Source organism: Maribacter arcticus (assembly GCF_900167935.1).
In the GTDB taxonomy this organism is placed as follows: Bacteria; Bacteroidota; Bacteroidia; order Flavobacteriales; family Flavobacteriaceae; genus Maribacter; species Maribacter arcticus.
The window spans coordinates 115,343-173,013 of record NZ_FUYL01000008.1; the positions used below are offsets into that span (position 1 = coordinate 115,343).

Here is a 57,671-nt window from a genome sequence, read left to right on the forward strand (position 1 = left end):
ATGTTAGTGATTCTTCAGGCATGAATGCCTTATTAGGAAGTATGCTGGGTGGACAACCACAAGAAAATCAGAGTTTGATTACAACACTTTTAGATGCTGATGGCGATGGTAGCGTTTTAGATGATGTTGCTGGCATGGTAATGGGTGGCAGTAAGAAAAAAGGTGGATTAGCAGGTCTTTTAGGTGGACTTTTCGGTAAATAAAAGTTGTATACTATTTAACATATGCCGCTTGCAGATGCAAGCGGCTTTTTTGTATCTTATTTTTCATGAAAAAGAGAAAGAATAAATCCGTCCTACTTAATTTCATTATCATCTTTATTTTTGCCTTGGTTTTAATTAGCTGTGGGTCAACAAAGGAATCATTAGCTATTTCAAATGATGAAAAAGTAGCTTTCGAACAAGTTGAAGGCGATACGATAACTATTTCAAGTGATAAAACTGAGTATGAAATTATAATAATTGAACCAGGTTTTTATACATGGCTAAACTCAATAGCGAAACCTGAAGGATATTATTCTCAAAATTTTCTAGAAAATCGCAATTACTTAATGGTATTAGAATGGAACCAAAGAGTATTACAACCCATGCGATATAGCCCAAATTTATATGAGCTTCAGATTGATTATATTAAAAATATAGATTATGGTTATGAGGTAAATTATAAACTCTATAATTACTTTATCTATTTTCAAAGAAAGTACAATCAACGATTGGGTCCTTTTATCCCACGCATATAAAAAGTATATTTACTGGCTTTAAAAATTTTTATGCAAAAATTAAAAGAACGCTGGGGTATTTCCAGTAATTTTCAATTAATAATCATTTTTTTCGTTTTCGCGATAACTGGCTCATCTTCAGTTTATGTAGCTAAACCATTCTTAAATCTTATAGGTTTACAACAATCAAATTTTCCAGACGCGTGGTGGGGTACGACTATCTATTGGTTTTTTAGAATTATCCTTATTTTTCCTTTTTATCAAATTCTGCTTGTAATTTATGGATGGTTATTCGGTCAATCTAAATTCTTTTGGGCTTTTGAAAAAAAAATGTTGAAACGAATCGGCTTAGGTTTTTTATTCAATTAATTTAAGAGTTCATTAACAGTTTATACCTGCATGCATTAGTTAGATTTGTAAATATGAATTTTTTGAGGTACAAAATAGTTTATCCAATAGTTGCCATTATCTTAATGGCTAGCCTGTTGGGTCCTTATTTTGTGAAAATATCTCACGCTTTAAACGAGCATGAAGAATTTCACTGTACATCTAAAGAATTACATGTTCATGCTGTTGAGTTCGATTGTGATTTTGAGCACTATCAACTATCTTCCTTATATTATCCAGAATTTGATTACCCGCAGTTTATTCAACTAACTCCTATTACCGAGGCTATTATAAACAACTACTACTTTTTAAGTAAGTATCAACAACTTCATTTTGTATTAAGAGGTCCTCCTTCTTGTTAATTATTTTTTAACAAGCTGAAGTCTATAAACCTTAATACAATTTTATATGAAAAATATTTATATAACGATGCTATTGGCATTGTTAGTTCAATTTACATTTGCCCAAAACACATTAAAAGGTAGCATTACAAATCAAGAGGACCAAACACCTCTAGAACAGGTATCTATATATTTTCCTCAATTAGAAAAAGGTACTGTTACCAATGCTGAAGGATTCTTTGAGATCAACAATTTACCATCCGGAAAGTTTAAAATCGTAATTTCTTATATAGGTTTTCAAACCTATTCGCAAACTGTTGAGCTTTTAGAGCCATCCACCCAATTATCACTTGAGCTTATGTCTAGCGCTATAGAAATGGAGGAGGTTATTGTTTCTACTCCCTTTCACAAATTGCAGCGAGAAAATGTCATGAAAGTAGATAGGACTAGTATAAAGGATTTAAAATCTGCAGGAGCTATTAATTTATCCGAAGGTATTACTGCTATTCCTGGTGTAGAAAGTGTTTCTACCGGAGTGGGAATAGGAAAACCTGTTATACGCGGCCTAAGTTCTAATAGAGTTTTGACTTACACACAAGGTATACGTTTAGAAAACCAACAATTTGGTGATGAACACGGATTAGGAATTAGTGATGCAGGTATAGAAAGTGTTGAAGTCATAAAAGGGCCAGCATCTTTGTTATATGGTTCTGATGCCCTTGGTGGTGTACTATATTTAAATCCTGAAAAATTTGCGAACTCCAATGATGTAGAAGGTGATATAAACTTAAATTATTTCACCAATACCGAAGGTTTAAATGGAAATGGCGGATTTAAAGCTTCTTCTGAAAAATTAAAATTCTTAATTCGCTTCGGTGGAAGCTCACATGTAGATTATAAAACTGGAAATAATGAACGAGTAACAAATTCTAGGTTTAATGAAAAAGATTTAAAAACCGGATTAGCATATCAACTCACTAATTTTAAAACTGAGCTACGTTACAATTATAATAATTCTGAATTGGGTATACCCGAAGAAATAGGAGAACAATCAACTGAACGATCTGCTATAGAACCATTTCAAGATATTACTAGTCATATCTTAAGTTCGAAATCAAATATTTATTTCAACAATTCTAGCCTTCAAGCTATTTTAGGTTTTACTAGAAATGATAGAAAAGAATTTGAAGACCATGAACATGGTTCGGAAGGGAATATAGAGGGAGAGGAGCATGAAGAAGGAGAAGCGCCTGCATTAGACATGAAATTAGAAACCTTTAGTTACAACCTTCAATACAATTTGGCTAAAATAGGAGCTGTTGAGACAATTATCGGATTACAAGGAATGAACCAAAATAATAGCAACTTTGGTGAAGAGGTTTTAATACCTGATGCCACAACCAACGATATCGGACTTTTGGCCACATCACATATTCATTTGAACAAAAGTGATATACAACTTGGAGTACGTTATGATAAAAGAACCATTGATTCAAATGAAAATGGCCTTGTTGGTGATCAAAACTATATTGAAGCTGTAGATAGAAATTTCAATAGTTTTAATCTCGCTGCAGGATATAAGGTAGATGTTTCTGAAAATTTTATTACCCGTTTAAATATCGCCTCAGGATTTAGAGCACCTAACTTGGCCGAGTTAACTTCAAATGGTGCACACGAAGGAACAAATCGATATGAAATTGGAAATGCCGATTTAAATAATGAAAGAAATGTACAAACAGATTTATCATTAGAATTTAAGAATGAGCATTTTGAATTTTATGTAAATGGGTTCTATAATTCTATTTCAGATTATATTTATTTAGAACCAAATGGTACTGCCGTAGATGGTAATGCCGTATACCTTTACCAACAACAAGATGCTAATTTGTTTGGTGGCGAAGCAGGTCTACATTATCATCCACACCCATTAGATTGGTTACATATGGAAAGTAATTTTTCTACCGTAACCGGTCAGTTGAAAAACGATGGTAATTTACCATTAATACCTGCAAACAATTGGGCTAATACCTTACGATTTGAATTTAGTAAGATTAATAAGGACTTTAATAACGGCTATGGTTTCCTGACTTTGAAATCGTACTTCGCCCAAAATAAAGTAAGTGATTTTGAAACTACTACAGATGGGTATTCGCTTTTAAATTTAGGATTTGGAGCTACTGTTACAATTTCCAATCAACCAATTGATTTTAAGTTAAGTGCTAATAATGTTTTGGACAAAGAATATATTTCACACTTGTCGAGACTGAAGAGTGATGGCATATCAAATATTGGAAGAAATATTAATCTTGGAATTAGTGTACCTCTATAATATTAAAATATAGGATGTAAAAAGCCCCGTATATATTTTTTAAAATATATACGGGGCTTTTTTGAACATTTATAAATCACTTACCCTCTAATGGATACCAATCAATATCAGTCAACGGAGGCCTTCTTCCTTTTTCTAAAACAGGATAATTTTTCGTTAAATAATCTACAATCACTTTTTGGTTTTCACCTAATGGCCATAATCCTTGGGTTTTCTGCATCCATCGTATGGTTGCATTCCATTGCTCCTCCCCCATTCTATTTTGAATAATCAGCTTAGATGAATGACACGTAGTACAGTTCGTTATCACTGTTTGTAATCCGTCAGCTTCAATCAATCCTGTTCGAACATGAACACCATTTTCTAATAATTCTGGATCTATTTCGGTAATATCAACTTGTGTTTGTCTTGGTCCGTAAAAAATAATCGCTAAAGCCCCAAAAATAATGAAGCTTGTAAAAATCAATAACACGACCTTAAATATGGGTTTAAAAACGATTCCATCGTTATTTTCTTTTTCCTGCATTACACGACTTTTATAGCAATTCTATGACAGGCATTATTTAAATAACCTTTAGGATTCCATCCAGGTAAAACCATCGGTTGCTTATTCCCTTTAGAATCAGTAGCTCTAGCCCAAATTTCATAATAGCCTTTTTTAGGAAAAGATACCGTTGCATTAAAATGCTGCCAAGCCAATCTATTTATAGCTTTTTCTAAAGTGGCAGTTTTCCATGAAGTTCCGTAATCAGTAGAATACTCTAACTTACTTAAATTGAGCTCACCTGCCCATGCATGCCCATTTATTCTCACCGTTTTTCCTTCATTAATTATTGCTCCCGATTTTGGATATGTAATTAATGATTTTACAGGCATAGATTCAATAATACACATATCTTCATCTGCAACAATTTCACCAGGGGCTACAGTTTCACAAGGTACTCGGTAAGAACTTCCTTGCATTTTTTCACCATCATGCACCTTATTTCTAATGCTAATGGTGTGTAACCATTTACCTGAAGTTGAAGCTGGCCAACCGCCACAAACTAATCGTAATGGAAAACCATGTGCTAATGGTATAGCTTCTCCATTCATAGAAAAAGCCAATAATGTTTCCTCTTGTAATGCCTTAGACATAGGCACTCCTCTTGAAATAGGTTCTTTAGTAGGGTTTCTGCTTAAATGCATATCAGCTGCGTGATATCCAATGTAAACAGCATCATCTTTTATTCCTGCATCAGCTAAAACATCCTTAAGTCGAACTCCCGTCCACTCAGCACAAGAAACTGCTCCAATAGTCCATTGATTTCCTTTCGCTGGCGGATTGAATTCACTTCTACCATTACCACCACATTCTAATGTGAGCTGGTAGCTATAATGTTTAAACTTGGTTTTTAAATCGGATAGAGAATAAGATTTAGGTTCAACTACCGATTCACCATCAATCTTAAGTTTCCAAGAACTTTCTTCAATTTTTTCGGGTAGTAGTCCATTATTACGAATGAACATATATTTATTCGGAGTAACACGATCGTTTAGCAAATAAGCCTGTGCCTCCATATTCCATGGCTTATCGTTTAAAACGACCATGGCTTCATCTTTTTTAAATAAGGCGAATGGATCTATCTCTTGTAGTGCTACCGGAATATACCCTTTAGGTATCAACTCTTTATAAACAATTTCAACACCAAGTAAAGTAGCTAGTGTACCTAAACCTGATTTTGCAACAAAACTTCTTCTCTTCAAAACATGCTAGATTTGAGATAAAGTTAAGTTATTTGGCTAGAAAATGTATGATATTTAAACTTCAATGGTCTGCCCTTTTTTGACTCCTTTAAATACATAGGTATATAACCACATTAATGTAAATGATGGTATAATGTCAAAACCCGGTATAATTTCTTCAACAAAGGTAAATATACCAGCAGCCTGCCCAACTTTGCCTTTATACATTCTGGTCATTAACCAAGCAGAGAGTGGTGCCCAAACAATATCTGAAAATTCACCTACGAATGGTATAATAAATGACAGCATTCCTATACCATCAAAAAGCAACCCCATTAAAAGTTGCTTATATTTTTTATTCTTTAAAATTGACATCCTTAAAAATTAGTTATTCTTTAATTGGAAAGCAACAAAGATGCCAAAATTTTAAAATAAATAAATACTAAAAATAGTGTGTTTTATGAAAGTTTGGAACTTATTAATTTAAGAAATTCATTTCTTGTCTCAATTTTTTCGAACTGACCTCTAAAGCCAGAAGTCGTAGTTACAGAGTTTTGTTTTTGCACTCCACGCATCATCATACACATGTGCGAAGCTTCAATAACCACTGCAACACCCTTAGGCTGTAATGTATTATTAATACATTCTAAAATATCATGGGTTAAACGTTCTTGTACCTGTAGTCTTCTTGCAAAAACATCAACTACACGTGGTATTTTACTAAGACCAACTATATGACCATTGGGAATGTATGCAATATGTGCTTTACCGAAAAAAGGAAGCATGTGATGTTCGCATAAAGAATAAAGTTCAATATCCTTTATAATAACCATATCATCATAAGACTCTTTGAACATAGCCCCTTTCAATATCTCAACGGCGTCTTGTTGATACCCTTGGGTTAAAAACAACATAGCTTTGGCAGCACGTTCGGGAGTTTTTACTAATCCCTCCCTGCTTATATCTTCACCAATTTCATTAATAATAGAAGAATACATACTTCGTACTTCATCGGTTATTTCAAGATTATATTCTTCTAAATTTCTATAAGGAGACATATATTATATTTTATGTTTAATCAAATTGTATTTTAGCTGAACAAAACTAAACTATTCTTTCTTCAACAGCCTTAAATATTTCACAAATAGTAAATACAAAATTACTCATTTTGAAATTCACTGGATCAAAGTTCTTATTTGCCGAAGTATAATTGATAATACTATTTCTCTCGTGCTCGTTTTTCATTAATTTTGAAGACATTAGAAATTTAATTAAACGAATACATGATAAAAGCTTCTAACATTCATAAATATTACGGAGAATTAGAGGTTTTAAAAGGTGTAGACCTCCATATTGAAAAAGGTGAAATAGTTTCTATTGTAGGAGCATCGGGTGCAGGTAAAACTACATTATTGCAAATTCTCGGAACTTTAGATGTACAATCAAATAAAAGCGATAGTACTTTATTAATAAATGATATTGAAACTACAAACCTTAATGATAAAGAGCTAGCTAAATTTCGAAATGAACATATAGGTTTCATATTTCAATTTCATCAACTACTGCCAGAATTCACTGCCCTTGAGAATGTTTGCCTACCTGCATTCATTAAAAAAACACCTAAGTCTGACGCTGAAAAAAGAGCTGAAGAATTATTAGATTTCCTAGGGTTATCTCACCGATTTAATCATAAACCGTCAGAATTATCAGGCGGGGAACAACAACGAGTAGCTGTTGCCCGTGCTTTAATAAACAACCCCTCTATCATTTTTGCAGATGAACCTAGTGGTAATCTAGATTCTGAAAGTGCAGATAATCTTCATAAATTATTTTTTGAATTAAGAGAAAAATTCGGACAAACTTTTGTCATTGTCACGCATAATGAAGAATTAGCTGAAATGGCAGATCGTAAATTAACTATGGTAGATGGTAAAATCGTTGATAAAGCAATAATAGAAGCATAACAACAACCATATGCTTCCAGAACTTATTGTATTTGCTAAAAAACCTATTTACGCACAAGATGTGAATTCAAAGACCTCAGACAAATTGAGGTTATTTGCTATACTATTAGTTTTTGCACTTTGCTCAAGTATAATTTTGCTCATTTTAGCGAGCGTAATTCAACACATATTTAATATTGAAGTAGGTGAACATGCCATAGATGATTTGTTTAATAATAATTCAGAGATTAAAATTTTTTTCTTAGCCGTTATAGTTGCTCCTTTTTTTGAAGAACTAATTTTTCGTGGTCCTTTAATATTTTTCAAGAATTCTAAATATTTCCCAATTGTTTTATACATTTTCACAATTGCTTTTGGTCTTGTTCATATTAGCAATTTTGAATTGACAACGCAGGTATTATTACTTTCTCCTTTACTTGTTGCGCCACAAATAAGCGTAGGTTTTCTGTTAGGGTATATTCGTGTAAAGTTTGGTTTATTTTGGTCAATGGCTCTACATGCCTGTTACAACATGGTATTAATAATACCTTTATTATTGGTAAAGCTATTAGATATTCCATTAGAATGACAAAAACTGAATTAAAAGTATTTCTAGATGAAAAGGTTATTCAATACAATAACCCTCAATTTTTAGAGACAGACCCCATTCAAATACCACACCTATTTACAACTAAAGAAGATGTAGAAATTAGTGCATTTTTAACTGCTACAATAGCTTGGGGTAATAGAAAAAGTATCATCAATAATTCTCACAAATTAATGGAATTGATGGGACATAGTCCACATGACTTCATATTAAACCATAGCATTGATGATTTAGATGTTTTGGTACATTTTGTTCACAGAACTTTCAATGGCACTGACTTGACATATTTTGTTCAAAGTCTTAAAAATATTTATTTAAATCATAATGGATTAGAGGGGATATTTACTGACCACCAACAAAAGAGTTCTTTACAACCGACTATATCTAAATTTAAAGAATTGTTTTTTGAACTACCCTTTGAACAGCGAACTACCAAGCACGTATCTGACCCTTTAAAAGGTTCTGCGGCTAAAAGAATAAATATGTTTTTACGTTGGATGGTCAGAGATGCCTCAACTAGTGTCGATTTTGGTCTTTGGAAAAACATTAATCCTTCAAAATTGTCTTGCCCTTTAGATGTACATTCCGGTAACGTCGCGCGTAAACTTGGTTTGTTAAAGCGAAAACAAAATGATGCCAAAGCATTGGCCGAACTAGATAAAAATCTAAGAAAACTGGATGCATTAGATCCAGTTAAATATGATTTTGCTTTATTCGGTTTAGGCGTTTTTGAGAAATTTTAATTGCATTGTCAATGATTTAATGGTTAAAAAATCACTTGAATTAATGAAATAATAATTTAAGATTATTCAACTATTCTAAAACTAGGGTTAACGGTATTATTCTTATTTTCGTTTATCAACAGAACTTCAGAAAACCATGAAAAAAATTTTACAATTATCCATTTGTTTGATAACTACCATCGGCTTGGCACAGTCTAGGACATTGCCAATTGACACCGTTATTACTACACAGCATAATGCTACTATTAATGGCGCAACTTTTTCTTATACAGCACAAACAGGAACTCAACCTGTGTGGGATGAAAATGCAAAACCTATTGCTTCATTACATTACACCTATTACACAAGAAATAACATTAAAGATCGCGCTGCTAGACCACTATTAATTTCTTTTAATGGCGGACCAGGTTCTGGGTCTGTTTGGATGCACCTTGCATACACAGGTCCAAGAATATTAAAAATCGATGATGAAGGCTATCCAGTTCAGCCATACGGAGTTAATGAAAATCCGTTTTCAGTTCTTGATATTGCGGATATTGTCTATGTGAATCCTGCAAATACTGGTTATTCTAGAACAATTCCTGAATCTGGGGATGAAGTAGACCGTAAAAAATTCTTCGGAATCAACGCAGATATTACTTATTTGGCAGAATGGCTGAATACGTTTGTAACCCGTAACAACCGATGGAGTTCGCCCAAATATTTAATTGGCGAAAGTTATGGTGGCCCAAGGGTTATGGGTCTTTCATTAGAACTGCAGAATAAGCAATGGATGTACCTAAACGGTGTAATTCTAGTATCTCCTGCCGATTATAAAATTTTACGAAACGAAGGCCCAGTAGCAGAAGCAATAAATCTTCCTTATTTTACGGCTGCGGCTTGGCATCACAAAGCATTACCAGCTGAATTACAAGGGAAAGACCTTTTGGATATTCTCCCAGAATCCGAAGACTATACAATTAATACCTTGATTCCTGCACTGGCAAAAGGAGGATTTATATCTGATCAAGAAAAAACAACCATTGCTAAAAAGATGTCTTATTACTCCGGCTTGGAAACGAAAGATATAATAGACCAAAACCTATCTGTACCTACCTCCTTTTTCTGGAAGAATTTATTAAAGGAAAAAGGCGGTTATACCGTTGGAAGATTGGATTCAAGATATTTAGGCATGGATAAGCAGCTTTTGGGCATGCGACCTGATTACAATTCTGAGTTGACCTCTTGGCTGCATAGTTTTACCCCAGCAATAAACTATTACTTGCAAGAAGAACTGAAGTTTAAGACCGATGTAAAATATAATATGTTCGGACCTGTGCATCCTTGGGACAACTCTGACGAGAATACCCGTGAAAGCCTAAGACAGGCCATGGCACAAAATCCATATTTAAACGTAATGGTACAATCAGGTTATTATGATGGTGCTACAACTTATTTTAACGCTAAATACCTAATGTGGCAAGTAGATCCAAGCGGAAGAATGAAGGATAGGTTTAGCTTTAAAGGGTATCGTTCTGGTCACATGATGTATTTAAGAAGAGAAGATCTTAAAACTGCAAATGATGATATTCGCGATTTTATCGAAAAAACTATCACAAATGGTAAGAGTGCAAAATACTAACGTATAAGTTTACTTTTCCATTACAGTTTTAGACATTCCTAATAAAGACAAAGAATTAATTTCAGCGTTTTCTATTAGGAATGTTTTTTTTATTTCTAATTCAGAATATCCGACAGCATCTTTAAAAAGCTTATCTCGTTTGCGCTGCTTTCTTTTTTTAAAAATATCTATGGTAACACCCACTGTAGCTCCGCCTAACACAGTAGCCAACAAATCGGCATTGTCCCAACCACCATATTGCTTTTGGTCAATACTTTCTTTTGCCAAGCCAATGAGTAAACTACCTCCTATAGCCCCTATAAACGTCCAAGTTCTATCGCCATCTGAAATTTGACTAGCTACTCCTGCGCCTACTAAACCATATAGGTTACCACCAAGAAAGTGAAGCACCTTATCTTGCTCTACTTGACTATATGTGCTGTGAAGCAATCCTAGAATAAAGAAGAAAGCAAATATTTTTTTCATAGTGCGCAAAGATAGAGATTCTAAAACAGTGGTTGACTCTAAATTAAGTTACAATTATCTAGTTAGATTTGAACTAATTTTTATTTATAGTATCTTAGAATTTTAAAATTTATATGGAAATAAAGAACTTTATTAAAAGCCTAAAAGTCATGCATTTGTTTTTAGTCGTAGGCCTAAGTATTTTTACGATTTGGGTCATTATTCAAATTAACAGTTTCAATACTAGTACTAATGGTGATAATGTATATTTATATCTAATTCCTGTTCTCGCCTTATTGGGTTATTTTGGAAGTCAAATGATTTTCAAAAAAATGACAGCTAGAATTAAGATAGAAAACCAATTAGTCGACAAATTGAAAAAATACCAATCTGCATTGCATCTTAAGTATGCTCTAATTGAAATTCCTGCTTTTCTAGGACTTTTTGTTTATTATAGTACTGGTAACGCATTACCAGTTGTAATCTCTATATGTTTATTAGCTTATTTATTTGTACAGAAACCGAATAAAGAAAACATAGTTAATAGCTTACCATTAACCTCAGAAGAAAAAAACATAGTTCAAAACTCATAACCCTATTCCTTAAAATGAAAAAATTAAATAAAATAATACTAGCCTGTATGTTATCTCTTTTTGGACTAGCTAATTTACAATCACAAGATTGGGCAGACTTAAATCGTTTTAAAGAAGAAAACACAAAATTACCAAGTGTACAAGAAAATGAAAATCGTATTTTATTTATGGGGAATTCGATTACTATTGGTTGGCTAAACCTTAGACCAGAATTCTTTGCAAATAAACCTTATGTTAATCGCGGTATTAGTGGTCAAACTACTCCACAGATGTTGGTGAGATTTAGACAAGATGTAATTGATTTATATCCGAAGGTTGTGATTCTTTTAGCTGGCACTAATGATATTGCTGGAAATACAGGCCCTTCAACCTTAGAAATGATTATGGATAATATTAAAGGAATGTCTGAAATGGCAAAAGCCAACGACATCAAGGTTATTTTGTCTTCTACCCTACCTGCATATGATTACCCATGGAAACCAGGTTTAGAACCTTCTGGTAAAATTATCTCCCTAAATAAAATGATTAAGGAGTATGCAGAATTAAATGGTCATATTTATTTAGATTATTTCTCCGCCATGGTTGATGAACGTAACGGATTACCTAAAAAATATGCTGAAGATGAAGTTCACCCAACTGTTGCAGGCTATAAGGTCATGGAACCTTTAGTAGAAGCTGCAATAAAAGAGGCCTTAAAATAAAAAATGAACTATCTTAAATAAACGACCGTATTCATATTAGATGTTATTGTGAATATGCTATGTAATAGATAGTTTTGAATATTACATGCCTTTATCAGTCTTTCGATATAAATACGTTTTAATGTGATAGCTATCTATGAAAATCAAAGCCATACTACTTTGTATTACTATCGTCCTTTTAAGTTCATGCTCTTCAAAGAATTCAATAGAACAAGACCATGAAGAGATTATGTCCATCTTAAATCAACAAGAAAGAGATTGGAATAATCATGATATAAAAGGTTTTATGGGTGGCTATTGGAAATCAGATTCACTTTATTTTTATAGTAGCAAAAAGCTGAAATCTGGTTGGGAAACCACACTAAATAGTTATTTAAAAAGTTATCCTGAAAAGTCTTATTCAGGCACCTTAAAGTTTACTATAGCAAAGATTTCTGCTATATCTTCTGATTCTTACTTTGTAATGGGAGAATACAACTTAACACGCGAAATTGGCGATGCAACAGGAACGTTCATGATTATTTTTAAAAGAATAAATGGAGAATGGAAGATCATTGCCGATTCTTCTTGTTGACAACCAATAGTAGTTTTCTTTTGATTATTTTTGGGAAATTTTGATTAAAAGATAAAATGAAAAAAGCACTAACCTTATTGGTCACTTTGGCCCTATCATGTAACTCTTCTCAAAAAACGCTTAAAGAAGCAACTTCTGAAGCTGTTTCAGAAGAAGCTTCAGAAATTACTTTTGCTGAATCAATAACAGAGAATGAATTAAAAGAACATTTATTCACCTATGCTTCAGATGAATTTGAAGGAAGAGAAACTGGTGAGCCAGGTCAAAAAATGGCAATAGCATATATTAAGGCGGAATATGAAAAATTAAAAATTCCTGCTGCGAAAGCCAACGGTGACTATTTTCAAGAAGTTCCATTAGAAATAAGTAAACTACCAATAGGTAAATTAAGTTTAGAAGGTAAAGACTTTCCAATTGGCGAGCATGTTTTAACTTTTTCTGCAGCCCATACTTCTTCTAATGAGATTATATATGTCGGGTATGGTATCGAAGAACCAAATTACTCAAACTACAACGACATTGATGTAGAAGGAAAAATTGTATTACTTAAGGCAGGAGAACCTAAAAACGCAGATGGTACTTACAAAATTTCAGGAACTACCGAAGCTTCTCTCTGGAGTAACATGTCTGAATCACTTACAAAAAGAATTCAAATAGCAGTTGATAAAGGTGCAACAGGAATTCTTTATTACGATACCGACAACTTTAACAGATTTAAACGTAGGTTCGAGTCTATGAAATCAAATAACAATGGCCGAATGGAACTTGTTGATAATAGCGCAGTTGAGTTTTATAGCTTATTCATAGATCAAGTCTTAGCTAAAGACATATTATCATCAATTGATACTGATGAAGCCTCTAAAGTACTTACCAAGGATTTGCAATTAAGTTTTAAAAGTTCTAACAATCAAATCACTTCAGAGAATGTAGCTGCATTTATTAAAGGAACAGAAAAACCAGATGAATATTTAGTAATATCTTCACATTTAGACCATATAGGTATTTCGCCAAATGGCGAAATAAATAATGGAGCCGATGATGATGGCTCTGGCACTGTGGCTTTATTAGAAATTGCAGAGGCATTTAAATTAGCAGCAGATGCTGGTAAAGGACCTAAAAGGTCAATACTATTTTTACATGTTACAGGTGAGGAAAAAGGACTTCTAGGTTCTCAATATTATACAGATATGGAGCCAATTATTCCTTTAGCTAATACAGTTGCAAACTTAAATATTGACATGATAGGCAGAATAGACCCAACTCGCGAAGGAGACCGTAACTATATTTATCTTATTGGATCAGACAAATTGAGCTCAGAGCTTCATAATCTTTCAGAAGATGTGAATAAGAAATTTGCAAATATAGAATTAGATTATACCTATAATGATGAAAACGATCCTAATCGTTTCTATTACAGAAGTGACCACTATAATTTCGCTAAAAACAATATTCCTATTATATTTTATTTTAATGGCACTCACGACGACTATCATCGACCAAGTGACACACCAGATAAAATAAATTATGATTTATTACAAAACAGGGCCCGACTAATTTTTTATACTGCCTGGGAGATTGCCAATAGAGAGCAAAAAATTATAGTTGACAAACCAACGAAATAATTTTTAAATTATAAAAAAGGCCTGTTAACTAACTGTTTAACAGGCCTTTTTTATTTGAAAATACTTTGTTTACAAATTAAATTAAAACAAAAAAGTCTTGGAATAAATCCAAGACTTTTAGTTTGCTTTAGGGTGGAAGACCGGGTTCGAACCGGCGACCCTCGGTACCACAAACCGATGCTCTAACCAGCTGAGCTACAACCACCATTTGTAAGCGAGTGCAAATGTAAATTTTTTAAATAGTACTCACAAATAATAAATGATATTTGAATAAATATTTCAATTTTTACGCTACATAACATTTTTCTAATTAAATTGTTAAACTATATTTAGAAGCTTACTTTATTATACCCCTGACAATAAATGCATTTTAAACCCACAATTAAAAACAATTTATTTCTTTTCGCATTTGTTTGTCTTAATATGAATACGATTATTGCACAAGTAGATAGTATTCAGTTTTATAAAAAAAAAATAATAGAACTTACCTCTAGTTCAAATTTTTCTGAAAACAACATCACATATATTGATTTTTTAAACGAATTATCCTATAGATTAAGATATACAGAATTGGATTCGATGGAGTCATTATCAAAAAAAGCCCTCCAGTTGAGCAAGAATTTTAATTACAAGAAAGGGGAATTGGAAGCCTTGACTAATTTTTCCGCATTTCATTTATATGGTGGTAATACTGTTAAAGCTATAGAATACGGTAATTTAGTTTTAGAAACCGCAGAAATATCCAATTTTCCGCAAAACAAGATGAAGGTTCATAATCAATTGGGACAGGCTTATTTTATTAAACAAGATTATCCTTTAACCTATTCTCATTTTTTGAATGCTATATCGCTCAGTGAAAAGTATCATGATGATTCTTATAAATTTAGAATGAACATGAATTTAGGCACTATGTTCAATCTCCTTCAAGATTATGATGAAGCTATGGTATTTTATACAAAAGCATTTAAGATCTCAGAAACGCTTAAAGATGCAGAAATGAACGCTATGGTGTCAAGTAATTTGGGTTATCTGTACACCCAGAAGGAAGATTTTAAAAAAGCGAAAACTTTACTATTAAAAAGTATAGCATACTTTGAAAAAGCAAAAATTAATCAATGGCTTGCATTTAGCCATACTACTTTGGGTCAATTAAATTTGAAATTGAACAATTATAATGAAGCGATAGTTAATTATGACAAAGCACTACTCTTACACAAATCATTAAATGATATAAAAGGAAGGGCAGATATAAATTACGGATTAGCCAAAGCAAATTTTGGTTTAGGAAAAAGTGTTGAAGCCGAGGAATTTGTTAATGAGAGTAAGATACTTTATGAATCCTTTAAGCTAAATTCAGGTTTAGAAAGGGTTAATCGGTTGTTATACCAAATTAAAAAAAATCAAAAAAAAGTTTCAGAATCATTAGCTTATTTGGAATTAGCCGAAAATCTAGCCAATAATATCAATAAGGAAAAAAATATAAGATATTTAATTTTGCAAAATGCAAAATTAAATATCGAGAAGGAGAAAGAAAATTTAGCTATAAAAAATCGCTTAGCTATAGCACAACAACGCAAATATGTAAAATGGTCGCTAGCAGCACTATTTACATCATTTGTAATAGTCTTGATAATTTTAAATTCTAATAAAAGAGAAAAATTATTAAACAAGAAACTGGAGAATCAAGCTATTGTTTTAAAGGAAAATCAAAAAAACCTTTCTAATATAAATAGAAATCAAGATCGGCTTTTTTCTATAGTAGGTCATGACTTACGTGGGCCTATAATTTCATTAAAGGAATTACTCACCTTATATATTGAAGACCCTGATGGCAAAATGTATTTTGAAAAATTTGCTCCTCAATTAAGAGAAGATTTAGAACAGGTACAGTTTACAATGGACAACCTCCTGCATTGGGGTAAAACCCAAATGATGGGGAGTTCAATGAGATTAGAAAGAATTCCTATAAGCGATGAAATAGAGAATATCTTACACTTCTTTAGTAAAGAAATTAAAAAGAAATACATTGAAATCGACAACCAAATAATCGACAACCATTTCGCTTTTGCAGACCTCGACCAATTTAATGTGATTTTCAGAAACTTAATAAGTAATGCCATAAAATTCACCCCTAACGAAGGTGAAATCACCATTACCTCTAAAATAAAAGACGCTAGCTTGTTAATTGAAATTTCTGATACCGGTGTGGGAATGAGTGAGTTGACAATAAGTAAATTATTTAAAGACACCGAACATATATCGACAGCGGGCACCAATTTAGAAAAAGGCACAGGCCTTGGATTACGATTGGTAAAAGAAATGATAGTAAAGAATAACGGAGAAATATTTGTTAAAAGTAAAATCAATAAAGGAAGTCACTTTATTATAGAACTACCTTTGCCAACCATTTAAATAAATTTTTCTACTTTATAATGTATTATTAGCACATTAAAATTCAACTATTAATCTAGTCTTCAATAGGACCAATTTCGCTAATAATTATACATTAAAACAATAATATATCGATGAACTACATCTTTAAGTCGTTAAAACACACAATAATTGACGTTTCACAACAATAATTGCTAATCCCTTAAGTTCTACTCTAAATTTAGGAATTCAATAGTAGAGATTATCTATGTTTAGTAATATTTCGAGAACGTTTTTACCCTACAGCCTAATTAGTGGCTACCTTCTTGTATTTTTCCTTTTCAGTTTATCCTCCAGTACTTTATCAGCTCAAGTTTCAAAAAGAGATAGTTTATTAAAACTATTAAATCAAAGCAAAGTATTACTACATAAAAATTCGAAGGATACCCTTTATATTAATAACCTTACAATGCTTGCAACTGAATATCGTTTTCATAATTTAGACAGCCTATTATCGTTAAGTAAAGAAGGTCTTACTATAAGTAAAAAAGCAGATTATATAAATGGTATAATTACTTCATATTCTAATATAGGCGGTTACTATTCGGACAAAGGTAAAATTGACGAAGCCATTTCATATTTTATAAAAGCTTACGAGCTAGCATGTCAATATAATAATCTTCATTTAAAAGTCAGTGCCTTAAATGACCTAGCTAAAGAATACGGTTATAAAGGTGATTATGCACTTTCTTTAAAAAGATATTTAGAAGCTATTGAGATTGCAGAAGAATTAGATTATAAAAAATTATTATCAATAGTAAATGAAAACATAGCTCACCTATACCTTGAGCAAAAAGATTTTGATCATGCTATGGTTTTCTTTAAAAAAGCGAAAGCAATCAATAAAGAAATCGATAATCCTATTTTCATGGCCGAAACCATGAGTAACATAGCTTCTACGTATGCTGAAATGAATGAACTTGAGTATGCTATGTTCAATATCAATACCAGTATAGCCATTTTTGAAAAAGAAAAGATACTTGATTGGTTGGCATACTGTTATGAGGTTAAAGGCAAAATTTACTTAAAAAAAGGAAAAAACACTTGGGCTCTTTATTGGTACAAACAAAGTGAGTTACTACATCAAGAAATTGAAGATGACAGAGGTGAAATTGATTTGTTAAATGGTATGACCCAAGCCTTTTTAAACCTAAAAAAGGATAGTGTTGCAGAGGTATATGCTTTAAATGCGTTTGAATTATCGAAGAAAATAGGCCTACGCACAGGAATAAAGGATTGTACCTACCAATTATTCGAAATTTATAAAAATAAAAAAGAATACGAAAAATCATTATGGTATCATGAAATATATCAAGTAACCTCAGAATCTTTAGCAAAAGCAGGAAATGAAAAGGCTTTAAATATGCTAAAGACGAAAATGGAATATGACCAGCAAAAACAACAATTAATATTAGAAAACGAAAAGGCTTTAGCAAAGCGAAATATTTACATCTATGTATTTGTAATTATCCTAATCATCTTCGCTATAATTGTTTTTATCATACATAGAAACGAACAGACTCAGAAAAAATTAAATTTAGAATTGCGTTCAAATAAATCTGACTTAGAGGAGAAACAGGCCTATCTCAACGAGTTAAATCAAACTAAGAATAAATTATTTTCTATTATTGGACACGATTTAAGAGGCCCAATTGGTGCCTTTCAAGGTCTTCTAAAGTTATTTAAGGAAGGTGAAATGACGAAAGATGAATTCTTAAATTTCGTACCTAAACTTAAAGTAGATATCGATTCTATCTCATTCACTTTAAATAACTTATTATCGTGGGGACAAACCCAAATGAATGGTTCTACCACAAGACCTACGACGACTAATCTAGAAGACATCATTGAAGAGAATATGGTGCTTTTATCTGAAATAGCAGAATCAAAATCTATTAAACTAATTAATAGAGTTGAGGCTAATTGTCAAATTTGGTCAGACCCAAATCAAGTTGATATTATCATTAGAAACTTATTGAGTAATGCCTTGAAATTTACACCTAATAACGGGCAAATTATTATTGGTGCTATTCAAAAACTAAAAACTTGCGAAATTTACGTGAAGGATAATGGTATGGGTATGTCCGAAGAAACTATGGGTAAAATTTTTCGAAAAGATTCTACCCATACCACTTATGGTACAAACGACGAAAAAGGAACAGGCTTAGGTTTGTCTTTATGTAAAGAAATGGTTGAGAAAAACAAAGGTAAAATATGGGTTCATAGTGCCCTTGGTAAAGGTTCGAGTTTCTATTTCACCATACCAAGAGTTATAGAGCCAACTAAAAAGTCTGCTTAAATTAAATGTTCTAGCGAGTCGACAGCTATCATTCTTTCAACAGTAAAACCTTCACCATAATCTACACCTACTAAACGACCTAAGTCTTTAGCCCTGTAATGAACGCTTTCAATAAAAGTTTTACTACTTATAGGTGTCTCTGGCTCATTACTATTAGGATCGTGAAATTGAGAAGTATAAGCTAAAATGGCATCTGTTTTTACTTCAATGTAATCACTTATATCAACCACAAAATCTGGAGTTAAATTTCTCCATTGTATATAATGGTAAACTAGTTTAGGTCTCCATTCTACTTGATTCTCCCCTCCTATTTTGGTTTCAATACGCCTTAATCCGCTTAAAAAAGATGCATCACTTACTAATTTGCTTCCCTTACCGTGATCGATATGTCTATCATCAATAGCATTGCACAAAACCGTATGAGGTTGGTACTTTCGAATCATTTTAATGATTTCTAATTGATGGGTTTCATCATTGATAAAAAAACCATCTCTAAATCTTAAATTTTCTCGTACCGCTACACCTAAAACTTTTGCCGCAGCAGCAGATTCCTTATCCCTAATTTCCGCAGAACCTCTTGTGCCCAATTCGCCACGGGTTAAATCAACTATACCTACTTTTTTACCCAAGGCTATTTCTTTAGCAATTGTACCACCTGCCCCAAGTTCTGCATCATCAGGATGCGCTCCAAAAACTAAAATATCCAACTTCATGATTTCCAATTTGTTACTAATTATGCCTATGCTTTATTTTTAATTGCCGCTAAGGCCTGTAATATATCTTGTATCAAATCTTCAGGTTCTTCAATCCCAACAGAAAAGCGAATCAACCCATCAGCTATACCTTGTTCTGCACGTACCTCTGCACTCATTAATGCATGAGAAGTTTTAGTAGGTGATAATACTGTACTTTCTACACCAGCTAAACTCATTGAAGATTTTATCAATTTTAAAGATTTTTGAAATAAAGACGCGTCTAAACTTGAATTCAACTCGAATGATAACATTCCGCCAAATCCTTTCATTTGTTTCTTTGCAATTTCATGGTCTTCATGCGTAGGTAAACCAGGATAATAAACCCTTTCTATGTCTTTATTTTCTTGAAGAAAATTGGCCATAGCTAGCGCATTCTCATTTTGGGCTCTTACCCGTATACCCATAGTCTTCATACTTCTTTCTAATAGCCAAACGGTATAATCACTTAGGCTACCACCAAAGTTTTTTGCCAGATTAAAAATACGTTCCATATTATCCGCAGTAGAAGCTACAGCACCGGCACAAATATCAGAATGACCACCCATGTATTTCGTCGCGCTATGAATAACAATATCAATTCCAAAATCAATAGGATTTTGATTTACAGGGCTGGCAAATGTATTATCAATCATAGTTACTAACCCATGCTTCTTCGCTATTGTTGCTACCGCCTTCAAATCTGTAATCGTTAATAATGGATTTGATGGTGTCTCTATATAAATAACTTTGGTGTTCTCTTTAATTTGTGCCTCAAAAGCTTCTGCCTTCCATCCTTCGGTAAAGGAATATTCAATGCCATATTTACTAAATTCTTCATTCACCAAGTTATACGTACCACCATATAGTGTTTGCTGTAATACTACATGATCACCTGCCTTCAAAAATGCCATTAATGCTGTACTAACCGCTGCCATGCCGCTGCCAAAAATAAGTGCAGCTTCTGTATGCTCTAAAGCCGCGATTTTCTTGCAAAGTCCTTCTTGATTTGGTGTATTAAAATATCTTGGATAACGTTTTACATCTACATCCTCATATGCATATGATGTACTCATGTAAAGTGGCGATATTGCCCCGCTGTGCTGTTTATCTTCTAATTCACCTACGTGTGTACATATCGTATTCAAACCTTTATTTTGTGCTTTCATTTCAAAAAATTATAAAGATTAAAGGTAAGAAAATAGTATGTAAAGAATTTTGATATATGAACATAAGGTTTACAAACTATAAAAAATATTCACGACACTTTAATACAATCATATGACAATAATATATTAATGTATTTAAAAATAAGCGTGTATCAATTTTCTCTTTAAATGAAAAATAATATCTTAATTTTTTTGTTCATAGTTTTACATATAATTATAACCCAAAGTTAAAGACCACGATAGTTTTATAAATAACTACAACCTTAATTTATGAAAGCTAGCAAATTAATATATATCACTTTTATTTTTATTTCATTTATTGCCTGTAAGAATCAAAAACCTATAGCTAAAGGTTATCAAGGTCAAGGCAAGAGTGCTGTAGTTTCTACATTATCTAAGCCAGTACAAAAACAGTGGAAAGGTATTTGGTCTTTAGATGAGGACAACCTATTCTTTAGTAATGATTTTGAAAGCGGTCGATTAAATGGCATCACTTCAGATGGTGATAATCATTATACAGTATTGATTACAGCCGAGAATACGCCTGTTAATGTTAGCCCATGGTATGCATTTAAGGTTTGGTCTAAGAACCCTCGAACCATAACTATTAAAATGACCTATCAAGATTCTAGAAGTAGATATTACCCGAAAATCAGCTTAGATGGTGAAAATTTTAAGGCTGTAGATAGTATAAATTTTAAAGCTATAAATAATGGCTCTGGAACATTCGGCATTAATGCCGCCCCAGAGTTTGTAGAAATAAAAGTTAATGTTGGTGAAAACCCAACTTATATTACTGCTCAAGAACTATATGGCTCAACCAGAGTGAAAAAGTGGATTGATTCTTTATCTACAAAAAACTATATCTCCAATTATAAAATTGGAGAGAGTAGAGAGAAAAGATCCATGAATTTAATGGAGGTCAGTAATGGTACTCACAAAAAAGCGGTAATGGTAATTTCAAGACAACACCCACCTGAGGTTACGGGCTTTTTAGCCATGAAATCTTTTATTGAAACCCTTACTGGAGATACGCCAAAAGCTCAAAAATTTAAAGACAATTTTGATTTATTTGTTGTCCCCTTGATGAACCCTGATGGAGTAGATAACGGTAATTGGCGCCACAATATGGGTGGCATTGACCTTAATAGAGATTGGCAAGATTTTAATCAACCAGAAACTAGAAGTGTTAGAGATTTTCTTATAAAAAAAGAGGCCGAAGGATATGAGTTTGTTTTTGGAGCCGATTTTCATTCTACGTGGGATGATATTTATTACCCAATAGATTCTACCATTATTGGCGAAAAAGGAGATATCGTTTTTAACTGGATAGAAAACATTACTAAACGCCTGCCACAAAAACACACAAATATTAAACCTTCAACAGAAATAAAACCCACCATGGTATCTCGTAATTACTTTTACGTTAACCATGGCATGCCTGCTATTGTTTTTGAATTAGGCGATAATACCCCAAGAGACTTTCTAAAATTAAAAGGTAAAGTAGCCGCAGAAGAATTAATGGATTTGCTATTAGAGTAAATTACTCCCTAAAATTTACTTTGTATCTCCAATAACTAATTCCTCCTAATACTAAAACACCAGCCACTAAGTAATAGATGAACATAGGCGTAATTACCTGTGCGCCACTAGCGTAACTATGTAAACCTGCCAAGTAAAAGTTAACTCCGAAATAGGTCATCATAATACTACCAAAGGCCACAACACTCATAAAATTAAAGGTCCATTTTCCTCTTAAACCAGGTACTAAACGGGTGTGTATAACAAAGGCGTATATCATAATAGAAATAAGAGCCCAAGTTTCTTTAGGATCCCAACCCCAATAACGACCCCAACTTTCATTTGCCCATTGCCCTCCTAAAAAGTTACCAATGGTCAGCATAACAAGCCCAGTGGTAATAGCCAATTCAGTTATAATGGTCAATTCTTTAATATTGATTGCCATACGTTCCTTATTCTTTTTCGTAGTCAATATCATTAGAATTAGCGAAACTAGCCCCAATATCATACCAACGGTTAAAGGACCATAACTACCCACAATTACAGCAACGTGAATCATTAGCCAGTAACTATCTAAAACAGGTTGTAAATTAGCAATTGATGGATCTATCCAACTTTGGTGTGCAATCCATAATAACATCGCAGTAACGAAGGCCGTAGCAGCAAAGGTCATATCACTCTTACGCCCTAAAGCCAAACCGATACCCATAGTAGACCAAGCAACATATAAAATGCTTTCATAAGCATCACTCCATGGTGCATGGCCAGAAATATACCAACGCAAAGCTAAACCAGCTGTATGCCATAAAAAGAACATAATTATCGTTCCTTTAAAGAAATAAATGGCCACTCGCCATATAGAGCGATCTTTAAATATTTGAAAAATAAGTGTAAAAAACATTAATAAGCCTACCAAAGCATAGTACTTATACAACCTATTAAAAATATCTAATCGATTATAAATTACCTCTGTATTCACTTTGTTTTGTGATGGTAATACTTCACTACCATGATTCAACTGGTTTTGTTGAAACGCTGCCAATAATTTATCCGCTTGTTCATAATCACCAGTCTCTTGCGCTTTACCCAAAGTCATTAGATAATAAGGCATGGCATTTTTTACGAAATTGGCATAGAGAGAATCCCTTATCTCATACTGCCCTCCCCTATATTCTATGGCCGAAATCCATTTGTTATTCTCATCATCTAATAATGGAAATATTTTAACAATATCTTGACCTAATGCTTGGTTCAATAAACTCAATCGAATATTGGCATCTTTAAAATCTTGTTGAAATTTATTCGGATTGGTTGTAGACGTTGCCTCAACTAAGTAAGGCTCTAACTTATACTGCCCTTTTTCATCAAAAAAATCGGTTGCTTTCACATATTTCTGTCCAGATGGAATTCCGATTATTTTCCTGATACTATCATTCTGAGCTTTTTTATCCAAAGCGATAAACTCTGTATTATACCACACAGCAGGATTCATCATCATCGATAGTAAGATCTGGTCAGAATTATAATCTAAATAGGTATCCTTAAGACTTAATTTTCGAAGTAGTTCTGATGAAAAGGTATTAATAGGCTTCATTCGCCCTCCATCATCTTGTATGACTAATTTCCCGAATTTATCAGCATGCTCTTTACCTACCATACTTACTTTCAGTAAAGAATCGATTTGCATTTTACTAGGCGTAGGCTGATGACCATGACCGTCATCAACAGAATGTTGTTCTTGAGCATAAGTAGAAAAAGAGAATGCCATTAAAAGTGCGATAGCTCCAAACATCTTTTTCTTCTTTACTTTAATCTTATCTAAAGATTCAGCTAAATCTCTAAAACGCGTTTTACCAAAAAACATAATACCCATTAAACCTATATACAATAGAAAATAACCAATGTACGTAATCCAAGTACCCCAGAAATCATGGTTTACAGATAACGTTGTTCCTTTTTCATCAGGATCAAAACCGGATTGAAAGAAACGATACCCTTCATGGTCTAAAACATGATTCATGAAAATATCATAATCGAAAGGACGTTCATCGGCAATAGTTACCCTACTCATAAAAGAAGCATAACCTTTTTCTGTACCAGGATATTTCTCAGCAATAAAATCATTCAATTTAATTCCGAAAGGCAATTCATAGACCTTTGAACCATACCGAACGGAAAAATCTAGCCCACCTACTTTTATTTTTTCACTAAAATCTGATGGCCCCTTACCTCCTAAAGCTTTAACCCGTTTGGTTTCACCATTTGCAGAAACATCAAGTATCATTGCATCTTGGTCAAATTTAGTTTTCTCAACAACAGGAATTTCAACAATGCCATATGACCCGCGAATTAAAGAATCTGGCATTACAAATTGCATACCAGCAGTATTATAAAGCGAACGTAATTGTAAAGGCTGTAAACTATCTTTAACCAAGGTGCCCTGAAATTGGTCTGCCATTCTCATAAAATTACCTTCGAATGGAGCGAATATCTGATAAATAGAATCCGTTGTCTTTATATTAATGGCACCTTCCGTATTATTGTTCAAAGCAAATAGTACATTGTGTATACTAGCAACTTTACCATCTTCTAGATAATGCTCATGACGTTGACCGTCACCAGCTTCAACAATTTTCAGGTAGTTATTTCCTTCTGGGTCAGGCAAAAGGCCCTCCTTCGCACCTGAAATAAAATCAACATAAGAAACTTTAAAATCTTTCCCATTAAAGTCTTCCTTCCATGGTAAGTTAGATTTTATAGCTTCAGAAGTAACAATCAAATTATCTTCCAATACTTTTCTGCGTGGTTCTCCATCAATATCACCATCAACATACACCGTTAAATAGGTTTTATCGGAATAAAACACCTTTTCTGTTTTTCCTTCACGAATCGGCATCATCCCTTCAAAACTTATATATCTGGTTACAAAAGCCCCAATAATAATTAACACCCAAGAAAGGTGAAGAACAAGAACTGGCCATTTTTCTAATCGAAACAAACGATATCTAGACATGTTTCCAAGAAAATTAATAACGAAGAATACCATTATGACTTCGAACCATAAAGCATTATAAATCCAAATACGTGCGGTTTCTGTACTGTACCAACTTTCTATGAAAGTACCGAATGCCATTGCAGTTGCAAAAACAATAAACAGAATAGACATTAAACGAGTAGAAAAGAATATTTTTTTGAACATTTCCGTCATTGAAGCAAGGCGTTGATTTCCAAGATGCAAAAATAAGGTCTTTTCATCATTTATGTGTGTCTTTTATTGCTTTAAAACAACATAGAAACTGTTAATATTAATATAACACTACTACAATAAACTTTGTATTTTTGCGGCATGATATCGGTCGTTATAGTTGGAACAGGTAATGTCGCCCAAAATCTTTTTCAGGCTTTTGATAAAGTGGCCGATGTGGAGATAAAACAGGTACTAGGCAGAAATAAAAATCACTTAGCATTTGCCAAGGATAAAGTATTCATTAGCACCGATTTTAAAAAGATACCATCAGCAGACATTTATATATTAGCAGTATCAGACGATTCTATTGGTGTAGTAGCCGAAAAATTCAAAGATAGCAATGGGTTAATTGTCCATACATCAGGTGCAACATCTTTAGAGGTTTTAAGTAAATGTAATCGAACCGGAATATTTTATCCTTTACAGACATTCACAAAGGGTAAAATTATCTCCTTTGATGATATTCCAATGTGTATTGAAGCGAAGAATGAAAAGGACTTTGAACTTTTGCTAAATTTAGGAAAAACACTAAGCAATACCGTTATCGAGGTAAGTTCTGAACAACGTAAAATTTTACATGTGGCTGCAGTATTTGTAAATAATTTCACCAACTACATGTATACTATTGGCGCAGATATTTGCACAGAAAACAATATCGATTTTAAACTATTACAACCGTTAATAAAAGAAACTGCTGCTAAACTTGATGATTTAACCCCATACCAATCGCAGACAGGGCCAGCAAAACGCGGCGACCAAAAAACATTACAAAAGCATTTACAATTAATTAAAAACACACATCAAAGGGAGCTTTATACCCTTTTAAGCAACGCAATTAAAGAGAAACATGGAAAAGAGTTATAAAGAGTATTTAAAGGACATTACGACATTTGTTTTTGATGTTGATGGGGTTTTCACTGATGGAAGTCTTTTAATTACAACTGATGGTGAAATGCTTCGTAAAATGAGCGTTAAAGATGGTTATGCTTTGAAAGTTGCACTTAATAAAGGGTATAATGTGTGTATTATAACCGGTGGAACAAATGAAGGAGTTCGTAGGAGATTAAAAGGACTTGGAGTAACAGATATTTATATGGGTGCCCATCATAAAATTGATGCATTAGAAGAGTATATGGACATCTATCATATAGATGCCGAAAACATTTTATATATGGGCGACGACATACCAGACATTCCACCAATGAAAGTGGTGGCCTTGGCTACATGTCCTCAAAACGCCGTTGCTGAAGTTAAAAACATAAGTAATTATATATCACATATTAATGGCGGTCATGGTTGTGTTCGTGATGTCATAGAACAAGTATTAAAGGTTAAAGGTGATTGGATGAGTCACTTTAGCGCTGCAAACGATTAATTATGCTGAAGGAAAATCTAAAAGACTATACTTTAATTTTAGCCTCTGCGTCACCAAGAAGACATCAATTCTTTAAGGAAATGGAATTGGAGTTTGAAGTTCGGTTAAAATCGGTAGAAGAGATTTATCCTTCCGAATTAAAAGCTGCTGAGATATCGGATTATTTAGCTAAATTAAAGGCAAGTGCTTTTAAAAATGAGTTAGAAGCTAAAGATATATTAATTACTTCAGATACAGTGGTTTGGCACAAAAATGAGTCACTGGCAAAAGCTGAAGATGATATTGAAGCTGAAATAATGCTTAAAAAATTATCTGGAGATTGGCATCAGGTAATTACTTCGGTTTGTTTTACCACAATTGAACGGCAAATTGTACTTAACTCAATAACTGAAGTTAAGTTCAAAAATTTAACCCCCGAGGAAATTCGGTTTTATATTGAAAAGTTCACTCCTTTTGATAAAGCAGGTGCATACGGAATTCAAGAATGGATTGGGTTAATTGGCATCGAAGAGATAAAAGGTTCATATACTAATGTTGTTGGACTACCAACCCAATTAGTATATGAAACATTAACTAAGATAATAGAGTAAAATAATCCAAACACTTAAAAAAATAGTGATTATGAATAATCTAAAACTGAATTCAAGACATTACATTATTTTCGGAATGGTAGTATTACTATCCTCATGCAAAGAAAAATCTTTAGAAAAGAGTGATACATTGGCCATAGGTACTATGGAAAAAGAAACCCAAGCACCTAAAAAGCAACTTATCCAAGAATTCAAAGATTATTGGTACAATGGCACAGCAGAAATCACATCTTACTCATTACAACAAGCTAGGTATGGCGAAATAAGAGAAGGAAATGCTGTAATGATATTCGTCACCGAACCATTTTTACCTGGCCTACAGGTAAAAGCCGATACTAATGATAGTAATAATATTCCCGTACTTAAACTGAATGCTACTAAAAATTATATCACAGGAATTTACCCTTATTCCATTATGACGAGTAGTTTTTATCCTGTTTATGATAACCAACATGCACTGAAGCTTTCATTTTCTTCTCAAGAATGGTGTGGTCATGTTTATGCCCAACTAAATAACAGGAATGATTTTGAAATTATGTCACACTCCTATTTTGGTTCTGAAGCAGACCAAGATTATCATTTAGGCAAAACTAATCTTGAAAATGAAATTTGGAATAAAATCAGAATCAATCCTGCGGATTTACCTATCGGTGAATTGACAATGATACCTTCGTTAGAATTTATAAGGTTAACACATAAAGAACTTAAGGCATATAAAGCAATCACGACCTTAACAAAAGCTGATGATATAAATACATACGAAATTACCTATCCGGATTTAGAACGTACTTTAAAAATTAATTTCCGGAGTGAATTTCCTTACACGATTGAAAGTTGGATGGATACTTACAAAGATGGTTTCGGTGAAAAAGCTAAAGTATTAACCTCTACAGCAACAATAATTAACAGGATTACAACACCCTATTGGAAGCAAAATTCAAATAAGGATTTATCTTTGCGCGACAGTTTAGGATTATAACTTTATGAAAAACTTTATTGCCAATCATCACAATGAGCTTATCTATAGCCTTGTTGTTTTTATCGTTATTCTTATATTAAAATTTCTTTTTTCCGCTGCGGTAAGAAAAGTCAGTAAAATCAGTGATTTCAATCCTGTTCGAACCAATTTAATCCTCAAGTTTATTAATATTGGGTTAACCATTATTGCACTTGTCGCACTCACTTTAGTGTGGAGTGTAAACTATAAGGATTTAGGAGTTATGTTATCCTCAGTATTTGCTATTATTGGCGTTGCACTATTTGCTCAATGGTCAATACTTAGTAATATCACTGCTGGCGTCATCATCTTTTTCTCCTTTCCTTTTAAAATAGGAAACACCATCCGTATTTTAGACAAAGAGTTAACCGATCCAAATTCGACAGAGCTAGATTCTTTTGTAATTGAAGATATTAGAGCTTTTCATCTTCATTTAAGAAGAAATAATGGAGAGATTCTAACCTATCCCAATAACTTGGTTCTTCAAAAAGGTGTTATTCTAATTTCAACCTACCAACAAGGTGAATTTTTAAATACCGAGGAAGATGAAGAACAAACCATGTGATTTTGTTAAAGAAGTCGTAAAAAAGCCCTGTTAGGTACTAATCTTATTATATTTGGATTTACTACCAAAACCATCTAAAAATGCGCCAAGTATTAGGGTTAATAACCTGTTGCCTATTTGTATTCAATACTATAACTTCTCAGGCACCAAAAAATAGTTCACCCGCAGATATTTACCATTCCATTGAAAAATTAAACTTTTTAGGTTCGGCATTATATATTGCTGCACACCCAGATGATGAGAATACTCGGTTAATTTCTTTTTTATCAAATAATAACAAGGCAAGAACAGGATATCTTTCGTTAACAAGAGGTGATGGAGGTCAAAATTTAATTGGACCTGAATTACGTGAGCTTTTGGGTGTTTTACGAACACAAGAATTACTTGCGGCTAGACGTATAGATGGTGGTGAACAATTTTTTACCCGTGCAAACGATTTTGGATATTCTAAACAACCAAGTGAAACTCTCGAAATCTGGAATAAAGAAGCCATTTTAGGAGATGTGGTAGGAGCAATTAGAAAATTCAAACCAGATGTAATTATCAATAGGTTTGATCATAGAACACCTGGCAGCACTCATGGTCATCACACGTCTTCAGCTATTTTGAGCTTTGAAGCCTTTGACCTTACAAATGATGCAAATGCATATCCAAATCAACTAAAGACTACAAGTACCTGGCAACCAAAGCGTTTGTTTTTCAATACTTCCTGGTGGTTTTATGGTAGTGAAGAGAATTTTGAGAAGGCCGACAAATCTCAAATGCTAAATATGGATGTTGGTATTTACTACCCTATGTTGGGCATGTCGAATAACGAAATAGCTTCAATAGCAAGTAGCCAACATTTGTGTCAAGGTTTTGGAAGATTAAGCTCAAGAGGCTCTGAAAATGAATATATAGAGTTATTAAAAGGTGATTTACCAGAGGATAAAAACAATATTTTCGATGGAATAGACACTAGCTGGTCTAGAATTAAAGGCGGTAAAGCTATTGGCGAAATACTATATGGGGTACAGGACAATTTTAATTTTAAAAACCCAACCACTCATTTACCAGCCTTATTAAAAGCCTACCAATTACTTCAGAAAACCACTGATGAACACTGGAAAGAGCTTAAGACCGAGGAATTAACAAATATTATAACAGCCATTTCTGGATTGTACTTAGAAACTTTTACAGAAACACCATATGCAAACCCAGGTGAAACCGCTGATGTACAAATACAAGCTTTAAGCCGAAGCACGGTTAATGTAAAAATAAAATCTGTTTTCATTAATAGTCAAGACATAGCTATTAATGATATTCTTTTAAAGAATAATGAATTATTTAAAGAAAAGGTAATTCTAAAAATACCTACAAATACAGAATTTACAAGCCCATATTGGTTAATGGAAAAGGGCACACTTGGCACTTATACCGTAAACAATAGTGAATTAATAGGAAAGCCAGAAACACCAAGAGCTTTCGTAACAACATTAAATCTAGATTTTAATGGCGTTATTATTCCTGTAACTAAAGCGGTTGTATATAAATATGCCAAACCAGAAAAAGGAGAAATATATCAACCTTTTGAAATATTACCTGAGGCTACAGCTAGTTTTGCTGATAAGGTTTTAATTTTTGCTGACGCTTCTTCAAAAAGAATTCCAGTTATCATTAAAGCACACCATGACAGTATCTCTGGTACTATTGAATTAAAATATGGCTCAGAATGGCAAGTAGACAAAGTATCACAACCTTTTTTCATTGCAAAAAAAGGAGATGAAAAAACGATTTATTTCAACTTAAGTCCGCCGTCTTTAGAAAATGAAAGCACCATCTCCCCTATCATAAAATTAAATGGCAATGAGATTACAAAAGAACTAGTAACAATTGATTATGACCATGTACCTACCCAAACAGTTCTTTTGCCTTCAGAAGCAAAAGTAGTTCGCTTAAACATACAGAAGTCAGGGGATAATATTGGTTATATTATGGGTGCTGGCGACGAAGTGCCTACTAGTTTAGAACAAATTGGTTATAATGTTCAGTTAATTGACCCAACTACAATTACTACAGAATCATTAGCAAAATATGATGCTGTAGTTTTAGGCATAAGAGCCTATAACGTTGTTGATGAATTAAAATTTAAACAACGTTTTATACTGGATTATGCTAAAAATGGTGGCACCGTTATTGTGCAATATAATACCGCAAGTAGATGGGGTAGTCAATTTGAAAATATAGCTCCATATGAGCTAGAAATTTCTAGAGACCGTGTTACAAATGAAAATTCTGATGTTGAAATAATTGCAAAAGAAAATTCATTAGTAAATTTCCCTAATAAAATCAATCAAGATGATTTTAAAGGATGGGTTCAAGAAAGAGGGTTATATTTCCCAAATAAATGGAGTTCAGAGTTCACTCCTATTTTGAGTATGCACGATAAAGACGAAGAAATAACAAAAGGTAGTCTATTAATTGCCCCTTACGGAAAGGGAAACTATATTTATACCGGACTTAGTTTTTTTAGGGAATTGCCAGTTGGTGTACCTGGAGCTTATAAATTATTTTCAAATATGCTTTCTGTAGGTAAAGATAAAGTGGAGGTTAAAGAGAATATAAAGGGATGAAAAAAGAGCGTGACGAAAATACAACTTGGAAAAAAGAGTACACCATAGTTTTGGTGCTCAACCTAATTTATGTTCTTATTTTCTATTATATAATGACTTCATTCAACTAATATGAAGGGATTAGATTGGTTCATACTTGCCGGCACATTGCTATTCATAGTAGTATATGGTGTTTGGAAAACCAAAGGAAGTAAAAACGTTGACGATTATGTTCGTGGCGGTAATGATTCTAAATGGTGGACCATTGGTTTATCTGTAATGGCTACCCAAGCTAGTGCAATCACATTTTTATCGACACCTGGCCAAGCTTTTCATGATGGAATGGGTTTTGTCCAATTTTACTTTGGCCTTCCTTTCGCTATGATTATTATTTGTATAGTGTTCATTCCCATGTACTATAGAATGAAAGTATACACGGCCTACGAATTTCTTGAAAATAGATTTGATCTTAAAACAAGATCCTTAACGGCTATTTTATTTTTAACGCAAAGAGGATTGGCTGCCGGTATTACCATATTTGCACCATCCATAATTCTTTCCGCTATATTAGGATGGGATTTAAGAACCCTTAATGTTATCATCGGAACTTTGGTCATTATTTATACCGTTTCAGGTGGCACCAAAGCGGTAAGTGTCACCCAAAAACAACAGATGTTCATCATCATGACCGGTATGTTCATTACCTTCTTTTTTATATTGGGTTACCTTCCTTCAGATATTACCTTTAGTAAAGCAATGAAAATAGCTGGTGCTAGTAATAAACTAGAAATTCTAAATTTCGATTTCAACACTTCCAGCCGATATACTTTTTGGAGCGGAATTACTGGAGGACTATTTTTGTTTCTAGCCTATTTTGGAACAGATCAAAGTCAGGTACAGCGCTATTTATCGGGTAAGTCGATACGAGAAAGTCAATTAGGACTTGTTTTTAATGCAATTTTTAAGATACCCATGCAGTTTTTTATTCTGCTGGTAGGTGTAATGGTATTTGTGTTTTATCAATATAATCCATCTCCTTTGAATTTTAATCCCTCAGCAACAAAAGCTGTAATGGAGTCTCCCTATTCAAATGACTACAGGCTTTTGCAAGAAGGGCAAATCGCTTTAGAAGCTGAGAAAAGAATTGCTCAAAATAAGTTTTCCTCTGCATTGGAAATAAAGGAATATTCAGCTGTTGAAGAAGCTAAAATGCAAATTATTCTTATCAATCAGAAAGATAGTATTAATCGTGTCGCAGCAAAATCACTAATTAATCAAGCGAGTGATGTGGTAGAAACAAATGATAAGGATTATGTCTTTATACATTTCATCCTAAATAATTTACCAACTGGTTTAGTTGGGTTATTGCTAGCGGTTATCTTTTCTGCCGCAATGTCCTCCACCGCATCCGAACTAAATGCACTTGGAACCGTTACCGCTTTAGATCTTTATAAGCGTAATATGAAAGGAAAATTTACAGAGGCCCATTATGTTAAAGCATCAAAGTACTTTACCCTATTGTGGGGCATCGTGGCCATTTTCATAGCCAGTATTGCCAATCTTTTTGACAATTTAATACAATTGGTCAATATTATCGGTAGTATTTTTTATGGTAATGTTTTGGGTATTTTTCTGATTGCCTTCTTTTTAAAGTTTATCAAAGGAAATGCCGTTTTTTTTGCGGCCGTTGTAACTCAAATTATCATCTGTGTGATATATTATTATCTGATATATATATACCCTTCTGGTCAAGAGAAATTAGGTTATTTATGGCTAAATTTTATAGGTGCAGCATTGGTAATTATAATATCCTTTGTTTTTGAAGCATTTGATAGAATGTTAAAAAAACCACTTCCTTCAATTTAAAACCAATATATTTTACATAACCGTAAATGGTAGATAAAACAATTATATCTTTTTTTAAAGAAAATTATAACGACAATCCCCTTATTATTAAAGCTCCAGGTCGTATAAATTTAATTGGCGAGCATACCGATTACAACAAAGGTTTTGTTTTGCCTGCTTCAATAGAAAAAGGTATTTATTTTGCAGTTTCAGCCAATAATTCAGAGGCAATTCGAATTGAAGCATTTTTATCCCAACCTGAAAAAATTGAGTTTGCACTAAATGGCACTCATAAAGAATTCAACTCTTTTTGGGGGAATTATTTTAAGGCAATTATAGAAATACTTATTTCTGAAAATTACCCTTTAAAAGGTATGGATTGTGTTTTTGGTGGTGATATACCTATAGGATCAGGACTTTCATCATCTGCTGCGCTTTGTTGTGGTTTTATATATGCTATAACCAAAATCTCAGGAAAGAAGCTTTCTAGAGAAAAAATTGCTTTAATTGCTCAAAAAGCAGAGCATAAAATTGGACTGAATTGTGGTTTGATGGATCAATATGCTGTTCTCTTCGGAAAAAAAGGAAATGCATTTTTCTTAGATTGTAATGACCTAACCCATAGCTATATACCTATAAACTTAAATGGCTACAGTTGGGTATTAGTTAATTCTAATATTAAACACAACCTTGCAGTTGATTCTGAATATAATAAAAGACGAATTTCTTGCGAGAATATAGTTAAGGAAGTGAAACTTTCGAAGCCAAATGTTTGTTCGCTACGTGATGTTACTTTAAAAGACTTAAATAATATATCAGATAAAATTGATGCCATTGATATAAAGAGGGCAAAGTATATAATTGAAGAAAATGAGCGAGTTCGTCGAATGATGAAAGCCTTAACAAAAGGTGACGCGCAAGAAGTAGGAAACATTTTAAATGAAGGCCATTGGGCAATGTCGACCCAATATGAAATAACCACCTCAGAATTAGATGCTCTCGTGAAAATTGGTGAAAATTTAGAAGGTGTTCTTGGTTCAAGAATGATGGGTGGTGGATTTGGAGGCTGCACAATCAATCTTATTCAGACTTCCAAATTAGAATCAAGCATTTCTTCTTTGCTTGAAGAGTATAAAAGTCAAACATCTATAGATGCCGAATATTACCATTTAGCCATTGATGATGGTGTAAAGGTGTACTCTAATTAAAAAATATTTTAAAAATAAAAAGTCCGTGTATTATTTACACGGACTTTTTATTTTTGTTGAAGATCCTAATTAATTAGATCCCCACTCTTTCAATGAATCATTGTTCATTTTAATATAGTCATTATTACCAGCTTCAGTAGCTCCAGCTAATGATTTCTTAGCAGCTTCAATTGCTCCTTTTTTATCACCTGCTTTTGCTAAAATTAAAGACTGTTGTCTAAGCTGCCAAAATGCTGGTTTTTCAGTCATTGACATTGCTTTATTCATCCATTCTTTTGCCTTATTTATATCTTTACCTTCGCTTGAGTAGTAAACTGCTGCAGCATAATAATCATCTGCAGTTGGTCCGTTTAAAGCTTTATCGATACTTTTCATAACGGTAGCATCTGTAGGAACAATAAAAGGTACAGCAACATATGTATTTGCCCAAATAATTCCAATATTAGCTCCATTACTCATTACATCATCAATAGTAATAGTAAAAGTTTCGACTGGCATATCCAATTTGTAAACAGGAACATTTAACTGTGCAACCACCTTATTTTCTTCCCATTTACTTGGTGTACCACCACCTACAATATCAGTGTAAAAGAACACTTCCCAAGTAGAAGCACCTGGCTTTGTGAAAATAGAATAAGTACCTGCTTTCACCTCTTTACCACCAATTGTAACGTCGGTATCAAAAGTGATTTTAGTATAGGCATTAGCACCAGTACGCCATAATTTATCAAAAGGTACAAGGTTACCATATACTTCTCTTCCTCTCATGTTAGGGCGAGAGTAATCAATCATAACTTCTGTCAAACCTACCGTTTGCATCAATTTAGCTGATGGACTTGGGGCAGGTGTATTTATTTGCGCTTCAACAGTTAATGAAGCAACAATTGCCATTAAAAAAAGTACTACTTTGTTCATAATTTTATTGATTAGTTTATAATAGTAAAACTAATTATAAACAAACTGTAGAAATGTTAATAAATTCTTAAATACCTGAAGGTCTTACTATTGATAGACCGCAAAAGGTTTAGCAATTATTCCATCTTCAAGATATAAGGTCAAATAATAGATTGACGATTCTAAATGTTGAGATATGGTTCCTTTCTTTTCAATATTCCCCAAATTTTGCCAAACCAGTCTACCCGAAACATCATAAATAATTTGACCGTATATCTCCTTATTGGTTGAAAGAGAATAGTGATATTGGTTTGTAGAGTTATCTTTAAAAATAACCAACATGTCATTTCCTTCTGCGTTTTCTGGCTCAGGATTCTCAGTTTCTTCTGGTGTCTCTGGGGTTACGGGTACCTCAGGCTCTTCAGGGATCTCAGGTTCATCCGCTAAAATTTGAAAAGAAAATAATCTAGATATTGATTCAATTGTAGGGCTTTGTCTAGAATAATACTCGGATGTAAAAAAGTAATTAGTTGAATTAATTTGAGTTATTCCTTCAGCTTGAACAAAATTTAAACCGAGATTTTGTTGTATGTATCCGTCAAAAGGAGATTCTAAATTTAAATCTTCAACAATACCAATAAAAGGACTCAAAATAGTTGAGTACCCCATAAGCACCAACCTATTGGTTGCAACATCATAAGTTACATCAGTAACAAGGCCAACGTCTGCAATGGCTCCTACTCTATTTGCCTCGTGAATGCCCGGTGTTATAGGTAGTGTATACGCAACAGAACCAAAAGACTTCCATTGTTTAGTTAAAATGACAAACTGATTGTTTAAAATAAAAAAAGCTTCAGCATCCCAATCACTATTACCGTTATTGGTAAAATCTTCTTGGTCTTCATAAGAAAAGTTAATTGAAGTTGCTTCTACAGCATCAAATGATATAAAATCTTCCTTAGAAATTCGGTGTATCGCTAAATCTACACGTGTACCTAGATTATTACCAAAATCGCCTATATATATATACTCTTCATCTTGCGTTATTGCTTCCCAATCTATATTATCGACATTAGAAATAGTAATCCTTCTTTTAATAGATAGGTTTAAAGTATCTAACTCATATAATATTGGTTCATTACCAGAATCATTATGCGTAATTAGACTTTCATTAAAAAATATCAAACCCGAAGTTTCAAAAACTTCATCAGGAAGCTGCCCACGGGTTTGTAGTTTCTCTTGTGCTTGTAGACCAACCGCTAAAAAGAATAGTATGGCAAAACTTAGCTTTTGAATATGATTTTTCATAACAGTCAAATAAACTACAAAAAAGATAGATACGTATATATAAGCGACCTAAATATATTTTATTCGTTAAAGTCAATTATTAGAGTCCCACCTAAAGCTTAATTTAGATATTGTTTAACTATTATTATTTCTGGTTAGACAAAATTTGGTTCTATATTTGTTGAAATTTAATATATGAAACTATATCAATTACATTCTAAACAGGCTTTACCCATATCCAAGAAAGAAGCTTGGGATTTTCTATCTAATCCTGCGAATTTAAAAGTAATTACCCCTGAACATATGGGGTTTCATATTTTATCTGGTATAGATAGACCTATGTTTCCTGGCCAAATTATACAATATAAAGTTTCACCCTTTCCTGGTTATACTACCAAATGGGTAACTGAAATTACACATGTAAATGAAGGTAATTACTTTGTCGATGAGCAACGCTTCGGCCCCTACGCACTTTGGCATCATAAACACTTTATAAAAGAAATTGATGGAGGCGTAGAAATGGAAGACATAATCGATTATAAAATTCCATTTGGCATTTTGGGACAATTAGCACATCCATTAATTGTAAAAAAACAGCTTATCGAAATTTTTAAACATCGAGAACGAAAGCTTATCGAACTTTTTGGAAATCTTAAAAATGTTCCAAATGAACTAACCTTAAAATCATTTTAAATGAAAAATATACTCCTTATTGGTGGATCACATGGCATTGGTCTTTCTATCGTAAAAGAACTTCAAGAAACACATAAATTATTCGTTGCCTCACGAACAGATGAGTCATTGTCACATAATAACATTGTACATATTGAATTTGATGCTACCAAAGACGAATTAGATGTAACTAAACTTCCAGAAAAGTTGGATGGATTTGTCTATTGCCCTGGCAGCATCAATCTAAAACCATTTAAAATGATGGGGCTAGACACTTTTAAAGAAGATATGGAACTCAATTTTTTTTCATTGGTAAAAGTGGTAAAAGCCATAATATCTAGAATGGACGAAGGCTCTAGTATGGTATTCTTCAGTACTATTGCCGTCGGTACAGGCATGCCATTTCATACAAGTGTAGCTGCAGCAAAGGGTGCCATTGAAGGTTTTGCAAAGTCTATGGCAGCCGAATATGCCCCAAGAATAAGAGTTAACGTAATTGCCCCTTCTTTAGTTGATACTCCTTTAGCCAAGAGATTATTAAACAACGATAAGAAAAGAGATATGATGAGTGAACGTCATCCGCTAAAAAGGGTAGGTAATTCAGAAGATATATCCAATAGTGCAGTATTTTTATTGAGTGATAAAAGTACATGGATCACAGGACAGATTCTCGGTGTCGATGGTGGTCTTTCCACATTAAACATAAACTAAATGTCAAAAAAAGAGATATCGATTTTCTGGTTTAGAAGAGATCTTAGGTTAGATGATAATCTAGGATTTTTAGAAGCATTAAAAAGTGGCTTTCCTGTGCTTCCTATTTTTATTTTTGATAAAGAAATATTATCTAAACTGCCAAAAGATGACGCTCGTGTAACTTTTCTTTATAACACGTTACAGGCAATGCGCAAAAAACTACAAGAGGAAAACGACTGTTCTTTAGCCATGTACTATGGCAAACCATTTGATATTTTAAAAAGTATTACTGAAGATTATTCGGTAAAAAATATATTTACAAATAGAGATTATGAACCTTATGCAAAAAAAAGAGATTCGCAGATAGCATCATTTTCTCTTGAAAGGAATATTACATTTAAAACGTTCAAAGATCAAGTGATTTTTGAAAAATCGGATATCGTTAAAGGTGATGGCGATCCCTATGTTGTCTACACTCCATATAAAAATAAATGGAAAGAGTGTTTTGATGCTGACAATGATTTAAAGATTCATTATACAAGTCAATATCTATCAAATTTAATAGAAAATACCCACCTTCCAAACTTGTCCTTAAGCGACCTTGGTTTTACGAAATCTGATATTGAAGTACCAGAATATGATGTAACACCAACCCTAATAGACAATTATGAGGACACCCGTAATTATCCTGCTATAAAAAATGGAACTTCTCGCTTAGGTCCACATTTACGTTTCGGTACTGTTTCTGTCCGTAAAATGATGAAAAAGGCTATTGCAGAAGAAAACGAAGTGTTCTGGAGCGAATTAATTTGGAGGGAATTCTTTATGTCAATTTTATGGCATTTTCCCCATACGGTGGATCATGCTTTTAGAGCTAAATATGACCGTATTGATTGGAGAAATAATGAAGCAGAGTTTGAAAAATGGAAAAATGGGCAAACAGGCTATTTATTGGTAGATGCAGGAATGCGAGAATTGAATGCAACAGGATACATGCATAATAGAGTGCGTATGTTGGTCGCAAGTTTTCTTTGCAAACATTTGTTAATTGACTGGCGGTGGGGAGAAACTTATTTTGCCGAAAAATTATTGGATTACGAAATGAGCTCAAATGTAGGGAATTGGCAATGGGCTGCCGGTAGTGGTGTTGACGCGGCTCCTTATTTTAGAATTTTCAACCCAATGACCCAAGTCGATAAATTTGATAAGAATAAAGAATACATTAAAAAATGGATATCAGAATACAATACAGATGAATATCCAGTTAAAATGGTAGACCATAAAATGGCTAGAGAACGATGTTTAGAAACCTACAAACAGGCTTTAAATTAACCTTTATTTTGCGAGCTGCCTTTCCAGTTCTTGTTGGTTCACTACCCTTCTTTTAAGCATATTCACATAACGCAATCCTTCCTTATTACCATAATCGGCATAGGCTTTTGATGCAAATTCAATCGCTTTAATTAGGTTTCCATTAATTTCATTACTAATGGCCATATTGTAATAGGCTCTACCTGCTACTTTTAAATTAGGATTGTTCAATTCCGCATTCCATAATTCTGCTGCACCGTCCCAATTTCCAGTTAGTGCACGTCTTTTCGCAATCTTAAAATTAGAACTTCCTCTTACGAAGTAATCTCTAGCTATACGAATACGTTCTGGTTTAGTAAATGAGGCGTAATTAGAGCCCAAATTGGTACTTACATCCAACACGGCCTCTTTTCGACCAATTACGGCCTCAAAAGCCTTTATAGGGTTTATTCCCTCACCTTTAGAATAGATTTGATCATTTGAAATATATTCATCAACAATAGTTCTATTTGCAGGATCATACACACGCCATCCATTTTTTATAACGGTATTTAATTTAATTCTATGCCCAGGTACTTCTGCTACTATTCCTAAATTGTTTGGTATCCTTACCATTATTATTTCATAATCTACTGCTGTATCTGTATCATAAAATTCAAGAGAAAACAAAACATCAACTCCATTTTCCTGACAAATTTGGTCTACTATTTCCCATGAAAGAGCAGAAGGAAAAACGCCTAAACCTTTTTCAAAATCTTTTTGACCTTCAATAATTTTAACGGATTCAAAACGGTTACCGCGTTCTAGCTCATAACTAAGTCCTAGAATTGCATTTTGTGCTCCTTCCTTATCCAGATTAAGACCTTCTAAGGATAAAACCTTATCTATTTTATCGACTACTTTATTCTTTTCAGATGCGGTGCTCCTATTTATGATACCGATACTGGAAACATCTGATGATATCGAAACCTGAGCTGGTTGGGTTATGCCCATCGTTAGTCTATTCGTTGAACTACAGGCAATAATTGAAAATGATGCGAAAATTAAGAGCAGTTTGAAAACTAGATTTTTCATAATTCAAAAATTTTAAAACATAACGATTTGATTATAAACGAAAAATGAGATCTAAAATTATATAAATCCTAAGTTTTCATTCGATACATATTATAATCAACCTCAAATGAATCTAACATTCCATGTCTGTTCATAAACACTGGTATGAATGCAAACACGTAACTTTAATTAAACAGTGTAAAATGGTATATTTACTATTATCTTTTTAAAATGCTCTACTTCTATAAAGAATTAGAGAAAATTAATAACCAACACTACCTAAAATGAAAAAAACATTATTAATGGCCCTCTGTTTGTGCATGAGTGCTTCAGTTTTTTCTCAGAAAATGAGCAAGGACAAAAACCTATTAATTTCTTCTATTGAAAAACATAAAGAAGAACTTATTAAAATAAGTGATTCTATTTGGACATTGGCAGAAACTGCCTTTGACGAAACAGAGTCTTCACGAATTTTAGCTGATTATGCGGAAAAGAACGGACTAACCGTTACAAGGGGAGTTGCTGATATTCCGACCGCATTTACTGCTACTTATGGCTCTGGAAGTCCTGTAATTAGTATTCTTGGTGAATTTGATGCACTACCTGGTATTTCTCAAAAAACTTCCCCCATAAAAGAACCATTTAAAGAAGGTGCAGCGGGTCATGGTTGTGGTCATAATATGTTTGGTACTGCAAGTCTTGGTTCGGCAATTGCCATAAAAGAATTAATGGATGCTGGAAAGATTACCGGTACTGTAAAATTCTTAGGAACACCAGCAGAGGAAAAATATTTTGCAAAGGTTTGGATGGTAAAAGCAGGATTGTGGGATGATGTAGATGTAAATGTAAGTTGGCATCCATCCGCTAGTATAGAAGCAGATGTTCAAAGCGGATTATCTTTAATTGATTTTATCGTTGAATTTTATGGTCAGTCTGCACATGCCTCTATGGATCCATGGAATGGGCGTAGCGCTTCAGATGCATTAGAGTTATACACGACAGGAATAAATTATTACAGAGAACACATTTTACCAACTTCTCGTATTCATTACCACATACAAGATGCCGGACAAGTAGTAAATGTGGTGCCAGATTATGCAAAACTTTGGGTTCGTGTTAGAGATCCTAAAAGGTCTAAAATGCTACCAACCTACGAACGCGTAAAGGAAATGGCAGAAGGAGCGGCTATTATGGCCAATGTAGATTATAAAATTTCATTGGTTTCTGGTATCTATGAAACGTTGGTAAATCGCTCTGGCGGTGAAATCATGCAAAATAACTTAGAATTGCTAGGTCCTATAACCTATACCGAAGAAGAAACTGTTTTTGGAAAAGCGATTCAGAAAGCAACGGGGAAACCTGAAATAGGTATGGATGGTATTGTACACCCATTAAAAGAGACAGAAGAAAATCCAGGTGGAGGCTCTACCGATGTAGGTGATGTAAGTTGGAATGTTCCAAATATCAACTTAGGAGTGTCCGTAGCCCCTGCAGGAACACCTTGGCATTCATGGGCAGTTGTAGCTTGTGGTGGTATGTCAATTGGACATAAGGGAATGATACATGCATCAAAAGCGATGGCTATGACCATGTTAGATCTTTTCCAAAACCCGAAATTAGTTACTAAAGTAAAAGAGGAATTCAAAACACGTAAAGGTGACGAAGTTTATGAACCAATGATCGAAGGCCCACCACCATTAAATGATAAATAATAAAGTAAATAAAAAGAAGCTATCTTAATCGATAGCTTCTTTCATTTTTGAGTAACTTCAATGTTCAAAAAATCACACTTTTAAAATGAAAAAAATAGTACTACTACTTATTTTTATTTCGGGTTCATTCATATCTGCACAGTCTTTTGATTTTCAATATGACCATTATTCATTAATTGTAAAAGATTTAGATAAGGTAGGTGCCTTTTACAAAGACATATTGAACTTAAAGGAAATACCACACCCTTCTGCGCCATCAGGGTTTAAATGGTTTGTAATTCAAGGAAATTCACAATTACATTTAATTGGCAAAGATAGTGTTGCGATGGAGCATAGTAAAAGTGTTCATCTATGTTTAGCAACGCAGAAACTAGACGAACTTATTGCTTATTTAGAAGAAAAAAACGTCCCATATTGGGATTGGCCAGGTAAAGAGAATACTGTTACATTAAGGGCCGATGGTGTTCGTCAGATTTACGTAAAAGACCCAGAAAACAATTGGGTAGAAATTAATAATGCAGTGCATTAATTTTTTGCACATTTCAAATTTTAGCGCATTATGATAGATGAAATTAAAAACATATTCAAGTTAGATTTCCCATGGCAAACCCAAGATCCATTTCTATTTTGTGTTTACCATTTAGATCACTACCCAAAAGGTAATGGAGAACTTGGGCCTGCTGATTCTTTACAAGGTAGAAATCTTGGTAATGATTTTACGGTAAAAGATGGCTGGCGAATGTATCATGGAACAACTATTCCCGGGTTTCCCGCACATCCTCATCGTGGTTTTGAAACTATAACCATTGCAAATAAAGGTTTCTGTGATCACTCAGATTCTTTAGGTGCTGCTGGCCGTTTTGGTGAAGGAGATGTTCAATGGATGACAGCAGGAAGTGGTGTTCAACACTCTGAAATGTTTCCATTACTACATACAGAAAAGGAAAACACCTTAGAACTTTTTCAAATTTGGTTAAACTTGCCACAAAAAAGTAAGTTTGTTGACCCACATTTTAAAATGCTTTGGCACGAAGATATTCCTGTATTAGAATTAGACGAGAGCACAGTAAAAATCATCGCAGGTAATTTTAAAAAGCACAATGCTCCAAAACCAGCACCAGATTCTTGGGCGGCAGATAATGAGAATGAAGTTGCTGTATGGCTTATTCATATACATGTGAATGGGTCGATTACATTACCAAAAGCAGAGAAAGGCACAATTCGAACGATATACTTTTACGAAGGCAGTACAATCGAAATTTCAGGGGAAAGTATTCAGCTAAATCACGGCATAGAAGTAGAAGCATCAAAAGAAATAAAGTTAAATGCTAATGACAAAGACGCTAAGGTATTAATTCTACAAGGCAAACCCATAAATGAACCAGTTGCAAAATATGGACCATTTGTTATGAATACCGATGAAGAGTTACAAAATGCAATGGATGAATTTAGACTAACACAATTTGGAGGCTGGCCATGGAGATATCCTGATCATGTTCATGAGACAAACCGTGGTAGATTCGCTAAATATCCTGACGGAACAATAGTAGAAAAGTAAATGCTCGAAACAATCCGTTTAATCTGCGATACTGGATTATTTGTTCTAATATGGATTGTACAACTAATCATATATCCCAGTTTCTCTTATTACAAACATGATGACCTTTTTAAATGGCACGATATCTACACCAAAAGAATCGCTGTTATCGTAATTCCGCTAATGGTCGGGCAATTGATTACAAGCAGTATACAAGTTTATTTTAACCCTTATTTTTACACCATTACGAGTAGTTTATTGGTTATTGGTGTATGGCTTTCCACATTTTTAGTATTCGTGCCTTTACATACCAATTTATCAAAAAGAGAAGAAGTAGAATTATCTATAAAAAAACTAAAACTCCATAATTGGCTACGAACCTTATTATGGAGTTTAATTTTTATAGTAACGTGTTATTATAAATTTAAGACCTCGTAATTTTAGCGCCTATAGCACGTAATCTTTCATCTATATTTTCGTAACCACGATCAATTTGCTCGATGTTATGAATAGTTGAAGTTCCTTTTGCAGATAATGCAGCAATCAATAAGGAAACCCCCGCTCTAATATCTGGCGAAGTCATTGTTGTTGCCTTCAGAGTAGATTTGAAATCGTGACCTATTACAGTTGCTCTATGTGGATCACAAAGTATCACCTTAGCACCCATATCTAATAATTTATCCACGAAAAACAAACGACTTTCAAACATTTTCTGATGAATAAGTACTTCACCTCTTGCCTGTGTCGCAACTACCAACATGATACTTAATATATCTGGTGTTAATCCTGGCCAAGGTGCATCGGCAATGGTTAAAATAGAACCATCTATATAATTTTGTATTTCGTATCCATCTTTATGAATAGGAATAAAGATATCGTCTCCCCTTCGTTCTACTGTTATCCCTAATTTTCTAAATACGGTAGGTATTTGACCTAAATCGTCCCAACTTACATCTTTAATTGTTAGTTCACTTTTGGTCATTGCCGCTAAACCAATCCAGCTACCAATCTCTATCATATCAGGTAGCATTCGGTGTTCAGTACCACCCAGTTTATCAACACCATCAATAACTAAAAGATTGGATCCAACACCAGATATCTTAGCACCCATTCTATTCAGCATTTTACATAACTGCTGTAAATAGGGCTCACATGCCGCATTATAAATTGTCGTTTGGCCTTCTGCTAAAACAGCTGCCATAACAATATTAGCAGTACCAGTAACCGAAGCTTCATCCAACAACATGTAGGTGCCGATTAACTTCTCTGCCTCTACACCGTAAAAATATTCTTCACGATTATAACGAAACTTAGCTCCAAGTTTTATAAAACCTTCGAAATGAGTGTCTAATCGCCTTCTACCAATTTTATCACCACCCGGCTTAGGAATGTATCCCTTACCAAAACGTGCCAATAATGGTCCAACGAGCATTATGGATCCTCTTAGACCTCTACCGTCTTGCTTAAATTGATCAGACTGTAAATAATCCATATTAACATCGTCTGCCTTAAACGTATAGGATCCTTTGCCTTTTTTCTGAATTTTTACACCTAAATCCTCTAAAAGAGATATCAGCTTATTTACATCAACAATGTCTGGAATGTTGTTGATTGTTACTTTTTCATCTGTCAGTAGTACGGCGCAAAGTATTTGAAGTGCTTCGTTCTTTGCTCCTTGAGGTGTTATTTCACCAGATAACTGGTGCCCTCCTTCAATTTTGAATGTTCCCATCTAGAGAAGTGGAAATTTAATAGCGTTTTTTACCGCGGTTAGTATTATTATTTCTTTGATTTTTCTTACCTGTAGTTACTCTTGGGGTTTTAGCAACTCTATTCTTAAGGAACTGTCCGCTATCCGTTAAGCTTTCCCCTTCTGCAGCTAAATCTATACGACCATCGCTTAATTCGAATAAATGCTTAAAAATGGCCGAATCATCAACAACATCTTTGTTCCAATTTAGGTAACATTTTTTCATATGATTGGCAATGGCGTACTCTAAACCAGAGCGCTTATCGCCTTTCTCCCATTCAACAGCCACATCGACCATCCGTTTTATATTATTACCGTAAAATCGATATTTCGGAAAATTCTGAGGGTATTCTAAAGCCTCAGGTCTTTGTCTTAAAATCTCTTTTGAGGTTATAGGGAATGGTGATTCTACATCCAATTTAAAATCGGACATAATAAATAATTGATCCCAAAGTTTATGTTGAAAATCAGGCACATCACGCAAATGGGGTTGCAAATTACCCATTACGCTAATAATAGCCTGAGCCACTTTATTTCGTTCAACCGGATCTTCGATAGATACAGCGTGGTCTACCATTTTTTGGAAATGACGACCATACTCTGGTATAATTAAATGTGAACGTTCTGTATTATATTCTAGGTTTTCTACTAATTGCAAATTGAAATTTTTTACTTAATGTTTTGAAGAAGTATTCTTATAACGATGCCAAATTAATAAAATTATAGATGAAATGCTATTTTACAAGGAGATTACGCCTTCTATTTCACCTACTTCTTTATATTTTTTGATTACATCATCTGGGTCCCTCAAATTTACTGTAATCGAAATGCTTGTGTATTTCCCGTTTTTCGATTTTTTCGAGTTAATTACAGCCCCCATATTATCGAATATTTTATGAATTTTATCAACCTTATCCGTTTCACTCTTTACTATGAATTTATATAGATAATTTGATGGCCATTTGGAGGTAGCTTCTAATTGTTCCTTTAATTTTTTATAAAACTCTACTGGGTTATTTTCGTCCATAACTTCTATTTTACACAAAGATAAGAGTAATCAACCAGTTTTTTAATACTCTTGGTTTACGTACTTTTGCTCATATAAATGATGAGTTTGAGTAATAAAAGAATTGTAATTACAGGCGGACCAGGAACAGGTAAAACTGTATTGATTTCATCACTTGAAGAAAATGGTTTTTACTGTTTTCATGAAGTGATTAGAACTATGACCCTAGATGCATTGAACGGCAAACCAGTAGATGAGTTATTGGTAAATCCTATAGATTTTGTCGACGATGCAAAAAGTTTTAATGATGAACTCATAAGTGCGCGTTTAAAACATTTTACAAATGGTAAAAACATTGATAAAATGCATTTGTTTTATGATCGAGGTTTACCCGATGTCATTGCTTATATGAATTACTTTAATCAACCCATTGAAAAAAGATATAATGATTTGTGTCTTGAAAATCGTTATGACGAAGTTCTAATATTACCACCTTGGAAAGATATATACGTGCAGGATAACGAACGTATGGAAAATTTCGAACAAGCTTGTGGTATTCATGAGCATCTTGAAAAGACATATATAGATTTAGGATACAAACCAATTGAAATACCATTTGGCACGATAGAAAATCGTTTGCAATTTGTAGTTGACCTTATAGAAAAAATCGGTGAATAATACCCCAAAAGACATCTTATTAAAATTTTGGGGCTTTGATAGTTTTAGAGGCTCACAAGAAGAGATTATTAACGCTGTTATTAATAATCAAGATGTATTGGGATTATTACCCACAGGAGGCGGAAAGTCTCTTTGCTTTCAAGTACCCGCCTTAATGAAGGAAGGTATTTGCATTGTCATTTCCCCATTAATCGCATTAATTGAAAATCAAGTAGATAACCTACAAAAACGAGGAATAAAAGCTCTAGGTTTAAAAGGCGGACTCAAATTTAGTGATGTTGACAAATTACTTGATAATTGTATTTACGGCAATTACAAATTTTTATATTTATCTCCAGAACGTCTTCAACAAGAACTTGTTCAAGAACGAATTAAAGGAATGAATGTTTCTTTATTCGTTATCGATGAAGCCCATTGTATTTCTCAATGGGGTCATGATTTTAGACCTGCATATTTAACGTGTTCTATATTACGAGATTTACACCCAAAAGTGCCTATGATAGCGCTAACGGCAACTGCGACCAAAAAAGTTAGCGAAGACATTATCACCTCTCTTAATCTTCAGCAGCCTTTAATAAAAAAGGATTCGTTCTATAGAAAAAATATAGGCTTCGGGGTTATTATGACCGAAGATAAAAACAATTACCTTAAACAGTATTGTAGAAAAATCAAGAACAGTGCAATTGTATATGTTAGAAGCAGAAGAAAATCTGAAGAATTATCTAAATACCTTTTAAAGAATGGTCTTAAAGCAACTTTTTATCATGGTGGAATAGACCAAAAAGCCAAATCTGAACGTCTAAATTTATGGCTACAAGATAAAGTGAAAATTATGGTTGCCACAAATGCTTTTGGCATGGGAATAGACAAGCCTGATGTGGAGCTAGTTGTCCATTATCAAATACCTGACAGTGTAGAGAATTATTTTCAAGAGGCAGGCAGAGTAGGCAGGAATGGTGCTTATTCAAAAGCAATTCTATTAACAAATACCACGGATAAATTATTAGTTAAAAAGCAGTTTTTAGAAGTTTTACCAGATGTATCGTATATAAAGAAGATATATTTAAAATTGAATAACTACTTTCAAATTGGATATGGTGAATTTACCGAAACAAAATTTCAATTGAATTTTAATGAATTTTGCACTGTATATAAGTTGAATAGTTTTTTAACCTATAATGCATTATTAATTTTAGACCGAAATTCAGTTATTTCGTTATCTGAGAATTTCTCTAAAAAACAAACTATTAAGTTTAAAACTGACAAAGAAACGCTTTATAGATACATTGCCGAAAATCCTAAACTAGAAAATTTCATAAAAGTAGTGCTTAGAACCTATGGTGGTCTTTTTGAATTTGATACTCAAATAAACACTTATTTATTAGGGAAAAAGACACAAATATCAGAGTCACTCATAGATTTAAATTTTAAGCAACTAGCTACAGATAATATTATTGATTATACGAGTATTGCTAGCGATTTAGAGATTTTGTTCCTAGTACATAGAGATGATGACCGAACTATAAATCGGTTTGCAAATATTATTGATGACCAGAATCAACTTAAAATTGAGAATGTTTCTAAAATGCTTGCTTACATAGAAAATGATACAATATGTAGAAGCGTTCAATTATTACAATATTTTGGAGAAACTCAAAAAGGTGTATGTGGTATTTGCGATGTTTGCATTAAAAACAAACTAGGTGATGTTGATGTAATAAACACAAAATTGAAAATAATCGAGTGTTTGAAAATTAATAAAGCGAACTCAAGAGAACTTCAGGATAGCTTAAATATAAACCATGACATAATAATTATTGCCTTACAGGAATTATTAGAAGAAAATCACATTACATTAAATTCTATAAACGAATACGAACTTATATAACATGGAAACATTAAGAATCATATTTATGGGTACCCCAGATTTTGCCGTAGGCATTTTGGATATACTTGTTAAAAATGAATATAATATAGTCGGTGTAATTACAGCACCTGATAGACCAGCAGGTAGAGGTAGAAAATTAAATGAATCCGCAGTAAAAAAATATGCAGTTGATAATGGCATTAATGTATTACAGCCCACTAACCTAAAGAATGACGACTTTCTAGAAACCTTAAAATCTTTAAATGCCAACTTACAGATTGTTGTAGCTTTTCGAATGTTACCAAAAGTGGTATGGAATATGCCAAAATATGGCACATTTAATCTTCATGCTTCTCTGTTACCGCAGTATCGTGGCGCAGCACCTATTAACTGGGCCATCATTAATGGTGAAACTAAAACAGGTGTTACAACTTTCTTCATAGATGAGAAAATAGATACAGGAGCAATCATACTGCAAGACGAAACATCAATAGAAAAAACCGATAATGCAGAAGATTTACATGACCGCTTAATGAATTTGGGCGCAAAAACAGTTTTAAAAACGGTAGAGCGCATTCAGAATGATAATTTCAAAACAACAAAGCAACCTAATCATGACAATTTAAAACTTGCCTATAAGATACATAGAGAAACTTGCGAAATTGATTGGAGCAAACCTATTGAAGATATCTATAACTTTATTCGTGGTCTAAGCCCCTACCCTGCAGCATGGACTACCTTAGAAAACGCTAATTCAAAAATTATAACGAAAATATATAAAGCCAATATAATACTTGAACAACATAACCTAGAAATCGGGGCCTTAGTTTTCAATAAAAAAGAAATGAAAGTTGCCGTTAAAGATGGGTACTTGAATCTAGAAGAAATACAGCTTCAAGGAAAAAAAAGAATGCATGTTAAAGATGTACTAAATGGCTTAAATCTAGAAGAAAATGCTAAAATGGGGTGAAGCCCCGTTGTCATTGGGCTGCGAGAATTGTAAAAAAACACCTACTTTATCAACAAACACGCTGAGTTATCAACAAAATGGGGTATTTCCCCTTGTTTTACTTGTGTTCGTCATAAATCCATATAAATTTGTTACTAGGTATAAATTTTTTAATCACAATTAATTAATCACATTATGAACAAAACAGAATTGATCGATGCAATGGCAGCTGATGCTGGCATCACAAAAGCTGCGGCTAAAAAGTCATTGGAATCTTTCTTGGGAAATGTTGAAAATTCCCTAAAAAAAGGAGATAGAATTTCTTTGGTAGGTTTCGGTTCTTGGTCCGTATCTAAAAGAAATGCAAGAGAAGGTAGAAACCCATCAACTGGAAAAACTATCCAAATTGCTGCTAAAAATGTAGTTAAGTTTAAAGCAGGTGCTGATTTAGGCAAAGCTGTAAACTAATTTTACATAGATAAATTTTTAAAAGCGCCTTTAAAGGCGCTTTTTTGTTTCTATGATTTTTGCACTTAAGAGGATTTATCTTACTTTAGGTATATAATCTGATTTTATAAATGGTCACTTTAAAACCAACTAAAGGCAAATTGCTTATCGCTGAACCCTCACTAACCGGTGATGTTTCTTTTAATAGATCCGTCGTTTTGTTAGCTGAGCATAGCAATGAAGGTTCAGTAGGTTTCATCTTGAACAAGCCTTTAGAGTATCAAATAAATGATTTAGTAACCGAAATTGAATTGCCATTTCTGGTTTACAATGGTGGCCCTGTAGAACAAGACAATCTTTACTTCATTCATAAAGTGCCACATCTTATTGACAACAGCGTAGAAATTTCTGACGGAATTTATTGGGGAGGAGATTTTGAAACCACGGTTGAACTCATCAATAAAGAAATTATTTCTGAGGATGATATACGATTTTTCTTAGGATATTCAGGTTGGTCTTCATTACAACTTGACGAAGAACTATCCTCAAGATCGTGGATAGTAATTGAAAACGAACATGAAAGTAGGATTATACAAAAGGCAGCAAATGCATTTTGGAAAGAAAACATGATACAGTTAGGTGGAGATTATTTGCTTTGGTCTAATGCTCCAGAAAATCCTAGTTTAAATTAAATAGCTTTACTTACAGACATTCTTGCAGCCGCATTTAATTTACCTATCAAATTTTTCGCAACAAAATTTGAGTACACCTTTTTCCGATATTTCGTAATTGAAATTATACCATCTATAGCATTGATTGTAAATAATTCATCCGCTTTTTGAAGTTCAAATGGTGAAATGCTAAGTTCTTGCAATTCATAATCTTCTAGTTTTGAAATGATTTCAATCACTTTTTTTCTTAGAATTCCGTTTAAGCATCCATCGGTTAATGGTGGTGTTTTTATAACATTCTTTTGAATTAAAAAGATATTACCGTTTAAAGACTCTATAACTTGTTTCTGCTCGTTTAAAACCAAGCAGTCATTATAATCATTTTCTTGAGCATAAATTCGACCTACAACATTCAGAATTTTATTCGTAGTATCAAGATTAGAAAGCATGCTAGCATTCTTATAAAAATCTTTAAAAAGCTCTACTTCATATTCATTCTCTTCTAAAATATAAAAAGGATTTGACAATATAGAAGTTGTTACTATGTATGAAATACTATTATTTGCCAGGGCATCATCATTTTCACTATTTCTAAAAACAGTGAATTTCACACGTTTTGTTACTTTTAAACCTTCCTTTAAGACAGTTTTAAGTATTTCTTCTTCCATAAATTCCATGGTGAAATTCATAGGAATCTCCATACGAAGAATCCGCATCGAAGACATTAGTCTTAAATAATGTTCTTCTAGAAAGATGACTTCACCAGAAACAACACGTAGTTCTTCATAAACAGCGTCACCCCATTGCAATCCCCTATTTTTTGCGTCTAGAATTTTATCATCTTCATTAAGAAGTTTGCCATTAAAATTGAACATAAAAAAAGCCTTAAAAAATTAAGGCTCAAAGATACTGTAAATAAGAATATTTCTATGACGATCCCAATACCTGCTTTAAATCAGATACTTGATTGGTCCATAACATCTTAGATTCCTCCACTTCATCATCATCAGCAAAATCTGTTATAAACAAAGAAACATCTTTAGTTATTTCGTCAACAATTATTTTCATTTCAAAATAACTATTATCCTCTGCTTCTTCCCAAGCAAAGCGAACGAATTCGTCTGTTTTTCTTTTTAATAATTTAGCTTCTTCTTCAGCTCCGTCCCAAATAAAGGTAAACTTCTCGCCTCTAGAATTAACGTTATCAGCAAACCATTCTGATAAGCCAGAAGGTGTTGCCAAATATTGATATAACATTTGTGGTGAAGACTGAATTACGAATTCTATTTCAAATTTTATTTTATCGCTCATTTTCCTACTACTTTATGCCGAGCAATATATATATTTCTAAATGATTAAAAAATATTTGTGCACTATAATTTTTTTAAGCTGCATTAGTTGAAGAACAAATAATTTACCACTATATTTGCAGCCGTTTAAAAATACTATGGCGAGGTAGCTCAGTTGGTTAGAGCGTCGGATTCATAACCCGGAGGTCGGGGGATCGTGCCCCCCTCTCGCTACATCAGTAAAATCTACCAAAACAGCGGTTTAGTTCACTCTAAACCGTTTTTTTATGTCTATATTTCTGGAAGTAATTACGATTGAACACGAAAGTGAACACGTTTTAGAATAGATATTTGTCAACAAAAAGTAATTTTTCGGTTTCAAATATCTATTCTGAAAAGGTTGAATTTTCTAAAAGAAGGAATATTAATTTCACCTATCGAAATCCCAAAACCACAAAATTCAAAATTAGCATCTGAATGGAATTCCTGTTTTTTTTTAATTTCAGGAAGGAGTTTTTAATAGAAAACTTCTCTGAGAAATTTAAAGAAGTTTTTTTTACCTAAACTTAAATCTAAACAGCTACTAGATTCGAAAGCACAACTTAAATAGTCATTGCAATATTGAAAGGTTGAGAAATTACCATGAACCTACTCAGGCCGACAATTTAAAAACGCCTACGATTGGAATGGATTTAATCAAATACCTAAATCTTTACCAATCTATTTCGATTTGGATAAATCTGAAATTAGAACAGATGCGATTGTTTCATAAAAAAGCGTAATTGATTTTATAAATCAATATTCAAATATTAATATTGAAGTTAGGCCTCATACCAATGTATCTTCAATTGAAGCATATAACCAAAAACTTTCTAAATATAAAGCGAAAGTTACTATTGCTTATTTAGAAGCAAATGGAGTTATTCAAGGCAGACTTACAGCGCACGGTTTCGAAGAGGCACTATTATTAAATGATAATATTCATTATCTTATGAGAATTTTCTTATAAAATTTAAATAATTGGGTATAAATAAGAATAATTCGGAGTCATTAGAGAAGTATCATAAAATATTCATAGAGCAAACCCCTACGGCTATTGCTATGCTAGATAATAATATGGTATACTTAGCAATCTCACAGCGCTGGCTTAAAGATTATAAGTTGGAAGAGCAAGAAGTAATAGGTCGTTCCCATTACGATGTCTTCCCCGAAATAGGTGATGATTGGAAAGAGCATCATAAAAAATGTCTTCAAGGCGCTGTAGATACCTGTGATGAAGCTCCATTTCAACGCGCAGATGGTTCTTTACAATGGATTTATTGGGATGTTCGCCCATGGTATACTACCAATGGGGAGGTAGGCGGTTTGTTAATGCATACGGGTGACATTACACACCAAAAGGAAAAAGATTTAGAAAAAAAACGAATCGAAGAAATACTTGAAAAAACAAATGAAATTGCTCGTATAGGAACTTGGGATTTAAATCTTATAACTAATGAGGTTTATTGGAGTGAAATGGTTCGTGAAATACATGAAGTTTCCGAAGATTTTATTCCAACGATGGAGGCTTCTAAAAATTTTTATGAAGAAACAGAAAGTCGTGATCGATTTGTAAATACTGTTAGAGATTCAATGCTAAAAGGCACGCCATTTGATTTAGAGTTAGAAATTATAACCGCGAAAGGAAAATCTAATTGGGTGCGTGTCGTGGGTCAGCCTGAAATTTTAGAAGGAAAATGTACTAGGCTTTTTGGCATCATTCAAGATATCAACAAAATTATTCAATCAGAAAAAGCACTTAGTAAAGCTCATTCTGAATTACAAGGCATATTTAATTCAAAAGCCATTGCAATTATTACCGCCGACAAAAATGGGTTTATTAATAGATTTAACCAGGGTGCAGAGGAAATATTGGGCTATTCTGCAACCGAATTAGTAGGGTCAAAAAGGCCTGATGTATTTCTTGTAAAAGAAGAAATAGCAGAATTTAGAAAGAATTTGGTACAATCATTTAATAAAGACCCATCATTAATTGACCCAGTAGAATACTTAAAAAGTCACGATTTAAATAATACACGAGAATGGACATATCGTAGAAAAAACGGCGATACATTTCCTGTGTTAACGACATTGTCGAGCTTAAAAAATGATAAAGGTGAAAATGAGGGATTTATTGCGGTAGCCACAGATATTTCAAAATTAAAAAAAGTAGAGAATGAACTGTTGAAAAAAAATCAGCTACTAAATTTTGCTGAAGAACTTTCGATGATAGGTCATTGGCAATGGAACACTGTCTTGGATAAGGTAGAATGGTCTCAAAACCTCTACACATTGGTTGAACTCGATGAAGAGTTCGTTGACTTGAAGTTTGACACCTATTTTAGTTTTGTTCACCCAGAAGATAAAGAAATTGTCACTCATTATTTTGATAAAGCAGTTAAGAACAAAGAATTCTATAGCTTCACACATCGTATTGTTACTACCTCAGGTAAAACAAAAACGATCCAACTTTTAGGCGAGGTAATCACAAACAAAAAAGGTGAAGTAATAGAAATGATCGGTACGGGTCAAGATGTTACTGAAATAAAAATGGCTGAACGAAAATTTAGAGGGCTTTTAGAATCTGCCCCAGATGCCATGGTAATTGTTAATGAAAAAGGTAAAATACAGCTTATCAATAAACAATCTGAAAAATTATTTGGATATACCCCTGAAGAATTATTTGAAAAATCAGTAGAGGTCTTAATTCCTGAAAAATTATATCCTAGCCATACTTCACACCGAAAGAACTTTTCCCATACTCCAAAAGCAAGAGAAATGGGAAGTGGCAAAGAATTATATGGAGTAAATAAAATTGGAAAAAAAATACCCATTCAAATAAGTTTAAGTCCACTTCATACAGAAGAGGGATTATTAGTTTCCGCTGCTATACGCGATATTACAAAGCAAAAATTAGCAGAGTCTAAACTAATTGAAGCAAAAGAAAATCTAGAGCATATAGCACAAAAATTATCGAAACAAAATAAGCAACTCGCAGATTTTACACATATAACATCTCATAATTTAAGAGCACCTGTAGCTAATCTTAATTCATTGATGGAATTATATAACATGTCAGAAAGCGAACCTGAGCGCATAGATTTGCTTGACAAGTTTGAAACGGTTATACAGCATCTCACTTTAACTTTAAACACGTTAATAGAGGCATTAAAAACAAAGATTACCGATACGAGTGAAGGTCTAGAAAATGTTGACTTAAATGATGTTCTAAAAAGTACAAATGAAATTTTGAGTGGAGTAATATTGAAGTCTGGGGCTATAGTTAAAGGCGATTTTTCTAATGTATCTACTATTACTTACAATAAAGTTTATATGGAAAGTATTTTTCTCAATTTGGTAGGCAATGCAATTAAGTATAAATCTGAAGCACGAGCGCCCGAAATATTTATAACCTCTGAAGTTGAAAATGGAAAAATAATTCTTAAATTCAAGGATAACGGCCTAGGCATTGATTTAGAAAGGCATAGGCATAAGTTATTTGGATTAAACAAAGTTTTTCACAGGCACCATGATGCAAAGGGTGTCGGTTTATTTTTGACAAAAACACAAATTGAAGTAATGGGTGGATTTATTTCGGCTTCTAGTAAGGTAGATGTAGGTACAACCTTTACCATAAATTTTAATTAACTATTATATGAGCAACCTTTTAAAAACCTGTATTGTAGATGATGATTTAATATATCGATTCACCATGGTCAAAACACTTGAATCAATCAAGTTGCCAATGGATATTATGGTATTTTCGGATGGAGAGAAAGCCATCAATTTTATGTTGGATAATCTTGATAATGAGCCCGAATATCCTGATGTTATTTTTTTAGATATTGATATGCCAGTTATGGACGGTTTTCAATTTATGGAAGAATTCATTAAAATTAAACCAAGAATTGGAAAGAGCATAACCATTTATATGGTGTCTTCATCAATTGACCCAGTAGATATTGAAAGAGCAAACAACATAAGCGCGATTTCTGATTATATTATAAAACCAATAGGATTGGTTCGATTGAAAGAGATTATGGAAAATTTACTAGATGAGAGGAAATAGGTTGCAAAACTAGCTATTGTCCAAATTATAGTCAATAGCATTTTAGTTAAGATTTAAATTCGAACAAAGATGACATAGCCCTTATATTCCGTTTTTCTGCTTTTTTTTCATATTTAAACTATTAAGTCATTAGCTCAAGAAGTGATTAATCTATGAAGTTAATCTTCTCTTTTCACTAAACGTAAAAGTGTTTTCACTTAGTTTTTTTATATTATTTCAGGTCATTTATTTAGTGAATTTTCGCCTTTTTTTAGCTATGATATACAAATACTGTCATAGCGATTATTAGTGCACTATAGATACATAAATTGTATCCCTCCTATTTATAAGTTTAAAATCATTGAAAAATAAACTGTAATCAAGAAGTGTCTTCATTTATAGGAAATTACGAATAGTTTTACAGCAAAAAATTTTGAAATATCAACAAACAGCCTATTAAAATAAATGCTCAAAAAGATTTTAAAAAAGATAATGATAATAACCATAATCTTAATAGGATTATTAATAATCTTATTTCTAGTATTCACGAATTTCTACCCAAGTTTTGGTGGAAATAGCACCAAGAAACAGCAATTAGTTTATGAACAATCCAATCAATTTAATAATGGGAAATTTCGAAATACTAGTCCTGTCCCAAAAGATTTAAGCTTTACAGAGACTTTAAGTTTAGCTTATAAATTTTTCACTACGAAGGTTCCTAATGGCCGACCTAAAGTAGATTTGAAAGCTCAAAAGATAGATTCAATTAATATCGCTGATTATGTTGGTCAGGCAAGAATGATTTGGTTCGGTCATTCTTCATTTTTATTACAAATTGAAGGAAAAAATATT

The 57,671-nt window shown here is 33.2% G+C and carries 55 protein-coding genes and 2 tRNA genes (2 of these 57 running past the window's edge); 40 read left to right on the forward strand and 17 right to left on the reverse strand.

Annotated features, from left to right (window positions below):
• The 5 genes from B5X55_RS13175 to B5X55_RS13195 all read left to right on the forward strand — a co-directional run.
• Positions 1-203, forward strand: the 3' end of a protein-coding gene (locus tag B5X55_RS13175; protein WP_079513099.1) for a DUF937 domain-containing protein. It extends 430 nt beyond the left edge of the window; 203 of the gene's 633 nt are visible here — the last part of the coding sequence; the start codon falls outside the window, past its left edge; its stop codon occupies positions 201-203.
• A gap of 65 nt (positions 204-268) precedes the next feature.
• Positions 269-739 (forward strand): DUF6146 family protein, encoded by a 471-nt coding sequence (locus B5X55_RS13180; protein ID WP_079513100.1) that lies wholly within the window; start codon positions 269-271, stop codon positions 737-739.
• A gap of 30 nt (positions 740-769) precedes the next feature.
• Positions 770-1,087, forward strand: a complete 318-nt coding sequence (locus B5X55_RS13185) for a DUF6787 family protein (protein ID WP_079513101.1) — start codon at positions 770-772, stop codon at positions 1,085-1,087.
• Between the two features lie 62 nt (positions 1,088-1,149).
• Positions 1,150-1,467 carry a hypothetical protein gene (locus B5X55_RS13190; RefSeq protein ID WP_143814500.1) on the forward strand — a complete coding sequence of 106 codons (318 nt, stop codon included), beginning with the start codon at positions 1,150-1,152 and terminating at the stop codon, positions 1,465-1,467.
• A gap of 46 nt (positions 1,468-1,513) precedes the next feature.
• Positions 1,514-3,775: a TonB-dependent receptor gene (locus B5X55_RS13195; RefSeq protein ID WP_079513103.1), complete on the forward strand. Its 2,262-nt coding sequence runs from the start codon at positions 1,514-1,516 to the stop codon at positions 3,773-3,775.
• A gap of 76 nt (positions 3,776-3,851) precedes the next feature.
• On the opposite strand, the gene B5X55_RS13200 is transcribed toward B5X55_RS13195, so the two are convergent.
• The 4 genes from B5X55_RS13200 to folE all read right to left on the reverse strand — a co-directional run bounded on the left by B5X55_RS13200 (position 3,852) and on the right by folE (position 6,558).
• Complete coding sequence (locus B5X55_RS13200; protein WP_079513104.1) at positions 3,852-4,301, reverse strand: hypothetical protein; 450 nt, start codon at positions 4,299-4,301, stop codon at positions 3,852-3,854.
• Positions 4,301-5,521 carry a sulfite oxidase gene (locus tag B5X55_RS13205; protein WP_079513105.1) on the reverse strand — a complete coding sequence of 407 codons (1,221 nt, stop codon included), beginning with the start codon at positions 5,519-5,521 and terminating at the stop codon, positions 4,301-4,303. The genes B5X55_RS13200 and B5X55_RS13205 overlap by 1 nt, the downstream gene beginning before the upstream one ends.
• A 54-nt stretch (positions 5,522-5,575) precedes the next feature.
• On the reverse strand, positions 5,576-5,875 hold the full coding sequence (locus tag B5X55_RS13210; RefSeq protein WP_079513106.1) for a hypothetical protein: 300 nt from the start codon (positions 5,873-5,875) through the stop codon (positions 5,576-5,578).
• 83 nt (positions 5,876-5,958) lie between these two features.
• Positions 5,959-6,558 carry a GTP cyclohydrolase I FolE gene (gene folE, locus B5X55_RS13215; RefSeq protein ID WP_079513107.1) on the reverse strand — a complete coding sequence of 200 codons (600 nt, stop codon included), beginning with the start codon at positions 6,556-6,558 and terminating at the stop codon, positions 5,959-5,961.
• 225 nt (positions 6,559-6,783) lie between these two features.
• Between folE and B5X55_RS13220 the strand changes: the two genes are divergently transcribed.
• The 4 genes from B5X55_RS13220 (at position 6,784) to B5X55_RS13235 (ending at position 10,414) form a co-directional block, all read left to right on the forward strand.
• On the forward strand, positions 6,784-7,464 hold the full coding sequence (locus B5X55_RS13220; protein WP_079513108.1) for an ABC transporter ATP-binding protein: 681 nt from the start codon (positions 6,784-6,786) through the stop codon (positions 7,462-7,464).
• Positions 7,465-7,474: 10 nt separating this feature from the next.
• Positions 7,475-8,032: a CPBP family intramembrane glutamic endopeptidase gene (locus tag B5X55_RS13225; RefSeq protein ID WP_079513109.1), complete on the forward strand. Its 558-nt coding sequence runs from the start codon at positions 7,475-7,477 to the stop codon at positions 8,030-8,032.
• A complete protein-coding gene (locus B5X55_RS13230) occupies positions 8,029-8,793 on the forward strand; it encodes a TIGR02757 family protein (protein WP_079513110.1) in 765 nt (254 codons plus the stop codon). The genes B5X55_RS13225 and B5X55_RS13230 overlap by 4 nt, the downstream gene beginning before the upstream one ends.
• Positions 8,794-8,929: 136 nt before the next feature.
• Positions 8,930-10,414 carry a S10 family peptidase gene (locus tag B5X55_RS13235; RefSeq protein ID WP_079513111.1) on the forward strand — a complete coding sequence of 495 codons (1,485 nt, stop codon included), beginning with the start codon at positions 8,930-8,932 and terminating at the stop codon, positions 10,412-10,414.
• A gap of 9 nt (positions 10,415-10,423) precedes the next feature.
• Here the strand turns inward: B5X55_RS13235 and B5X55_RS13240 are convergent, their stop codons facing one another.
• Positions 10,424-10,879: a hypothetical protein gene (locus tag B5X55_RS13240; protein WP_200811615.1), complete on the reverse strand. Its 456-nt coding sequence runs from the start codon at positions 10,877-10,879 to the stop codon at positions 10,424-10,426.
• Positions 10,880-11,028: 149 nt separating this feature from the next.
• Here B5X55_RS13240 and B5X55_RS13245 point away from each other — a divergent pair, with 149 nt between their 5' ends.
• The 4 genes from B5X55_RS13245 (at position 11,029) to B5X55_RS13260 (ending at position 14,348) form a co-directional block, all read left to right on the forward strand.
• Positions 11,029-11,451, forward strand: coding sequence for a hypothetical protein (locus B5X55_RS13245; protein WP_143814501.1), 423 nt, complete (start codon positions 11,029-11,031; stop codon positions 11,449-11,451).
• A 14-nt stretch (positions 11,452-11,465) separates the two neighbouring features.
• Positions 11,466-12,152, forward strand: a complete 687-nt coding sequence (locus B5X55_RS13250; RefSeq protein ID WP_079513113.1) for an SGNH/GDSL hydrolase family protein — start codon at positions 11,466-11,468, stop codon at positions 12,150-12,152.
• Positions 12,153-12,288: 136 nt separating this feature from the next.
• On the forward strand, positions 12,289-12,726 hold the full coding sequence (locus B5X55_RS13255; RefSeq protein ID WP_079513114.1) for a YybH family protein: 438 nt from the start codon (positions 12,289-12,291) through the stop codon (positions 12,724-12,726).
• 56 nt (positions 12,727-12,782) lie between these two features.
• Positions 12,783-14,348, forward strand: a complete 1,566-nt coding sequence (locus B5X55_RS13260) for a M28 family peptidase (RefSeq protein ID WP_079513115.1) — start codon at positions 12,783-12,785, stop codon at positions 14,346-14,348.
• A 130-nt stretch (positions 14,349-14,478) separates the two neighbouring features.
• On the opposite strand, the gene B5X55_RS13265 is transcribed toward B5X55_RS13260, so the two are convergent.
• Positions 14,479-14,554 (reverse strand) — tRNA-His (locus B5X55_RS13265).
• 217 nt (positions 14,555-14,771) lie between these two features.
• Here B5X55_RS13265 and B5X55_RS13270 point away from each other — a divergent pair.
• The gene (locus tag B5X55_RS13270) at positions 14,772-16,760 is read left to right on the forward strand and encodes an ATP-binding protein (protein WP_159447547.1); all 1,989 of its coding nucleotides are present in this window, start codon (positions 14,772-14,774) and stop codon (positions 16,758-16,760) included.
• A gap of 427 nt (positions 16,761-17,187) precedes the next feature.
• On the forward strand, positions 17,188-19,077 hold the full coding sequence (locus B5X55_RS13275) for a tetratricopeptide repeat-containing sensor histidine kinase (protein WP_234999735.1): 1,890 nt from the start codon (positions 17,188-17,190) through the stop codon (positions 19,075-19,077).
• Here B5X55_RS13275 and bshB1 read toward each other — a convergent pair.
• A complete protein-coding gene (gene bshB1 / locus B5X55_RS13280; protein ID WP_079513118.1) occupies positions 19,074-19,790 on the reverse strand; it encodes a bacillithiol biosynthesis deacetylase BshB1 in 717 nt (238 codons plus the stop codon). The two genes, B5X55_RS13275 and bshB1, sit on opposite strands and share 4 nt — an antisense overlap.
• A 26-nt stretch (positions 19,791-19,816) precedes the next feature.
• Positions 19,817-20,977 (reverse strand): trans-sulfuration enzyme family protein, encoded by a 1,161-nt coding sequence (locus B5X55_RS13285; protein WP_079513119.1) that lies wholly within the window; start codon positions 20,975-20,977, stop codon positions 19,817-19,819.
• 270 nt (positions 20,978-21,247) lie between these two features.
• On the opposite strand from B5X55_RS13285, the gene B5X55_RS13290 reads away from it, so the two are divergent.
• Positions 21,248-22,519 (forward strand): M14 family metallopeptidase, encoded by a 1,272-nt coding sequence (locus B5X55_RS13290; protein ID WP_079513120.1) that lies wholly within the window; start codon positions 21,248-21,250, stop codon positions 22,517-22,519.
• Position 22,520: 1 nt separating this feature from the next.
• Here B5X55_RS13290 and ccsA read toward each other — a convergent pair whose 3' ends face one another.
• Complete coding sequence (gene ccsA / locus B5X55_RS13295; protein ID WP_079513121.1) at positions 22,521-25,706, reverse strand: cytochrome c biogenesis protein; 3,186 nt, start codon at positions 25,704-25,706, stop codon at positions 22,521-22,523.
• A 138-nt stretch (positions 25,707-25,844) separates the two neighbouring features.
• On the opposite strand from ccsA, the gene B5X55_RS13300 reads away from it, so the two are divergent.
• From B5X55_RS13300 to galK, 8 genes are all read left to right on the forward strand, one after another.
• Entirely contained in the window at positions 25,845-26,609 is a 765-nt protein-coding gene (locus tag B5X55_RS13300; RefSeq protein WP_079513122.1) for a Rossmann-like and DUF2520 domain-containing protein, read from the forward strand.
• A complete protein-coding gene (locus B5X55_RS13305; protein ID WP_079513123.1) occupies positions 26,593-27,120 on the forward strand; it encodes a KdsC family phosphatase in 528 nt (175 codons plus the stop codon). Before B5X55_RS13300 ends, B5X55_RS13305 begins: the two co-directional genes overlap by 17 nt.
• Before the next feature lie 2 nt (positions 27,121-27,122).
• A complete protein-coding gene (locus B5X55_RS13310; RefSeq protein ID WP_079513124.1) occupies positions 27,123-27,710 on the forward strand; it encodes a Maf family nucleotide pyrophosphatase in 588 nt (195 codons plus the stop codon).
• Positions 27,711-27,741: 31 nt separating this feature from the next.
• Entirely contained in the window at positions 27,742-28,689 is a 948-nt protein-coding gene (locus tag B5X55_RS13315) for a septum formation inhibitor Maf (protein ID WP_079513125.1), read from the forward strand.
• Between the two features lie 4 nt (positions 28,690-28,693).
• Complete coding sequence (locus B5X55_RS13320; RefSeq protein WP_079513126.1) at positions 28,694-29,272, forward strand: mechanosensitive ion channel domain-containing protein; 579 nt, start codon at positions 28,694-28,696, stop codon at positions 29,270-29,272.
• Between the two features lie 80 nt (positions 29,273-29,352).
• Positions 29,353-31,884 (forward strand): PIG-L family deacetylase, encoded by a 2,532-nt coding sequence (locus B5X55_RS13325; RefSeq protein ID WP_079513127.1) that lies wholly within the window; start codon positions 29,353-29,355, stop codon positions 31,882-31,884.
• Positions 31,885-31,995: 111 nt separating this feature from the next.
• Positions 31,996-33,729, forward strand: a complete 1,734-nt coding sequence (locus B5X55_RS13330; protein ID WP_079513128.1) for a sodium:solute symporter family protein — start codon at positions 31,996-31,998, stop codon at positions 33,727-33,729.
• Between the two features lie 26 nt (positions 33,730-33,755).
• Positions 33,756-34,916 (forward strand): galactokinase, encoded by a 1,161-nt coding sequence (gene galK, locus B5X55_RS13335; RefSeq protein WP_079513129.1) that lies wholly within the window; start codon positions 33,756-33,758, stop codon positions 34,914-34,916.
• Positions 34,917-34,985: 69 nt separating this feature from the next.
• On the opposite strand, the gene B5X55_RS13340 is transcribed toward galK, so the two are convergent.
• Positions 34,986-35,831: a DUF2911 domain-containing protein gene (locus B5X55_RS13340; protein WP_079513130.1), complete on the reverse strand. Its 846-nt coding sequence runs from the start codon at positions 35,829-35,831 to the stop codon at positions 34,986-34,988.
• Between the two features lie 87 nt (positions 35,832-35,918).
• Entirely contained in the window at positions 35,919-37,118 is a 1,200-nt protein-coding gene (locus B5X55_RS13345) for a YjiK family protein (RefSeq protein ID WP_079513131.1), read from the reverse strand.
• Between the two features lie 174 nt (positions 37,119-37,292).
• Between B5X55_RS13345 and B5X55_RS13350 the strand changes: the two genes are divergently transcribed.
• Genes B5X55_RS13350 through B5X55_RS13360 form a run of 3 tightly spaced genes read left to right on the forward strand, consistent with a single transcriptional unit; the run spans position 37,293 to position 39,794 of the window.
• Positions 37,293-37,790 (forward strand): SRPBCC family protein, encoded by a 498-nt coding sequence (locus tag B5X55_RS13350; RefSeq protein WP_079513132.1) that lies wholly within the window; start codon positions 37,293-37,295, stop codon positions 37,788-37,790.
• Complete coding sequence (locus B5X55_RS13355) at positions 37,791-38,480, forward strand: SDR family NAD(P)-dependent oxidoreductase (RefSeq protein WP_079513133.1); 690 nt, start codon at positions 37,791-37,793, stop codon at positions 38,478-38,480.
• Positions 38,481-39,794: a cryptochrome/photolyase family protein gene (locus B5X55_RS13360; RefSeq protein ID WP_079513134.1), complete on the forward strand. Its 1,314-nt coding sequence runs from the start codon at positions 38,481-38,483 to the stop codon at positions 39,792-39,794. It begins immediately after the preceding gene.
• A 3-nt stretch (positions 39,795-39,797) separates the two neighbouring features.
• On the opposite strand, the gene B5X55_RS13365 is transcribed toward B5X55_RS13360, so the two are convergent.
• On the reverse strand, positions 39,798-40,847 hold the full coding sequence (locus B5X55_RS13365; RefSeq protein WP_079513135.1) for a DUF6340 family protein: 1,050 nt from the start codon (positions 40,845-40,847) through the stop codon (positions 39,798-39,800).
• Positions 40,848-41,110: 263 nt separating this feature from the next.
• On the opposite strand from B5X55_RS13365, the gene B5X55_RS13370 reads away from it, so the two are divergent.
• From B5X55_RS13370 to B5X55_RS13380, 3 genes are all read left to right on the forward strand, one after another.
• Positions 41,111-42,538, forward strand: coding sequence for an amidohydrolase (locus B5X55_RS13370; protein ID WP_079513136.1), 1,428 nt, complete (start codon positions 41,111-41,113; stop codon positions 42,536-42,538).
• 85 nt (positions 42,539-42,623) lie between these two features.
• Positions 42,624-43,067 (forward strand): VOC family protein, encoded by a 444-nt coding sequence (locus tag B5X55_RS13375; RefSeq protein ID WP_079513137.1) that lies wholly within the window; start codon positions 42,624-42,626, stop codon positions 43,065-43,067.
• Positions 43,068-43,097: 30 nt separating this feature from the next.
• A complete protein-coding gene (locus B5X55_RS13380; RefSeq protein WP_079513138.1) occupies positions 43,098-44,096 on the forward strand; it encodes a pirin family protein in 999 nt (332 codons plus the stop codon).
• Positions 44,097-44,499: 403 nt separating this feature from the next.
• Here the strand turns inward: B5X55_RS13380 and murA are convergent, their stop codons facing one another.
• The 3 genes from murA to B5X55_RS13400 all read right to left on the reverse strand — a co-directional run bounded on the left by murA (position 44,500) and on the right by B5X55_RS13400 (position 46,852).
• Positions 44,500-45,807: a UDP-N-acetylglucosamine 1-carboxyvinyltransferase gene (gene murA, locus B5X55_RS13390; RefSeq protein ID WP_079513140.1), complete on the reverse strand. Its 1,308-nt coding sequence runs from the start codon at positions 45,805-45,807 to the stop codon at positions 44,500-44,502.
• A gap of 16 nt (positions 45,808-45,823) precedes the next feature.
• Positions 45,824-46,483 carry a DUF4290 domain-containing protein gene (locus B5X55_RS13395; protein WP_079513141.1) on the reverse strand — a complete coding sequence of 220 codons (660 nt, stop codon included), beginning with the start codon at positions 46,481-46,483 and terminating at the stop codon, positions 45,824-45,826.
• Between the two features lie 81 nt (positions 46,484-46,564).
• Positions 46,565-46,852, reverse strand: coding sequence for a DUF493 family protein (locus B5X55_RS13400; protein ID WP_079513142.1), 288 nt, complete (start codon positions 46,850-46,852; stop codon positions 46,565-46,567).
• A gap of 87 nt (positions 46,853-46,939) precedes the next feature.
• On the opposite strand from B5X55_RS13400, the gene B5X55_RS13405 reads away from it, so the two are divergent.
• The 5 genes from B5X55_RS13405 (at position 46,940) to B5X55_RS13425 (ending at position 51,464) form a co-directional block, all read left to right on the forward strand.
• Positions 46,940-47,509 (forward strand): AAA family ATPase, encoded by a 570-nt coding sequence (locus tag B5X55_RS13405; RefSeq protein ID WP_159447548.1) that lies wholly within the window; start codon positions 46,940-46,942, stop codon positions 47,507-47,509.
• Positions 47,502-49,397 carry a RecQ family ATP-dependent DNA helicase gene (locus B5X55_RS13410; protein ID WP_079513144.1) on the forward strand — a complete coding sequence of 632 codons (1,896 nt, stop codon included), beginning with the start codon at positions 47,502-47,504 and terminating at the stop codon, positions 49,395-49,397. Before B5X55_RS13405 ends, B5X55_RS13410 begins: the two co-directional genes overlap by 8 nt.
• A 1-nt stretch (position 49,398) precedes the next feature.
• Entirely contained in the window at positions 49,399-50,346 is a 948-nt protein-coding gene (gene fmt, locus B5X55_RS13415; RefSeq protein WP_079513145.1) for a methionyl-tRNA formyltransferase, read from the forward strand.
• 174 nt (positions 50,347-50,520) lie between these two features.
• Complete coding sequence (locus B5X55_RS13420) at positions 50,521-50,793, forward strand: HU family DNA-binding protein (RefSeq protein WP_027066835.1); 273 nt, start codon at positions 50,521-50,523, stop codon at positions 50,791-50,793.
• 110 nt (positions 50,794-50,903) lie between these two features.
• A complete protein-coding gene (locus B5X55_RS13425; protein WP_079513146.1) occupies positions 50,904-51,464 on the forward strand; it encodes a YqgE/AlgH family protein in 561 nt (186 codons plus the stop codon).
• On the opposite strand, the gene B5X55_RS13430 is transcribed toward B5X55_RS13425, so the two are convergent.
• Together B5X55_RS13430 and B5X55_RS13435 are read right to left on the reverse strand one after the other, a co-directional pair.
• Complete coding sequence (locus tag B5X55_RS13430; RefSeq protein WP_079513147.1) at positions 51,461-52,318, reverse strand: aminotransferase class IV; 858 nt, start codon at positions 52,316-52,318, stop codon at positions 51,461-51,463. The two genes, B5X55_RS13425 and B5X55_RS13430, sit on opposite strands and share 4 nt — an antisense overlap.
• A 52-nt stretch (positions 52,319-52,370) precedes the next feature.
• On the reverse strand, positions 52,371-52,754 hold the full coding sequence (locus B5X55_RS13435) for an START-like domain-containing protein (protein ID WP_079513148.1): 384 nt from the start codon (positions 52,752-52,754) through the stop codon (positions 52,371-52,373).
• Positions 52,755-52,892: 138 nt separating this feature from the next.
• Here B5X55_RS13435 and B5X55_RS13440 point away from each other — a divergent pair.
• The 5 genes from B5X55_RS13440 to B5X55_RS13460 all read left to right on the forward strand — a co-directional run.
• A tRNA-Met gene (locus B5X55_RS13440) sits at positions 52,893-52,966 on the forward strand.
• A 556-nt stretch (positions 52,967-53,522) separates the two neighbouring features.
• Entirely contained in the window at positions 53,523-53,741 is a 219-nt protein-coding gene (locus B5X55_RS19300; RefSeq protein WP_394332844.1) for an OmpA family protein, read from the forward strand.
• An 11-nt stretch (positions 53,742-53,752) separates the two neighbouring features.
• A complete protein-coding gene (locus B5X55_RS13450) occupies positions 53,753-56,419 on the forward strand; it encodes a PAS domain-containing sensor histidine kinase (protein ID WP_079513149.1) in 2,667 nt (888 codons plus the stop codon).
• Between the two features lie 7 nt (positions 56,420-56,426).
• Positions 56,427-56,840 carry a response regulator gene (locus B5X55_RS13455; protein WP_079513150.1) on the forward strand — a complete coding sequence of 138 codons (414 nt, stop codon included), beginning with the start codon at positions 56,427-56,429 and terminating at the stop codon, positions 56,838-56,840.
• Between the two features lie 471 nt (positions 56,841-57,311).
• On the forward strand, positions 57,312-57,671 hold the start of the coding sequence (locus B5X55_RS13460; RefSeq protein WP_234999736.1) for an MBL fold metallo-hydrolase. The gene runs 747 nt beyond the window's last position; the window shows 360 of its 1,107 coding nt (coding positions 1-360); the start codon lies at positions 57,312-57,314; its stop codon lies off the right edge, out of view.

Excerpts from the sequence above, each read along its gene's own strand:
- B5X55_RS13270 (WP_159447547.1), top strand. The coding sequence starts at position 14,772 with ATGAATACGATTATTGCACAAGTAGATAGTATTCAGTTTTATAAAAAA.
- B5X55_RS13355 (WP_079513133.1), top strand. The coding sequence starts at position 37,791 with ATGAAAAATATACTCCTTATTGGTGGATCACATGGCATTGGTCTTTCT.
- B5X55_RS13420 (WP_027066835.1), top strand. The coding sequence starts at position 50,521 with ATGAACAAAACAGAATTGATCGATGCAATGGCAGCTGATGCTGGCATC.
- B5X55_RS13245 (WP_143814501.1), top strand. The coding sequence starts at position 11,029 with ATGCATTTGTTTTTAGTCGTAGGCCTAAGTATTTTTACGATTTGGGTC.
- B5X55_RS13220 (WP_079513108.1), top strand. The coding sequence starts at position 6,784 with ATGATAAAAGCTTCTAACATTCATAAATATTACGGAGAATTAGAGGTT.
- B5X55_RS13370 (WP_079513136.1), top strand. The coding sequence starts at position 41,111 with ATGAAAAAAACATTATTAATGGCCCTCTGTTTGTGCATGAGTGCTTCA.
- B5X55_RS13350 (WP_079513132.1), top strand. The coding sequence starts at position 37,293 with ATGAAACTATATCAATTACATTCTAAACAGGCTTTACCCATATCCAAG.
- B5X55_RS13195 (WP_079513103.1), top strand. The coding sequence starts at position 1,514 with ATGAAAAATATTTATATAACGATGCTATTGGCATTGTTAGTTCAATTT.
- B5X55_RS13435 (WP_079513148.1), bottom strand. The coding sequence starts at position 52,754 with ATGAGCGATAAAATAAAATTTGAAATAGAATTCGTAATTCAGTCTTCA.
- B5X55_RS13260 (WP_079513115.1), top strand. The coding sequence starts at position 12,783 with ATGAAAAAAGCACTAACCTTATTGGTCACTTTGGCCCTATCATGTAAC.
- B5X55_RS13285 (WP_079513119.1), bottom strand. The coding sequence starts at position 20,977 with ATGAAAGCACAAAATAAAGGTTTGAATACGATATGTACACACGTAGGT.
- B5X55_RS13345 (WP_079513131.1), bottom strand. The coding sequence starts at position 37,118 with ATGAAAAATCATATTCAAAAGCTAAGTTTTGCCATACTATTCTTTTTA.
- B5X55_RS13305 (WP_079513123.1), top strand. The coding sequence starts at position 26,593 with ATGGAAAAGAGTTATAAAGAGTATTTAAAGGACATTACGACATTTGTT.
- B5X55_RS13400 (WP_079513142.1), bottom strand. The coding sequence starts at position 46,852 with ATGGACGAAAATAACCCAGTAGAGTTTTATAAAAAATTAAAGGAACAA.
- bshB1 (WP_079513118.1), bottom strand. The coding sequence starts at position 19,790 with ATGAAGTTGGATATTTTAGTTTTTGGAGCGCATCCTGATGATGCAGAA.
- B5X55_RS13320 (WP_079513126.1), top strand. The coding sequence starts at position 28,694 with ATGAAAAACTTTATTGCCAATCATCACAATGAGCTTATCTATAGCCTT.
- B5X55_RS13235 (WP_079513111.1), top strand. The coding sequence starts at position 8,930 with ATGAAAAAAATTTTACAATTATCCATTTGTTTGATAACTACCATCGGC.
- B5X55_RS13255 (WP_079513114.1), top strand. The coding sequence starts at position 12,289 with ATGAAAATCAAAGCCATACTACTTTGTATTACTATCGTCCTTTTAAGT.
- B5X55_RS13425 (WP_079513146.1), top strand. The coding sequence starts at position 50,904 with ATGGTCACTTTAAAACCAACTAAAGGCAAATTGCTTATCGCTGAACCC.
- B5X55_RS13430 (WP_079513147.1), bottom strand. The coding sequence starts at position 52,318 with ATGTTCAATTTTAATGGCAAACTTCTTAATGAAGATGATAAAATTCTA.
- B5X55_RS13225 (WP_079513109.1), top strand. The coding sequence starts at position 7,475 with ATGCTTCCAGAACTTATTGTATTTGCTAAAAAACCTATTTACGCACAA.
- murA (WP_079513140.1), bottom strand. The coding sequence starts at position 45,807 with ATGGGAACATTCAAAATTGAAGGAGGGCACCAGTTATCTGGTGAAATA.
- B5X55_RS13210 (WP_079513106.1), bottom strand. The coding sequence starts at position 5,875 with ATGTCAATTTTAAAGAATAAAAAATATAAGCAACTTTTAATGGGGTTG.
- B5X55_RS13275 (WP_234999735.1), top strand. The coding sequence starts at position 17,188 with ATGCTTGCAACTGAATATCGTTTTCATAATTTAGACAGCCTATTATCG.
- B5X55_RS13300 (WP_079513122.1), top strand. The coding sequence starts at position 25,845 with ATGATATCGGTCGTTATAGTTGGAACAGGTAATGTCGCCCAAAATCTT.
- B5X55_RS13240 (WP_200811615.1), bottom strand. The coding sequence starts at position 10,879 with ATGAAAAAAATATTTGCTTTCTTCTTTATTCTAGGATTGCTTCACAGC.
- B5X55_RS13375 (WP_079513137.1), top strand. The coding sequence starts at position 42,624 with ATGAAAAAAATAGTACTACTACTTATTTTTATTTCGGGTTCATTCATA.
- B5X55_RS13310 (WP_079513124.1), top strand. The coding sequence starts at position 27,123 with ATGCTGAAGGAAAATCTAAAAGACTATACTTTAATTTTAGCCTCTGCG.
- fmt (WP_079513145.1), top strand. The coding sequence starts at position 49,399 with ATGGAAACATTAAGAATCATATTTATGGGTACCCCAGATTTTGCCGTA.
- B5X55_RS13180 (WP_079513100.1), top strand. The coding sequence starts at position 269 with ATGAAAAAGAGAAAGAATAAATCCGTCCTACTTAATTTCATTATCATC.
- B5X55_RS13200 (WP_079513104.1), bottom strand. The coding sequence starts at position 4,301 with ATGCAGGAAAAAGAAAATAACGATGGAATCGTTTTTAAACCCATATTT.
- B5X55_RS13360 (WP_079513134.1), top strand. The coding sequence starts at position 38,481 with ATGTCAAAAAAAGAGATATCGATTTTCTGGTTTAGAAGAGATCTTAGG.
- B5X55_RS13250 (WP_079513113.1), top strand. The coding sequence starts at position 11,466 with ATGAAAAAATTAAATAAAATAATACTAGCCTGTATGTTATCTCTTTTT.
- B5X55_RS13380 (WP_079513138.1), top strand. The coding sequence starts at position 43,098 with ATGATAGATGAAATTAAAAACATATTCAAGTTAGATTTCCCATGGCAA.
- B5X55_RS13230 (WP_079513110.1), top strand. The coding sequence starts at position 8,029 with ATGACAAAAACTGAATTAAAAGTATTTCTAGATGAAAAGGTTATTCAA.
- folE (WP_079513107.1), bottom strand. The coding sequence starts at position 6,558 with ATGTCTCCTTATAGAAATTTAGAAGAATATAATCTTGAAATAACCGAT.
- B5X55_RS13290 (WP_079513120.1), top strand. The coding sequence starts at position 21,248 with ATGAAAGCTAGCAAATTAATATATATCACTTTTATTTTTATTTCATTT.
- B5X55_RS13455 (WP_079513150.1), top strand. The coding sequence starts at position 56,427 with ATGAGCAACCTTTTAAAAACCTGTATTGTAGATGATGATTTAATATAT.
- ccsA (WP_079513121.1), bottom strand. The coding sequence starts at position 25,706 with ATGACGGAAATGTTCAAAAAAATATTCTTTTCTACTCGTTTAATGTCT.
- galK (WP_079513129.1), top strand. The coding sequence starts at position 33,756 with ATGGTAGATAAAACAATTATATCTTTTTTTAAAGAAAATTATAACGAC.
- B5X55_RS13340 (WP_079513130.1), bottom strand. The coding sequence starts at position 35,831 with ATGAACAAAGTAGTACTTTTTTTAATGGCAATTGTTGCTTCATTAACT.
- B5X55_RS13185 (WP_079513101.1), top strand. The coding sequence starts at position 770 with ATGCAAAAATTAAAAGAACGCTGGGGTATTTCCAGTAATTTTCAATTA.
- B5X55_RS13365 (WP_079513135.1), bottom strand. The coding sequence starts at position 40,847 with ATGAAAAATCTAGTTTTCAAACTGCTCTTAATTTTCGCATCATTTTCA.
- B5X55_RS13330 (WP_079513128.1), top strand. The coding sequence starts at position 31,996 with ATGAAGGGATTAGATTGGTTCATACTTGCCGGCACATTGCTATTCATA.
- B5X55_RS13325 (WP_079513127.1), top strand. The coding sequence starts at position 29,353 with ATGCGCCAAGTATTAGGGTTAATAACCTGTTGCCTATTTGTATTCAAT.
- B5X55_RS13315 (WP_079513125.1), top strand. The coding sequence starts at position 27,742 with ATGAATAATCTAAAACTGAATTCAAGACATTACATTATTTTCGGAATG.